General features: G+C 72.4%; 42 protein-coding genes and 1 pseudogene (1 of these 43 running past the window's edge). 10 read left to right on the top strand and 33 right to left on the bottom strand.

Annotation, left to right across the window (positions count from 1 at the left end; all coding sequences use genetic code 11):
• Positions 1-184 precede the first annotated feature (184 nt).
• The 5 genes from ACFYWQ_RS28270 to rpsO form a co-directional block, all read right to left on the bottom strand.
• A complete protein-coding gene (locus ACFYWQ_RS28270) occupies positions 185-643 on the bottom strand; it encodes a hypothetical protein (protein ID WP_389520100.1) in 459 nt (152 codons plus the stop codon).
• 12 nt (positions 644-655) lie between these two features.
• A complete protein-coding gene (gene dapB, locus ACFYWQ_RS28275) occupies positions 656-1,408 on the bottom strand; it encodes a 4-hydroxy-tetrahydrodipicolinate reductase (RefSeq protein WP_389520102.1) in 753 nt (250 codons plus the stop codon).
• Between the two features lie 149 nt (positions 1,409-1,557).
• Positions 1,558-2,937, bottom strand: a complete 1,380-nt coding sequence (locus ACFYWQ_RS28280) for a M16 family metallopeptidase (protein WP_389520104.1) — start codon at positions 2,935-2,937, stop codon at positions 1,558-1,560.
• On the bottom strand, positions 2,934-5,153 hold the full coding sequence (locus ACFYWQ_RS28285) for a polyribonucleotide nucleotidyltransferase (RefSeq protein WP_389520106.1): 2,220 nt from the start codon (positions 5,151-5,153) through the stop codon (positions 2,934-2,936). Before ACFYWQ_RS28285 ends, ACFYWQ_RS28280 begins: the two co-directional genes overlap by 4 nt.
• Before the next feature lie 332 nt (positions 5,154-5,485).
• Positions 5,486-5,773: a 30S ribosomal protein S15 gene (rpsO, locus tag ACFYWQ_RS28290; RefSeq protein ID WP_004924725.1), complete on the bottom strand. Its 288-nt coding sequence runs from the start codon at positions 5,771-5,773 to the stop codon at positions 5,486-5,488.
• Positions 5,774-6,203: 430 nt separating this feature from the next.
• Here rpsO and ACFYWQ_RS28295 point away from each other — a divergent pair, with 430 nt between their 5' ends.
• Entirely contained in the window at positions 6,204-6,497 is a 294-nt protein-coding gene (locus tag ACFYWQ_RS28295; protein WP_389520107.1) for a DUF397 domain-containing protein, read from the top strand.
• Positions 6,498-6,578: 81 nt separating this feature from the next.
• On the opposite strand, the gene ACFYWQ_RS28300 is transcribed toward ACFYWQ_RS28295, so the two are convergent.
• Positions 6,579-8,114, bottom strand: a complete 1,536-nt coding sequence (locus ACFYWQ_RS28300; protein ID WP_389520109.1) for a PQQ-binding-like beta-propeller repeat protein — start codon at positions 8,112-8,114, stop codon at positions 6,579-6,581.
• A gap of 219 nt (positions 8,115-8,333) precedes the next feature.
• Positions 8,334-9,839: a type VII secretion integral membrane protein EccD gene (gene eccD, locus ACFYWQ_RS28305; protein ID WP_389520110.1), complete on the bottom strand. Its 1,506-nt coding sequence runs from the start codon at positions 9,837-9,839 to the stop codon at positions 8,334-8,336.
• A gap of 314 nt (positions 9,840-10,153) precedes the next feature.
• Here eccD and eccCa point away from each other — a divergent pair, with 314 nt between their 5' ends.
• The gene (gene eccCa / locus ACFYWQ_RS28310; RefSeq protein ID WP_389520112.1) at positions 10,154-14,125 is read left to right on the top strand and encodes a type VII secretion protein EccCa; all 3,972 of its coding nucleotides are present in this window, start codon (positions 10,154-10,156) and stop codon (positions 14,123-14,125) included.
• A 204-nt stretch (positions 14,126-14,329) separates the two neighbouring features.
• On the opposite strand, the gene ACFYWQ_RS28315 is transcribed toward eccCa, so the two are convergent.
• The 7 genes from ACFYWQ_RS28315 to eccB all read right to left on the bottom strand — a co-directional run bounded on the left by ACFYWQ_RS28315 (position 14,330) and on the right by eccB (position 21,505).
• On the bottom strand, positions 14,330-14,632 hold the full coding sequence (locus tag ACFYWQ_RS28315; RefSeq protein WP_389520114.1) for a WXG100 family type VII secretion target: 303 nt from the start codon (positions 14,630-14,632) through the stop codon (positions 14,330-14,332).
• Positions 14,633-14,690: 58 nt separating this feature from the next.
• Positions 14,691-15,029, bottom strand: a complete 339-nt coding sequence (locus ACFYWQ_RS28320; protein WP_389520116.1) for a WXG100 family type VII secretion target — start codon at positions 15,027-15,029, stop codon at positions 14,691-14,693.
• Between the two features lie 64 nt (positions 15,030-15,093).
• Complete coding sequence (locus ACFYWQ_RS28325) at positions 15,094-16,188, bottom strand: S8 family serine peptidase (protein ID WP_389520117.1); 1,095 nt, start codon at positions 16,186-16,188, stop codon at positions 15,094-15,096.
• A gap of 202 nt (positions 16,189-16,390) precedes the next feature.
• The gene (locus tag ACFYWQ_RS28330; protein WP_389520119.1) at positions 16,391-17,998 is read right to left on the bottom strand and encodes a WXG100 family type VII secretion target; all 1,608 of its coding nucleotides are present in this window, start codon (positions 17,996-17,998) and stop codon (positions 16,391-16,393) included.
• An 89-nt stretch (positions 17,999-18,087) separates the two neighbouring features.
• Positions 18,088-18,516 (bottom strand): hypothetical protein, encoded by a 429-nt coding sequence (locus ACFYWQ_RS28335; protein WP_389520120.1) that lies wholly within the window; start codon positions 18,514-18,516, stop codon positions 18,088-18,090.
• A 206-nt stretch (positions 18,517-18,722) separates the two neighbouring features.
• Positions 18,723-19,964, bottom strand: coding sequence for a type VII secretion-associated serine protease mycosin (mycP, locus tag ACFYWQ_RS28340; protein ID WP_389520122.1), 1,242 nt, complete (start codon positions 19,962-19,964; stop codon positions 18,723-18,725).
• 14 nt (positions 19,965-19,978) lie between these two features.
• Positions 19,979-21,505 carry a type VII secretion protein EccB gene (gene eccB / locus ACFYWQ_RS28345; protein WP_389520124.1) on the bottom strand — a complete coding sequence of 509 codons (1,527 nt, stop codon included), beginning with the start codon at positions 21,503-21,505 and terminating at the stop codon, positions 19,979-19,981.
• Positions 21,506-21,700: 195 nt separating this feature from the next.
• On the opposite strand from eccB, the gene eccE reads away from it, so the two are divergent.
• The 3 genes from eccE to ACFYWQ_RS28360 all read left to right on the top strand — a co-directional run bounded on the left by eccE (position 21,701) and on the right by ACFYWQ_RS28360 (position 27,670).
• The gene (gene eccE, locus ACFYWQ_RS28350; protein ID WP_389520125.1) at positions 21,701-23,014 is read left to right on the top strand and encodes a type VII secretion protein EccE; all 1,314 of its coding nucleotides are present in this window, start codon (positions 21,701-21,703) and stop codon (positions 23,012-23,014) included.
• Between the two features lie 5 nt (positions 23,015-23,019).
• A complete protein-coding gene (locus tag ACFYWQ_RS28355) occupies positions 23,020-23,787 on the top strand; it encodes a hypothetical protein (protein WP_389520127.1) in 768 nt (255 codons plus the stop codon).
• A 469-nt stretch (positions 23,788-24,256) separates the two neighbouring features.
• Complete coding sequence (locus ACFYWQ_RS28360) at positions 24,257-27,670, top strand: SCO5717 family growth-regulating ATPase (protein ID WP_389520128.1); 3,414 nt, start codon at positions 24,257-24,259, stop codon at positions 27,668-27,670.
• A gap of 87 nt (positions 27,671-27,757) precedes the next feature.
• Here ACFYWQ_RS28360 and ACFYWQ_RS28365 read toward each other — a convergent pair whose 3' ends face one another.
• The 10 genes and pseudogenes from ACFYWQ_RS28365 to rimP form a co-directional block, all read right to left on the bottom strand.
• Positions 27,758-28,705: a bifunctional riboflavin kinase/FAD synthetase gene (locus ACFYWQ_RS28365; RefSeq protein ID WP_389520130.1), complete on the bottom strand. Its 948-nt coding sequence runs from the start codon at positions 28,703-28,705 to the stop codon at positions 27,758-27,760.
• Positions 28,706-28,908: 203 nt separating this feature from the next.
• Positions 28,909-32,253, bottom strand: coding sequence for a serine protease (locus ACFYWQ_RS28370; RefSeq protein WP_389520565.1), 3,345 nt, complete (start codon positions 32,251-32,253; stop codon positions 28,909-28,911).
• Between the two features lie 180 nt (positions 32,254-32,433).
• Positions 32,434-32,730: pseudogene (locus ACFYWQ_RS28375) on the bottom strand (hypothetical protein); the annotation flags it as partial.
• A 258-nt stretch (positions 32,731-32,988) separates the two neighbouring features.
• A complete protein-coding gene (gene truB / locus ACFYWQ_RS28380) occupies positions 32,989-33,894 on the bottom strand; it encodes a tRNA pseudouridine(55) synthase TruB (protein ID WP_389520131.1) in 906 nt (301 codons plus the stop codon).
• Positions 33,891-34,340 carry a 30S ribosome-binding factor RbfA gene (rbfA, locus tag ACFYWQ_RS28385; protein ID WP_389520133.1) on the bottom strand — a complete coding sequence of 150 codons (450 nt, stop codon included), beginning with the start codon at positions 34,338-34,340 and terminating at the stop codon, positions 33,891-33,893. The genes truB and rbfA overlap by 4 nt, the downstream gene beginning before the upstream one ends.
• 49 nt (positions 34,341-34,389) lie before the next feature.
• Positions 34,390-34,683 (bottom strand): DUF503 domain-containing protein, encoded by a 294-nt coding sequence (locus ACFYWQ_RS28390; protein ID WP_385075136.1) that lies wholly within the window; start codon positions 34,681-34,683, stop codon positions 34,390-34,392.
• Positions 34,684-34,864: 181 nt separating this feature from the next.
• On the bottom strand, positions 34,865-37,945 hold the full coding sequence (gene infB, locus ACFYWQ_RS28395) for a translation initiation factor IF-2 (protein ID WP_389520135.1): 3,081 nt from the start codon (positions 37,943-37,945) through the stop codon (positions 34,865-34,867).
• A gap of 147 nt (positions 37,946-38,092) precedes the next feature.
• Entirely contained in the window at positions 38,093-38,389 is a 297-nt protein-coding gene (locus ACFYWQ_RS28400; RefSeq protein ID WP_389520136.1) for a YlxR family protein, read from the bottom strand.
• 101 nt (positions 38,390-38,490) lie between these two features.
• Positions 38,491-39,477 (bottom strand): transcription termination factor NusA, encoded by a 987-nt coding sequence (gene nusA, locus ACFYWQ_RS28405; RefSeq protein ID WP_389520138.1) that lies wholly within the window; start codon positions 39,475-39,477, stop codon positions 38,491-38,493.
• Between the two features lie 2 nt (positions 39,478-39,479).
• The gene (rimP, locus tag ACFYWQ_RS28410; protein WP_389520140.1) at positions 39,480-39,989 is read right to left on the bottom strand and encodes a ribosome maturation factor RimP; all 510 of its coding nucleotides are present in this window, start codon (positions 39,987-39,989) and stop codon (positions 39,480-39,482) included.
• 248 nt (positions 39,990-40,237) lie between these two features.
• Here rimP and ACFYWQ_RS28415 point away from each other — a divergent pair, with 248 nt between their 5' ends.
• The 3 genes from ACFYWQ_RS28415 (at position 40,238) to ACFYWQ_RS28425 (ending at position 42,471) form a co-directional block, all read left to right on the top strand.
• Positions 40,238-40,798, top strand: coding sequence for a hypothetical protein (locus ACFYWQ_RS28415; RefSeq protein ID WP_389520142.1), 561 nt, complete (start codon positions 40,238-40,240; stop codon positions 40,796-40,798).
• Positions 40,795-41,313 carry a ferritin-like domain-containing protein gene (locus ACFYWQ_RS28420; protein ID WP_389520143.1) on the top strand — a complete coding sequence of 173 codons (519 nt, stop codon included), beginning with the start codon at positions 40,795-40,797 and terminating at the stop codon, positions 41,311-41,313. The genes ACFYWQ_RS28415 and ACFYWQ_RS28420 overlap by 4 nt, the downstream gene beginning before the upstream one ends.
• A 255-nt stretch (positions 41,314-41,568) precedes the next feature.
• Positions 41,569-42,471: an aminoglycoside phosphotransferase family protein gene (locus ACFYWQ_RS28425; RefSeq protein WP_389520145.1), complete on the top strand. Its 903-nt coding sequence runs from the start codon at positions 41,569-41,571 to the stop codon at positions 42,469-42,471.
• Between the two features lie 307 nt (positions 42,472-42,778).
• Here ACFYWQ_RS28425 and ACFYWQ_RS28430 read toward each other — a convergent pair whose 3' ends face one another.
• The 7 genes from ACFYWQ_RS28430 to ACFYWQ_RS28460 all read right to left on the bottom strand — a co-directional run bounded on the left by ACFYWQ_RS28430 (position 42,779) and on the right by ACFYWQ_RS28460 (position 52,516).
• Positions 42,779-44,482, bottom strand: coding sequence for a proline--tRNA ligase (locus tag ACFYWQ_RS28430; protein ID WP_389520147.1), 1,704 nt, complete (start codon positions 44,480-44,482; stop codon positions 42,779-42,781).
• A gap of 108 nt (positions 44,483-44,590) precedes the next feature.
• On the bottom strand, positions 44,591-45,127 hold the full coding sequence (locus tag ACFYWQ_RS28435; protein ID WP_389520149.1) for a GNAT family N-acetyltransferase: 537 nt from the start codon (positions 45,125-45,127) through the stop codon (positions 44,591-44,593).
• A gap of 83 nt (positions 45,128-45,210) precedes the next feature.
• Positions 45,211-46,059, bottom strand: a complete 849-nt coding sequence (locus ACFYWQ_RS28440) for a GNAT family N-acetyltransferase (protein WP_389520151.1) — start codon at positions 46,057-46,059, stop codon at positions 45,211-45,213.
• A 285-nt stretch (positions 46,060-46,344) separates the two neighbouring features.
• Positions 46,345-47,502 carry a flavodoxin-dependent (E)-4-hydroxy-3-methylbut-2-enyl-diphosphate synthase gene (gene ispG / locus ACFYWQ_RS28445; protein ID WP_389520152.1) on the bottom strand — a complete coding sequence of 386 codons (1,158 nt, stop codon included), beginning with the start codon at positions 47,500-47,502 and terminating at the stop codon, positions 46,345-46,347.
• A gap of 192 nt (positions 47,503-47,694) precedes the next feature.
• Entirely contained in the window at positions 47,695-48,987 is a 1,293-nt protein-coding gene (locus ACFYWQ_RS28450; RefSeq protein ID WP_389520567.1) for a M50 family metallopeptidase, read from the bottom strand.
• 11 nt (positions 48,988-48,998) lie between these two features.
• On the bottom strand, positions 48,999-50,258 hold the full coding sequence (dxr, locus tag ACFYWQ_RS28455) for a 1-deoxy-D-xylulose-5-phosphate reductoisomerase (protein ID WP_389520154.1): 1,260 nt from the start codon (positions 50,256-50,258) through the stop codon (positions 48,999-49,001).
• 305 nt (positions 50,259-50,563) lie between these two features.
• Positions 50,564-52,516, bottom strand: a complete 1,953-nt coding sequence (locus ACFYWQ_RS28460) for an acyl-CoA dehydrogenase family protein (RefSeq protein WP_389520156.1) — start codon at positions 52,514-52,516, stop codon at positions 50,564-50,566.
• 435 nt (positions 52,517-52,951) lie between these two features.
• Between ACFYWQ_RS28460 and ACFYWQ_RS28465 the strand changes: the two genes are divergently transcribed.
• Entirely contained in the window at positions 52,952-53,965 is a 1,014-nt protein-coding gene (locus ACFYWQ_RS28465; protein ID WP_389520157.1) for a LacI family DNA-binding transcriptional regulator, read from the top strand.
• Positions 53,966-54,050: 85 nt separating this feature from the next.
• Positions 54,051-56,114 carry a TIM-barrel domain-containing protein gene (locus tag ACFYWQ_RS28470; RefSeq protein WP_389520158.1) on the top strand — a complete coding sequence of 688 codons (2,064 nt, stop codon included), beginning with the start codon at positions 54,051-54,053 and terminating at the stop codon, positions 56,112-56,114.
• A gap of 52 nt (positions 56,115-56,166) precedes the next feature.
• On the opposite strand, the gene ACFYWQ_RS28475 is transcribed toward ACFYWQ_RS28470, so the two are convergent.
• Both ACFYWQ_RS28475 and ACFYWQ_RS28480 read right to left on the bottom strand, forming a co-directional pair.
• Positions 56,167-56,880 (bottom strand): hypothetical protein, encoded by a 714-nt coding sequence (locus tag ACFYWQ_RS28475; RefSeq protein WP_389520160.1) that lies wholly within the window; start codon positions 56,878-56,880, stop codon positions 56,167-56,169.
• A gap of 36 nt (positions 56,881-56,916) precedes the next feature.
• Positions 56,917-57,671, bottom strand: the 3' portion of a protein-coding gene (locus tag ACFYWQ_RS28480) for a glycoside hydrolase N-terminal domain-containing protein (protein WP_389520162.1). The gene runs 1,546 nt beyond the window's last position; 755 of the gene's 2,301 nt are visible here — the last part of the coding sequence; its start codon lies beyond the right edge, outside the window; it ends in the stop codon at positions 56,917-56,919.

Genomic DNA, 57,671 nt, shown 5'->3' on the forward strand with positions numbered 1-57,671 from the left:
GGGCCTCCGCCGGGGCCGGGGCCGGGGGGGGGGCGGGGGCGGGGGGGCCGGGGGGCCCCGCCCCCGGGGGGGGGCGGGGGGGGGGCCCCCCGGGGGGGGGGCCGGGGGGGCCCCCCCCCCGCCCGCCTCTGGGTGCCTGTGACTGTGCCCTCTGCCCAGTGTCGGCCCCCGGGTGCCGTCCGTCTCAGGGGGAGGACGGGTGCTGTGCGCTCCTGTGCAGGCTGATCGCGTGTTGCATGGCCTTGCGGGCGCGCGGGGTGTCCCGGGCGTCGTGGTAGGCGACGGCGAGGCGGAACCAGGTCCGCCAGTCGTCGGGGGCGGCTTCCGTCTCGGCCTTGCGCCGGGCGAAGACCTCGTCGGCGGAGTCGCGGTCGATCCGGCCGCCCGGGGTGCGCTTGAGCTCGTCGACGGGCAGGCCGCCCTCGGCGTCGAGTTCGGCGGCGAGCCGGTTGGCGCGGCGGACGAACTGGGTGTTCTTCCACAGGAACCAGACGCCGATGACCGGCAGGATCAGCACCGCCACGCCGAAGGTGACGGTCAGGACCGTGCCGGACTGGATGAGCATGACGCCGCGGGTGCCGACCAGGAGGAAGTAGACGACCAGGACGGCGGCCGTGAGGGCGTAGGAGAGCTTTGCGCGCATGACGGTCGGGGCTCAGTTCAGGTCGAGGAAGTGTTCCAGGCCGAAGGTCAGGCCCGGGGTCGTCACCACACGGCGGGCACCCAGCAGGATGCCCGGCATGAAGCTGCTGTGGTGCAGGGAGTCGTGCCGGACGGTGAGGGTCTCGCCCTCGCCGCCCAGCAGGACCTCCTGGTGGGCGAGCAGGCCGCGCAGGCGGACGGCGTGGACGGGCACGCCGTCGACGTCCGCGCCGCGGGCGCCGTCCAGGGCCGTGACCGTGGCGTCCGGCGCCGGGGCGGAGCCGGCCCTGCGGCGGGCCTCGGCGATGAGCTGTGCGGTGCGGGTGGCGGTGCCGGAGGGGGCGTCCACCTTGTTCGGGTGGTGCAGCTCGACGACCTCGACGGACTCGAAGTACGGGGCGGCGATCTGCGCGAACTTCATGGTCAGCACGGCCCCGATGGAGAAGTTCGGCGCGATGAGCACGCCCGTCTCCGGCGACTCGGCCAGCCAGCCCTTCAGCCGCGCGAGGCGCTCGTCGGTCCAGCCGGTGGTGCCGACGACGGCGTGGATGCCGTGCCGTACGCAGAATTCCAGGTTCTCCATGACGGAGGCCGGGGTGGTGAGCTCGACGACGACCTGGGCGCCGGTCCCGTCCAGCGTCTCCAGCTTGTCACCGCGGCTCAGGGCCGCCACCAGTTCCATGTCCTCGGCGGCCTCGACCGCCCGAACCGCCTCGGACCCGATCCGGCCCTTGGCGCCGAGGACCGCCACGCGCAGCTTGCTCATCTGTTGCTTCCTTACCGAGGGTGCTTTTCCGGAGGTGATCACTGGTGGTGATCACCGAGGACTGAGGGTGACTCACCGGGGTGCGCACCGGGAGGTGGTCCGGCCGGTGGTCACCGAAGGGTCTGCCGAGGACGTGCGGGGCGCCGCTGTCAGGCCACGGCGTCGTGCAGACGGGCCGCCTGTTTGTCCTTCAGCGGGCCGATGACCGACAGCGACGGCCGCCGTCCCAGGACGTCACGGGCCACCGAGCGCACCTCGTCCGGGGTGACCTCCGCGATCCGGGTCAGCATGTCGTCGACGGACATCTGCTCGCCCCAGCACAGCTCACTCTTGCCGATGCGGTTCATGAGCGCGCCGGTGTCCTCCAGGCCGAGGACGGTGGAGCCCTTGAGCTGGCCGATGGCGCGGCCGATCTCCTCGTCGGACAGGCCGTGCTCGGCGACGTGGTCGAGCTCGTCGCGGCAGATCTTCAGCACGTCGTGCACCTGGCTGGGCCGGCATCCGGCGTACACCCCGAACAGTCCGCAGTCGGCGAAGCCGGAGGTGTACGAGTAGACGCTGTAGGCCAGGCCGCGCTTCTCGCGGACCTCCTGGAAGAGCCGCGAGGACATCCCGCCGCCGAGGGCGGTGTTCAGGACGCCCAGGGCCCAGCGGCGGTCGTCGGTCCGCGAGAGGCCGGGCATGCCGAGGACGACGTGTGCCTGCTCGGTCTTGCGGCCGATCAGTTCGACGCGGCCCGCGGTGCGGAGCGCGCGCCGGCCGTCGCGCGGGGCGATGGGGGCGGCGTCGAGGTCCTTGAGGGCGCCCGCCTTCTCGAAGGCGGCGCGCACCTGGCGTACGACCTTGTTGTGGTCGATGTTGCCGGCGGCGGCGACCACGAGGTGGGTGGGGTCGTAGTGCTTCTTGTAGAAGCGGCGGATGCGGTCGGCGGTGAGGGCGTTGACGGTGTCGACCGTGCCGAGGACCGGGCGGCCGAGGGGGTTGTCGCCGAACATCGTGTGCGCGAACAGGTCGTGCACGCAGTCGCCCGGGTCGTCCTCGGTCATGGCGATCTCCTCGAGGATGGCGCCGCGCTCGACGTCGACGTCCTCCTCCAGGATCAGGGAGCCGGTCAGCATGTCGCAGACGACGTCGATGGCGAGCGGCAGGTCGGCGTCGAGCACGCGCGCGTAGTAGCACGTGTACTCCTTCGCCGTGAACGCGTTCATCTCGCCGCCGACCGCGTCGAGGGCGGAGGAGATGTCCAGGGCCGACCTGCGGGTGGTGCCCTTGAAGAGCAGGTGTTCCAGGTAGTGCGTGGCGCCGTTGAGGGACGGGGTCTCGTCGCGGGAGCCGACGTGCGCCCAGATGCCGAAGGTCGCGGAGCGGACCGAGGGCAGGGTCTCGGTGACGATGCGCAGGCCGCCCGGGAGGGTGGTCTTGCGGACCGTGCCGATGCCGTTCTCGCCCTTGATCAGCGTTTGGGTACGGGCGACGGCCCGCGCCTCCGAAGAGGTGCGGGCCGTCGCCTTGGAGCTACGGGACGTCACTGCTCGGCGTCGTCCTTCTTGTCGTCGGCGGCCTCTTCGCCCTCGATCACGGGCACGAGGGAGAGCTTGCCGCGGGAGTCGATCTCGGCGATCTCGACCTGGACCTTCTGGCCCACGCCGACGACGTCCTCGACGTTCTCCACGCGCTTGCCGCCGGCCAGCTTGCGGATCTGCGAGATGTGCAGCAGACCGTCCTTGCCGGGCAGCAGGGAGACGAACGCACCGAAGGTGGTCGTCTTGACGACCGTGCCCAGGTAGCGCTCGCCGACCTCGGGCATCGTCGGGTTGGCGATGCCGTTGATCGTGGTGCGGGCGGCCTCGGCGGAGGGGCCGTCGGCGGCGCCGATGTAGATGGTGCCGTCGTCCTCGATCGTGATCTCGGCGCCGGTGTCCTCCTGGATCTGGTTGATCATCTTGCCCTTGGGGCCGATGACCTCACCGATCTTGTCGACCGGGATCTTCACAGTGATGATCCGCGGCGCGTTCGGGGACATCTCGTCCGGCGTGTCGATCGCTTCCATCATCACGTCGAGGATGTGGAGGCGGGCGTCACGGGCCTGCTTGAGGGCGGCGGCCAGGACGGAGGCGGGGATGCCGTCCAGCTTGGTGTCGAGCTGGAGGGCGGTGACGAACTCCTTGGTGCCGGCGACCTTGAAGTCCATGTCGCCGAAGGCGTCCTCCGCACCGAGGATGTCGGTGAGGGTGACGTAGTGCGTCTCGCCGTCGATCTCCTGGGAGATCAGGCCCATGGCGATACCGGCGACGGGGGCCTTCAGCGGCACACCGGCGTTCAGCAGCGACATGGTGGACGCGCAGACCGAGCCCATGGACGTCGAGCCGTTGGAGCTCAGCGCCTCGGAGACCTGGCGGATCGCGTAGGGGAACTCCTCGCGCGTCGGCAGGACCGGCACGAGGGCGCGCTCGGCGAGGGCGCCGTGGCCGATCTCGCGGCGCTTCGGGGAGCCGACGCGGCCGGTCTCGCCGGTGGAGTACGGCGGGAAGTTGTAGTTGTGCATGTAGCGCTTGCGGGTCACCGGGGAGAGGGTGTCCAGCTGCTGCTCCATGCGGAGCATGTTGAGGGTGGTGACGCCCAGGATCTGGGTCTCGCCCCGCTCGAACACCGCGGAACCGTGGACGCGCGGGATGGCCTCGACCTCGGCGGCGAGCGTACGGATGTCCGTGACGCCACGGCCGTCGATGCGCTTCTTCTCCTTGATGACGCGCTCACGGACCAGGGTCTTGGTCAGCGAGCGGTACGCGGCGGAGATCTCCTTCTCGCGGCCCTCGAACTCCGGCAGGAGCTTCTCGGCGGCGAGGGACTTCACGCGGTCCAGCTCGGCCTCGCGCTCCTGCTTGCCCGCGATGGTCAGCGCGGAGGCGAGCTCCGGCTTGACGGCGGCGGTCAGCGCCTCCAGGACGTCGTCCTGGTAGTCGAGGAAGATCGGGAACTCGCCGGTCGGCTTGGCGGCCTTCGCGGCGAGGTCGGCCTGGGCCTTGCACAGGACCTTGATGAAGGGCTTCGCGGCCTCCAGACCGGCGGCGACGACCTCCTCGGTCGGCGCCTCGGCGCCGCCCTCGACCAGCTTGATGGTCTTCTCGGTGGCCTCGGCCTCGACCATCATGATCGCGACGTCGCCGTCCTCCAGGACACGGCCCGCGACGACCATGTCGAAGACGGCGTCCTCGAGCTCGGTGTGCGTCGGGAACGCGACCCACTGGCCGTTGATCAGCGCGACGCGGACGCCGCCGATCGGGCCGGAGAAGGGCAGACCGGCCAGCTGCGTGGACGCGGACGCGGCGTTGATCGCCACGACGTCGTACAGGTGGTCGGGGTTGAGCGCCATGATGGTGGCGACGACCTGGATCTCGTTGCGCAGGCCCTTCTTGAAGGACGGGCGCAGCGGGCGGTCGATGAGGCGGCAGGTGAGGATGGCGTCCTCGGAGGGACGGCCCTCACGGCGGAAGAAGCTGCCGGGGATCTTGCCGGCGGCGTACATCCGCTCCTCGACGTCCACCGTCAGGGGGAAGAAGTCGAGCTGGTCCTTGGGGTTCTTGGAGGCGGTGGTGGCCGACAGCACCATGGTGTCGTCGTCCAGGTACGCCACGGCGGAGCCGGCGGCCTGCTTGGCCAGGCGGCCGGTCTCGAAGCGGATGGTGCGGGTGCCGAAGGAGCCGTTGTCGATGACGGCCTCGGCGTAGTGGGTCTCGTTCTCCACTAGCGTTTTCTCCGTTACTTGTCGTCTTTCGTCCCTCGGCTGCCCGTGTGGCAGGGGGACGGTGGCGGAGAAGCGCTCCGTGCGGTGCGGGCCGGTCTTCGATCGAAGCACCCGGGGCTCGCTTCCCCCCGGGGGCCACTACCGAGGACCGGCGGCGGCTAGGTGCGCTCCTCCTCGTTCTGGTGTCGTGCGTGGTACTGCGTGATGGTGCGTGGTGCGATGTGCGTCGTGCTACCACACTACAAAGCGTGAGTGACACTCCGCACGTTTCCGTACGTACAGCAAAGGGAGCGGCCCCCGATCGTCACGGGAACCGCTCCCTTCACGGCGTCTTACTTGGCGCCCGCCGCACCACGGCGGATGCCGAGGCGGTCGACCAGCGCACGGAAGCGCTGGATGTCCTTCTTCGCCAGGTACTGCAGCAGCCGGCGGCGCTGACCGACCAGGATCAGCAGGCCACGGCGGGAGTGGTGGTCGTGCTTGTGGGTCTTGAGGTGCTCGGTCAGGTCGGAGATCCGACGGGACAGCAGAGCGACCTGGACCTCGGGGGAGCCGGTGTCGCCCTCCTTGGTACCGAACTCGGAGATGATCTGCTTCTTCACTGCGGCGTCGAGCGACACGCGTACTCCTCGAAGATGTGTGGATGCCCACCGAGTGCCCCCGGTCTGCGTCTCGGGGGAGCTTCCGTTACTCGGGAGGCGGGGATCCGCTGGGCGCGGCCTCCGGAGCGGGGCTCCGGGGGTGCGTACACAGACGGCCGTCACCCACAGTACCAGCAGGCCGGGACCGCTCCGGCACCGGTCGCCGAACCGGGTGGGCGGCACGGGCGCTGCCGCTAGGGTGCTTCTGATGGATCTCCGTGGAAGAAGGAGCGGCGTTCGGTGCGTGCTCTCGGTGTGCGGTGCGGAGGGTCATGTGGCGGAGCCACCTGGCCCTCCGCACCGTGCGGCGAGAGTGCGTGCCGGGCGTCGGGACGCCGCGGAGATCCATCAGAAGCACCCTAGGGTGCTGGGTTGGATCATCCGTGCGTCGGGAAGGGGTCGCCGCGCCATGGCGGACGAAGCGAACGAGGACGTCAGGGCCCGCAAGGAACGGGAGCGGGACGAGCTGTACGCGCTCGACATCTCCGGGGTCGAGTGGCAGTGCGCGCCGGGTACGGAGGAGCAGGAGGAGCGCGTGGAGATCGCGTACCTGCCGGGCGGGGCCGTGGCGATGCGGTCGTCGCTCGACCCGGACACCGTGCTGCGGTACACGGAGGCGGAGTGGCGGGCGTTCGTGCTGGGCGCGCGGGACGGGGAGTTCGATCTGGAGCCGGCTCCGCACAATGGGGGGTTGGACGTGTAGGCGGCGCCGGTAGGGCGGTGGGGAAGCAGTCCGCCTGGGCCCTTCCCCGCCGCCGTACACCCGTGCTCGGCAACGGTCGTACTACTGCTTCTTCGTCGTCCGGCTCTCGATGCCGAGGACGAGATAGATCCACTTCGGCTGGTCGGCGGCCGGGCCGGTGGCGGATCTGACGCCGAAGAAGAGACGGCCGTTCTGGACGACGACGTCGTTGAAGTCGATCGAGGTGAAGTTCTCGGCCTCGGCCGGCAGCTCGAAGTAGAAGTACGGCGTCTCCTCGCCGGTCTCCGGGTCGAGGCCGACGAGCGCGGTGGGCGAGAGGTGGTCCTGGCTCTCGCGGAGGGCGAGGAGCCGGTCGCCGCTCGTGCGCACCGGGATCAGCAGCGTGTTGGCGCCGGACTCGAACTTCTGCGTGCTGTCCCCGGTCGCCAGGTCGAAGCCGATGATCCAGTTGGACGTGGTCTTCTCGATGACGTCCTTGCTGCGCACGAACACCTGGCCGTCGCCCACGGCGATGGTCGGGCAGTCGTCGATCACGACGTAGTCGGTGGAGTACGAGCACTCCCCCACGTACGTGCCGTTGCGGAGGCTGATGGTGGCACGGTTCTTGCCGTCGGCGTCCAGCGAGAGCAGCTCGGTGAAGCCGGTGTCCCCGGTGGAGACGGCGAGGACGACCGGATCGGTGGACGGGACCGCGACCTGGCGCACGCCCTTCGCCGCGGAGTAGGTCCACAGGGTGCGCCCCGTGGCCGGGTCCACCTCGCGCACCTTGTACGTGATGCGCTCCCAGGAGTCGACGGCCAGGCTCTCGTCGTCGCTCCAGCACTCCTCGCGCACCAGGAGCGCGCCCCCGCCGGCGGCGCCTCCGTCATGGCAGGCGCCGGTGTTCGACGTGCTCCACCGCTTTGTGCCGTGGTCCATGTCGTAGGCGACGGTGCCGCGTCCCCACGTCACGGCGACGGTGTCGTGCGTCAGGGTCACGCTCGGCGGGTCCTGGACGCCGCCGTTGCGGGGAGTGCCCGTGGTGGTGCCGATGGCCGCGACGGGAACGTCGTGCGACCAGATCTTGCGGCCGTCGTCGAGGTCGAAGAAGGCGACGTGGTTGCAGAAGGCCTCCTCGTCGGTGCTCGCGCGGTACAGCACGGCGGTGCGGTTCTCGTTGGTGACATGGCGGGTGTAGCCGCAGATCGGGCCGTCGAGGGCCAGCTTCCACTTCTCGTCACCGGGCGAGGCGTCGGTGCCGAGGCGGAAGCCGACGAGCGTCTTGTTGATGCCCTTGGCGAGGATCTTGTCCGTGGCCCACATGCCGGGCATCTCGTAGCTCTCGCCGGGGGTCATGTCGTCCACGGAGAGGCGGAAGGCCATCGTGCCGACGGTACTGGCGGGCGGCTCCTCCACCGATTCCCGGACGTCGAGGCGTCCCTGGGCGGCGGGCGTGTCCGTGGGGCTCTTCGACCGTCCGGAGCCGGCGCCCCAGAGGAACCAGCCACCGGTGCCCAGTGCCGCGACGAGGACCACGGTCAGCGACCACAGCAGTGCCTTCCGGCGCCGCCCGGTCCGGACGGCCTCGGCGGTCACGGCGGACTGGGTGTAGATGGACGGGGGCGGGCCGAAGCTCACTCGACGTTCCTTTCCGTGTACTGCGCCCGAGCGGCCGGCGGGCCGTCCGGCCGGGCGGCGAACCGGTCCTGCGCTCGGCCGGACGGTGCTCGGCCGGACGCGGCCGGTCGCCCGGACGGCGTGCGAAATTCGGGCGGCCGACCGCGCCCGGCGCCGCGCACGGTCGGCCACCGCTGTCCGCGGCACACTCCCGACGGGCGCCGGATGGAGGCGCCGCGTTCAGCTCGTCATCGACCGGACGGCCGTGTACACGTTGAAGACGGCCAGCGCCAACGGGACCAGCGTCAGCAGGACGAAGCCCTCGGCGATCTCCAGGAAGCGCCCCCAGAACGGGGTGACCCCGCCCCGGGAGGCGATCAGGCCGACGGCGGTGATGACCGCGGACGTCGCCGCGATCGCCGCGACGAGCCAGATCGTGCGGATGTCGAGGTCGGTGCGGTCACCCGTCAGGGCGTCACGGAACACGGAGAACGGCGGGTTGAGCGCCAGACCGAGCCCGAGGAGCACGAGGGAGCCGAGGCCGGCGGCCAGGAGGGGGGCGACCTGGGCGGTGTACCGGAAGAGACCGGCGCGCATCAGCAGGGCGATGCCGACGGCCAGCGCGAGCAGTTGGGCCCAGACCCCGTCGGAGAAGCCGAGCACGGCGCAGGCGCCGACGACGACCGCCGCGCAGCCACCGACCAGGCCGACGAGGAGCTCGTGGCCACGGCGGGCCTGGGCGGCGATCCGTTCCACGTCGACCGGCTCCTGCGGGGCCGGATCGGCGCCGTAGGTGCTGCGGGGAGCGGTGTCCGGGGCGTCGAATCCGATGGGCAGCCGGGCGAAGCGCATGGACAGGCCGGGCAGGAAGGCCAGCGCCCCCACCGCGACGGGCGCGCACAGGGCAGCGGTCTCGGCCGGCGACCAGTGGAGGAGGATCGCCGCGAACACCGCCGCCAGGCCGACGCCGGAAGCGACCGCGCCGGCGACGAAGGGCGCGTCGCCGCCGGGGGAGCACAGGGTGAGCAGGACCGCGGCGAGCAGGACCGCCGCGCAGGCCAGGAGGAACTGGAGCTTGCCGATGCCCTGGCCGTCGGCGAGCGGGAGGAGGCCGGAACCCGCCACACCGATGTTCGGCAGCGCACCGAGCCCGAGGGCGACGGCCGAGGGCCGGTCGTCGTAGACGCGGGCCCGTACGCAGGCGAGGGCGACCAGCAGGACGCCGGTGACCGCGGCGAGGACGCCGGGCAGCGAGTGCATGTCGTGGCGGGGGTCGCCCGTCCAGGCGACGAAGGCGAGCAGGGCCGGCAGGACGCCTCCGCCGACGAGGCCCGCGGCGCGGGTCAGGTCGCCGCTCCACAGGGTGTGTTCGCGCGTCACCGCCGAGGCGATCGCCTCGGACACGTCGTCGTGGACGGCCGGGGGCAGCGACTCGGCGAAGGGGCGCAGGGTGAGGAGTTCGCCGTCGAGGATGTGCTGGGCGGCGAAGGAGCGCGAACCGTCGAGGACCCTGCCGTCCCGGCGCACCAGGTGGTAACCGACCGGGGCGCCCTCGGCGGGGCTCTGCCGGGAGAGCCGGAGGATCTCCGGATAGATGTCGACGACGGGGATGTCGTCGGGCAGGGCGACGTCGATCCTGCTGTCGGGCGCGACGATCGTGACCCGGCAGAAGCCGAGGCCCGTCCGGGAGGCGGCTCCCGTCCCGTGCCCTCCCCCGGTGGCTGCCGCGGAGGCCGTGATGCTCACCTGCTGCTCCCCCTCAGTGATGGTCCCGCGTCGGTGGTGTGAAGATTTCACGCCGGTTCGCGCCCCGCGGTGCCGGTGGATACGGCCGGGCGGTGGAACCGACGCCGTCGAGCGGCCGTCGAGCGCCGAAGCATCCCGATTCTCGCGGAATGTCCCCGCCTCAACGGCCCCTGCCGCATGTGCTCACGCGAACATCCGGCACCCTACCTCCCTCTCGTCCCACGAGAAGTCAGTAGGATCGCGCGGCGGCCTGCGTCCGCCTGACACGGGGTTGGCGGACCTACTTCCGGGGCCGGCAAGGGAATTGGTGAGCAGTGAGCCACATCGTCGTGAAGCGTCCTCCGAGGTCGCTGCCGTCCGAGGTGCCCACGGGCGAGATCGCCGTGCAGCCTCCGCCCGAGCTGCCGCGGGGGCATCAGGAGAGCGTGCTGATGCAACTGCTGCCGACCCTCGGCATGGGCGGCTCGGTGGTCTTCTTCTTCACGAACGGGCAGCCGTTCATGAAGATCATGGGCATGGTGATGATCGCCTCGACGGTGGCCATGTCCATCGCGATGGTGGTCCGCTTCCGTCGCGGCTCCCAGGGGCAGTTGGCGGACATGCGCCGCGACTACCTGGGCTACCTGGCGCAGACCCGCCGCACGACCGCGGACACGGCCAGAGCGCAGCGGGACGCGCAGTACTACCTGCACCCTTCCCCCGAGCAGTTGTGGGCGCTGGTCGCCGAGGGCAGCCGGGTGTGGGAACGGCGGTCCGGCGACGAGGACTTCGCCCAGGTCCGGGTCGGTCTCGGTGCCCAGACGCTCGCCACGCCGCTCATCGCGCCGGAGACCGGCCCCGTCCAGCAGTTGGAGCCGTTGACCGCGGGTGCCCTGCAGCGGTTCCTCGCCGTCCACGGCACCCTGGACGACCTGCCGATGGCCGTCTCGCTGCGGGCCTTCTACCACGTGACGGTCAGCGGCGAGCCGCAGTCGGTACGGTCCTCGGTCCGGGCCCTGACCGGTTCGCTGGCCGCGCTGCACTCCCCCGAGGACCTGGTCGTCGTCATCGCGGCGGGCCGGGACGAACTGGCCCACTGGGAGTGGGCCAAGTGGCTGCCGCACGTGCAGGCGCCGGACGCCGTGGACGGCGCGGGCAGCCGTCGGCTGATCGGCGGTGACGCGCGTGAACTGGAGAACCTGCTGTCGTCCCGGCTCACCGGGCGCCCCCGCTTCCACCCCGGCGCCGCGCCCCTGCCGGACGAGCCGCACATCGTCGTGGTCCTCGACGGCCTCTCGCTCCCCCCGGACTCGCTCCTGGCCAACCCCGAGGGCCTCCAGGGCGTGACGGTCCTCGAGATCGTGCCCGGCGAGCTGACCGGGGCGGGCGGCGACCTCGACATCGTCGTACAGCCGGGCGCGCTGCGCCTGGAGTCGGGGCACGGTGTGGTCTACGAGGGGACGCCCGACGTCCTGTCGTACGAGGCCGCCGAGGTGCTCGCGCGGCAGCTGGCGCCGCTGCGGATGGCGTCCGGCGGCGACGACGACGAACCGCTGCTGGCCAACCTGGAATTCACCGACCTGCTGAATCTGGGCGACGCGGCGTCCGTCGACCCGCGGCGCACCTGGCGGCCGCGTTCGCTGGCGGAGCGGCTGCGCGTGCCGATCGGCGTCGGCGAGGACGGCCGTCCCGTCATGCTCGACCTGAAGGAGGCGGCCCAGGAGGGCATGGGCCCGCACGGCCTGTGCGTGGGCGCGACCGGCTCCGGCAAGTCCGAGCTGCTGCGCACGCTGGTGCTGGGCCTGGCGGTCACCCACTCCTCGGAGACCCTGAACTTCGTCCTCGCCGACTTCAAGGGCGGCGCGACCTTCGCCGGCATGGCGCAGATGCCGCACGTCGCGGCCGTCATCACCAACCTGGCCGACGACCTGACCCTGGTCGACCGCATGGGCGACTCCATCCGCGGCGAGCTCAACCGGCGTCAGGAGATGCTGCGGGACGCCGGCAACTACGCCAACATCCACGACTACGAGAAGGCTCGGGCGGCGGGCGCGCCGCTGCAGCCCATCCCCTCCCTGGTGCTGGTGATCGACGAGTTCAGCGAACTGCTGACGGCGAAGCCGGATTTCATCGAGATGTTCGTGCAGATCGGCCGTATCGGCCGCTCGCTCGGCGTCCACCTGCTGCTGGCTTCCCAGCGCCTGGAGGAGGGCCGGCTGCGCGGCCTGGAGACGTATCTGTCGTACCGCATCGGTCTGCGGACGTTCTCGGCGGCGGAGTCGCGTGCCGCGCTCGGCGTGCCCGACGCCTACGAGCTGCCGAACGTACCGGGGTCGGGCTTCCTGAAGTTCGGCACGGACGAGATGGTGCGGTTCAAGGCGGCCTACGTCTCCGGCGTCTACCGTTCGGGCCCGCAGCGCACCGGGCCGGCCGGCGCGGCGCTGCCGGTGGACCGGCGGCCGGTGCTGTTCACGGCGGCCGAGGTGCCGGTGCGGTACGCGCAGGTGCCCCAGCAGCGGACCGCGGTGGACGAGCCCGAGGTCGACGAGGCCCTCGCGGACACGGTCCTCGACGTGATCGTGCGCCGGCTGGAGGCGCAGGGCCCGGCGGCGCACCAGGTGTGGCTGCCTCCGCTGGACAGCCCGCCGTCGCTCGACGCGCTCCTGCCGGGGCTCGCCGCGGTGCCGGGCCGCGGCCTCACACAGCCCGGCTACGAGGGCGCGGGCCGTCTGGTCGTGCCGGTCGGGCTGGTGGACAAGCCGTACGAGCAGCGTCGTGACGCCCTCTGGGTGGACTTCTCCGGCGCGGCCGGCCACATGCAGATCCTGGGCGGCCCGCAGTCCGGCAAGTCGACGCTGGTGCGCAGCCTGATCTGCTCCTTCGCCCTGACCCACACGCCGTACGAGGTGCAGTTCTACGGCCTCGACTTCGGCGGCGGCGGTATGGCGGCCGTGGCCGGGCTCCCGCACGTCGGCGGAGTGGCCTCGCGCCTGGACCCGGAGCGGGTGCGGCGCACGGTGGCCGAGGTGTACGGCGTGATGACCCGCCGCGAGGAGTACTTCCGTTCGGCGGGCATCCCGTCGATCGGCGACTTCCGGGCGCGGCGGGCACGGGGTGAGATCTCGGTGACGGACCAGCCCTGGGGCGACGTCTTCCTGATCGTCGACGGCTGGGGCAACTTCCGCGCCGACTACGAGACCCTGGAGCCGATCGTCCTGGAGATGGCGGCGCGCGGTCTCGGCTACGGCATCCACGTCGTCGTGACGGCCTCGCGTTCCATGGAGGTCCGGTCGAACATGAAGGACCACCTGATGAACCGCCTGGAGCTGCGGCTCGGCGACACGATGGACTCCGAGCTGGACCGCAAGATCGCCGCGAACGTCCCGGCGGGGGTCCCGGGCCGCGGTCAGTCGCCGCAGAAGCTGCACTTCATGGCGGCGGTGCCGCGTATCGACGGGCTGGCCTCGGACACGGACCTCTCGGACGCCACGCAGGCGCTGGCGGCGGAGGTCACCCGCCACTGGCAGGCGCCGCCCGCTCCCGAGGTGCGGCTGCTGCCGCGGGAGTTCCCCGCCGCGGAGTTGCCGGCGGGCGACCGGTTCCCGCAGCAGGGTGTCGCCTTCGCCCTCGACGAGAACAACCTCGAACCGGTCTTCGTCGACTTCGAACAGGATCCGTTCTTCCTCGTCTTCGGCGAGAGCGAGTCGGGCAAGTCGAATCTGCTGCGGCTGCTGATCAGGCAGCTGACGGAACGCTATTCCGGCGACGAGTGCAAGCTGTTCGTCGTCGACAACCGGCGCTCCCTGCTGGACGTCACCCCGGCCTCCCATCTGGCCGAGTACATTCCGATGTCCAACGCCATGGACCACCACATGTCCGCCCTCGCCAACCTGATGCAGCGCCGCACGCCGACCGCCGAGGTGACCGCGCGGGAGCTGCGGGACCGCAGTTGGTGGCGGGGTCCGACGGTGTTCGTCGTCATCGACGACTACGACCTCGTGGCGACGTCCAGCGGAAACCCGTTGGCCGGTCTCACCGAACTGCTCCCCTTCGCCCGGGACGTGGGCGTCCGCTTCATCATCGCCCGCTCCACGGCCGGCGCGGGTCGCGCCTCCTACGAGGCGTTCATGCAGCGCATCAAGGAACTCGGCGCGCAGGGCGTGGTGCTCGCGGGCGATCCCGGAGAGGGAGACCTCCTCGGCGGGGTCCGGCCCCGGCCGATGCCCGCGGGACGCGGGATCTTCGTCTCGCGACGGCGGGGGAAGCCGTTGGTGCAGGTGGGGTTGGCGCCGGAGGGCGTCTACTGAGGCGGTACCGCCGGGGCTCGCCCCTCCGGCGGTGAGCGGCGGGTCCGGGAGGAGAGCCTCCTGGGCCCGCCGTCGTGTGTCCTCGCTCGGCGTGGGCCGGGTGGAAGGGGCGCCACACGCCGGCGTCTTGAGCCGGTACCGCGGGTACGGCAAAGGGTGGGCACCTCCCGCGCGTACCCACCCCGTCGAACCACGCCGCCGGCGTCACATGAAGTAGCTGGCGCCCTTCAGGTCGCCACCACGGTAGTCACCGCCGGCGGTGTGGACCTTCTGCGAGATCTGGACCAGCGCCGCGTGGATGGCCCGGGCGTGCTCGTCCCACTTCTTGGTCTTCTTCTCGAACTCGCTGTACGCCTCGCCGCCCCAGCCCGCGGACACCTTCAGCACCGCCTGCTTCAGGGCCTCGAGGTCGTCCTCGAGCTTCTTGGCCTGGTCGCCGAGCTCGGTGGCGAGCGCGTCCATCGTGCCGTACGTGACGGCAAGCTCGTCGTAGTGGGCTCCGGACATCTTGTTCCTCGTTTCTCAGAAGATGGTGTGACGGCGGCTCGGTGCCGTCGACGGATCGTCAGTAGCTGTTGAGAGCCGAGGTCTTACCACCGAGGTCCTCGGTCGAGATCTTGTTCAGGTCGGCCTCGATCTGGTCCTCGAGGTTGCGCTTGTCGGTCGCGGTCATGTGGATGCCCTCGAGGAAGTCGTCGAGCATCTTGCCGATGGAGACCATCCGGCCGTTGATCTCCGTCTGCTTCGTGTTGAACGCGTTGGCGCCCTGGCCCGTCCAGGCCTTCTCGATCATGTCGATCGTGCCCTGCAGCTTCGCGAGCGACTGCCGGATGTTGTCGTAGCGATCGATGACTTCGGTCTGAAGTTGCTTTACGTCGCTGTCATTGAGCTTGCGGTCGACCATGTCGGCACTCCCTTTCGTAAGAGCTGTGGTGCGTTGGAACGGTTGTGGCTGTCGGCGTGAGCGGTCATGCTCCTCGACGTGAGCGGATCACCGCGAAGGCACCGAGACCGATCACCAGGACGGCTCCCGCGGCGCCGAGAGCCACCCACAGGGTGGTGTTGTCGGACGGTTCCGTGCTCGATCCCGCAGCCGTAGCCTGGCCGCCGGAAGCGCCGTTGGACGCTTGTGACGAGGTGGAGGAGGAAGGAGCGGGCGAGTCGTCACCCGTGACGCCCGTCACGTTCTCCTTCGCGAGCGGGTCGGTACCGGCCGCGCCGGGGTCGTAGTCGCTGTCCTCCAGCACCTTGCGGGGCCGGATGAGCCCGTACCCGAGGTACGTGCTCGGGTCGTCCTTCGCCCAGTCACGTCCGGCGGTGTCGATCAGGCTGGCGAGGACCTGGTTGGCCGTCCAGTCGGGGTGGGCGGACCAGATGAGGGCGGCGGAGGCGGAGGCTATGGCGGTGGCTTGGCTGGTGCCCTGGCTCGGGCAGTACGACTGGAAGGTGTTGTCGCACCACGTGGGGACGTCCAGGCCGGGCGAGGCCAGGTCGACGTAGTTGCCGTACTCGGAGAACTTTCCGACGGTGCCGGACTCGTCCGAGGCGGCGATGCCGACTACGTAGGGGTAGGCGGCTGGGTATCCGATGAAGTTCTTTTCCTGGGCGTCGTTGCCTGTGGCGGCAATCATCAATTTGCCCTTGGACTGCGCGTACTTGATAGCCGCCAAGTCCTCGGGTCTGTCGATGTCCTCACCGAAAGACATGCTGATGATCTGCACGTCACTATCAGCGATCGCCCTGATCACGTCCGGCAGTGCGGGAGCTTTCTTTTTCTCGCTGTCGTTCTTCAGTTGGCTCGTCGCGATCCGGTAGGGAACGATCTTCGCCCCCGGCGCCAACCCCTTCAGGCCCCCATCGGCACCGGTCCCGGCGATCAGTTCCGCCATGCTCGTGCCGTGGCCGTCGTAGTCCTCAGTCGCCTTGTAGGCGACGGCCCCGGGTACCTCGCCAGCGAGTACCTGGCCGTTCAGAGAGGCAGTGTCGGGGTTGACTCCGGAATCGACAACGGCCACCTTGACGCCCTTGCCGGTACTCACCTTCCACATCTCGTCTGCCTTCATCGCCGACAAGTACCACTGCTGGGACTGGACGTCCGCGGCTGACGCACTTGGAGCCAGGCCTGCCGAGAGGACGGCAAAGGCGCCAAGCGCTGAAAAAACGGCGGAAACCCGTCTCCCGTTCCGTCCCGCGATAGGCGCGCTCCACCTGTCGCGTCGGCTGCTCCCTGCCACCATGCCTCTGTTCGCCCTCGCTCTTGTCCGGTCAGTCGGTCGACGACGCCCCGTCGCGCCGCTCGTCACGGCGCGCACGCGTCTTGCCGGGACCCTTATCGCTCACGGACCCCCGCGTCACGCCGATGCCGCCAGGGGTGTGCCCGCCGTTCCTGGGGCCGGAAGCGCGTTCCTTCGGCGCTCCGACCACGCCGCCAGGACTACCGACAGGACGGCGAGGTGTCTGTTCCGAGGCTGCCGTCGAACCCGGTGCCTTGATCACCCCACGCTGGCCCGGCCTTTCACCCGTGGCGCGCGAGGCGGGTGCGTTCTGACCTCCGATGACGGTACCCCGCGGCACCCTGGAGCCGTTGGCGCCAGGGGTAGCTCCCTTGACGGGCTTCCCGCCGACGACGCCATCGGTGGTGCGCCCGATGCCCCCGCGGCCGGCGCCCGTACGCCCCGGGCTCGTGGCACCGTTCCCGGTGACAGGACCGCGTGGGACGCCACCGGCCTTGCCTGCCGCCGTTCCGGCAGCCCTCGGCACCCCGCCGACCACGCCTCGACCTGCGGCGCCCGGCGCACGGCCACCTGCCTGTCCTGACGCGGCAGCACGTCCGAGCGGTCCGGTGCCACCGGTTCCTGTACGTCCCGCCGACGTACCACCGGCTCGCCCCTGCGCCGAAGTGGGCGTCCTGGTCGCGGACACTCCGCCGAAGCCCGAGGTGCGCCCGATCTGACCGCGCGCTGCAGGGGGTGCCGCAACGGGGACGAAAGGCGGAGCCGTTCCTACGGGGGTGACGTTGGGGGTCGTCGACGGCGATGTGACGGGCGTCGGCTTCATGGTCTCCTGCGGCGGCAACGTGCCGACGCTGTCGATCTCTGTTCCGACGTGCCGCTCCGGAGATGCAACAGCCTCGTACGCGGGCTTGTTGGACGACGGCAACTCCCCCGCGCTCGCACGCACCACCGCCGGGTCCGAGCCAGCAGAGCGATGCCCGGTGCTTTCCGAGTCGCTCACGCTGGCAAGGGACCCTTGAATCGGTGCTCCGATATCCAAGCCGCGGTCCGGCGCCGGCGCAGGCACCCCCACACTCGGCATCTTCGGAAACACCGGCTCCTCGGCCGACTGCATCGTCCCGCTCGACACCGTGTAGAACGACGCCAGGCGGTACATCTGGTTGATGGCTTCCTGCCGGTGGCTCTCCGCCTTCACCGCCGCCGTGTACTCGTCGTTGGTGTCGACCTGCTTGACCACCGGGATGTCGTCGACCGTCTTGGGGTCGGTGCGGTTGTCGCGCGGGGGCATGGACTTGCGTACGGAGGCGAGGCCGGAGCTCGCGGCCATGACCTGGGTGCCGACCACGTCGGTGTAGGAGGCGAGGGAGAGAGCGGTGGTGACCAGGTCGGTACCCCAGTTGTAGAAGGCGGTGTGGGCCTCGCCCTCCCAGTCGACGTCGCCCAGGTTGCGGCTCAGCTCGTTGGCGGCGTCGTTGATGGCGTCACGGGCCGCGACCAGGGCCGTGCCCGCGCTCTCCAGCAGCTCCGGGCTCGCGGACTCGACGATGTCGATCATCTGGTTGAGCTCGTGGTTCTCGAAGCTGGTCTTGCCGAAGTGGATGCCCCTGGCGGACCCGAAGGGGCTGACGATCCGGGTCATGTCCGTGACCGCGTCAAGGGTGTCGTTCTGCCGGGCGGCCTCCTGGTGCTCCGCCTGGTAGAGGTCCGGCTGCTTCCTGTCGCCGCTCATCAGTACCCCGCGTCGGTGTGGTCGGCGTCGTTGTCACGCTTGATCTGCTCGTGCAGCATCTCGTCACGTTCCTGGTTGACCTCGGCGCGGATCTCGTGGAACCGGTACCGCAGGTCCTCTTCGAGGTTGTCGAAGGTGACGTCCACGCCGTGGACGGCGATGTACATCGCCTCCAGTTGCAGCCCGAGCGACTTGGACAGCGACGTGATGCGTTCGTGAACGCGCTCGTACTCCAGGTGGAGAGTCTTCGCCTCCGGGAAGTTGCCCGTGCCGAACGCACTCTGCGACAGGCTGTGCGTCGCGACCTTCGACGACCCTCCAGCCGAATCCTCGAAGGCCTTCAGCAGGTCGTCCACCCGCTTCTTGAACTTCGAGAGCGCCATCAGCCCACGCCGTACGTCGGCGGAGCCCCCCATGTCCGCAAGCACGAAGCTTTCCCTCCCCGTTGTCCGCTGCTGTCCTGAGCAGCTCACGCTCCTCAAGTGTTCATGACTGCAACACGACCACTCTAATGACTAGGTACGACAGTCCCAACTTCCTTATGCGACAGGTGTGCTATAGCCGCTCGAAGCTTCACCGGTCCTTCACGTCCGGCGGCCTGCGGTCCGGGGCCGCGCTCGGCCCGTGGCCGCTTCTACTCCGCCCCCGCGACCCTCCGCGCCCGCCGCCGCGCGTCCCGGATCGCGACCGCCGTGCCACCGAGTCCCGCAACGAGCACCGCCGCCGCCACGGCCACGTACATGGCGAGGCGGGCGTTGCGTTCGTCGGCGGTCTCGCCCACCTGGAGCTTCGCGGCGGTGGGGGCCTGGGCTCGGGTGAGACCCTCCTGGGGATCGGGGGACTCCAGGGGGTGGTCGTCCTCGGTGAGGGCGCGGACGGGGTCGACCACGCCCCAGCCGACCAGACGGTCGTGGCCGGCGATCGTGCGCTCCGCGGTCTGTTCGATCTGGGCCACGACCTGGCGGGCGGTCCAGTCCGGGTGCTTCGCCTTGATCAGCGCCGCGACGCCCGCGACGTACGGCGCGGAGAAGCTCGTACCGTTGTCGGAGCAGTGGCCGCCCTGGGGGACCGTCGAGATCATGTCGACGCCGGGGGCCGCCACGCCGACGAAGTCGCCGGACTGGGAGAAGGAGGCGCGTTCGTTGTTGCGGTCGGAGGCGGCGACCGCCAGGACGCCCTCGTAGGAGGCGGGGTACGTCTCCTTGACGTTGCCGCCGACACCGTCGTTGCCGGCCGACGCCACCACGACGATCTTCTGGGCGAGGGCCTCGTCGATCGCCTTCTCCAGGTCGGAGGAGGGCTTCAGCGCGTTCGAGGTGTCCTGGGAGATGTTGATGACCGCGGCTTTGGCCTGGATCGCGTAACGGATCGCGGTGGCCAGGGTCTCGGTGGTGCCGTGGCCCTCCGCGTCGTTCTGCTGGATCGGGATGATCGTCGCCTCGGGGGCCAGTCCCACGAAGCCGGTTCCGTCGGCGGGGCGGGCGGCGATGATGCCGGCCACCTTGGTGCCGTGGCCGACGGTGTCCGTCGTGCCGTTCTCCTTGCCGCGCTCGATCGGCTCGCCGTCCTCGTCCTTGAGGTTCTTCGGCAGGAGGTTGCGGCCGCTCGCGGCATCGACCGCATCGGTGAGCTGCGGGTTCTGCACGTCCACGCCCGTGTCGATGACGGCCACCCGCACCCCCTTGCCCTTGGACTGGCTCCACAGCTCCTCCAGGAGGACGCGCTGGAGGGACCAGGGGCGGCCGGAGTACAGGCCGTTGGGGAACTGGCACTGGTCCGAGTAGGGCAACGTGTCCGCGGCGGCCGCGGGGGGTGCCAGGACCGTGGCCGTGGTCAGCAGGCTCGCGGCCGCCGCGAGCGCCGTGCGCAGCACCATCGTCGGTGTCCTCCTCACGAGCCCTGCGGCTGGCGTGCCGCGGCCGTCGACAGACGCGGGCCCGTGGGCAGGAACTCCGACCACGCGGTGGGGATCGGCGCGGCGTCCACGCCCTTGTAGCCGAGGCGCGTCTGGGCCTGCTGGGCCTCCTGCTGGAGTTGCTCGCGCTCCTTGGCCGTCGTGCCGATGCCCGCGTCGTCCGTGGCGCTGTCGGCGTTGGACTGGAGGACGTAGCGCAGGCCGGTGTCGGTGACGAGGAAGACGGGGCCGTCCTTGGTCGCCTTCCCCTGGAACTGGCGGTAGAGCTGGCCGGAGCCCGGTGTGACGTAGGCGCTGGAGGAACCGGCCGGCAGTTTCTCCGGGAAGTCCGTGCCCACCCAGGTGCTCAGGGTGGTGGCGCCGGTGTCGGCGTTCACCCCGCGCAGGACGTTGCAGACCGTGCTGCGGCTGCCGGAGGCCGTCGACGCGTCGTTGACGGGCGTGGGGTCCCCGGTCGGCCAGCGGTGCTCGGTGCCGAACTCCTTGCCCGGAACGATCGCGCCGGGGCTGACCTCACGGGCCTGCCCGGCCTGGTCGAGCTCGGCGAGCTCCTCACTGAACAGCAGCAGCTGGGCGACGAAGGCGGACACGGGGGCGACCCGGCCGGGCAGGACGACGTAGTACTGCTCCGCGTTGTTGTCGAACGCCTTGAGGACCATGCCGACCCTGTTGGCCGAGTCGTCCAGCTGGCCCGGCGCGCCGGCCGCGGCGCCCGGCTGCCCGTCGATCGCGGGGAAGGTGATGGCGTCGCCCTGGTGCAGGGTCGCCAGCCACTCCGCGGACACCCGCTGCGGCTGCCGGTTGGAGCCGACCAGGGCGCGCAGCAGCAGTTCGTCGCTCGCGTCGACGGCGTACGCCCTGCCGTCCGCGTCGACGACGTAGCGCTTGCCGTCGGGGTCCGCCACGTAGAGCAGCTGGCCGCCGGTGAGGCGGCCCTTGCCGTCGGTGACCTTCATGTCGCGGGTGGAGAGCACCAGCGCGGCCTTCTGGACGGAGTCGCCGCCGCCCGCGCCCGGGCGTTCGCAGACCACCCAGCGTTTCGCGGTGCTCGCCTCGGACGCCGAGGGCAGCCGGTCGGGGGCGTACGGGATGCCGATGGTGACTCCGTGCGGGATGTCGCCGTTGTCGAGGACGGACTCGGCGACGGTGACGACGTCGCCCTCCCCCGCGTCGAGGAGCAGCTTGGCGGAGGCCATGTTGAGGACCGGGTGCAGCTGGACCTGGCCGTCGGTCTTGAGCACGACGTAGCGCGTGGTCGAATCGCTGGCCACGATCACCTTGGCGTTGGGGGTGTCCCAGCCCGTCGGCGCGGTCGGCTTGAGCATGCCCCACGCCCCGAAGACGGCCATCACGATCACCCCCACGATGACGCTGGGCAGAACCGCGCGCAGCGGTCTCGGCGCCCCCTCCTCCGAACCGTCGGTCGACGACTGGAGGAAGGCCGCGAGTGTACGGCGCTTCGCGAAGGTGTAGGCATTGAGCTGATCGCGCCGGGATGCCATCTGTCTGTGTCTCTCCCCGTTTCCCGTCCTGGCCGCACTCGCGGGGCCAGTTCCCCGCCCCCGATGTCAGAGCGGCCCCCTACTATGCCTGGTGTCCGCGGGGATTTGGGGAGCGGGTAGGGTTCCCGGGCCGTCAAGTGCCCGGTGCGGTGCGGAAACACGGACGAGTCGTGAGCGAAACGGGGGGATCGGGTGATGGCTTCGGGAACGCGTGAGCGCTCCGGCCGGTCACGGGGGCGGGGCTCTTCGGCGCCCCGGCCGCACACACCTCAGCGGGCGTCGGCGGCGGGCGTGCCCCAGCTCAGGGCGCGTTCGGGGCAGGCCGGGGCATTCCGCCTGCAACGGCTGGTCCTGTGGGAGATCGCGGCCGCCGTGCTGCTCGTCGGCTGGGCGGTCGGCCCGGTCGGTCTCGCGGTGGCGGGAGCCGTCGCCGTCGTGCTGGTGGTGCTCTCCGTCGCCCGCCGGCGCGGCCGCTCCCTGCCGGAATGGCTGGCCACGGCACGGTCGTTGAAGGCCCGGCAGCGCGTGGCCGCGGCCCTGGAGATACCGCCCGGGACCGAACCGGGCTTCGCACCGGCCCTGGAGTGCGACCCCAGTCTGCGGACGTACACCTACGGCGGCCGTGACCGGCGGCCCGTCGGGATCGTCGGGGACGGCTCGTTCGTCACCGCCGTGCTCCTGGTGGAGGCGGACGCGACCGCCCTGCGGGCCGAGCGCAACCGGCAGCCGCTGCCGCTCGCCCTGGTGCACGACGCGCTGGACGTGGACGGGATCCGCCTGGAGTCCGCACAGATCGTGCTGCACACCCAGCCCGCGCCCGCGCTGCACCTGCCCCCGCAGTCCGTGGCCGTGGCCAACTACGCGCCCCTTCAGGAGCAGACCGGCGCTCCGGCCGTACGCATCACGTGGATCGCGTTGAAGCTGGACCCGGAGCTGTGTCCGGAGGCGGTGGCCGCGCGCGGGGGCGGTCTCGTCGGCGCCCAGAAGTGCGTGGTGCGGGCCGCCGACCACCTCGCGAGCCGGCTCACCGGGGCCGGGTTCCGCGCGTCCCTCCTCGACGAGGAGCAGCTGACGGCCGCCATCGCCACGTCGGCCTGTGCCAACCCGCTGATCACGGCGGAGGCCGGTCGGACCGGAGCGGTGGAGCGGCGGACGGAGGAATCCGGCCGGAGCTGGCGCTGCGACAACCGCCGGCACACGACGTACTGGCTACGGCGATGGCCCTCGCTGGGCGGCGGCAACGCGCCGTCCCTGCCGCAGTTCGTCGCCCTGGTCACGTCGGTTCCCGCGCTCGCCACGACGTTCAGCGTCGCCCTCGCGCGCGGTGACCGGCAGGAGGTGTCCCTGAGCGGCCACATCCGGGTGACGGGCCGCAGTGACGACGAACTCGTGGCGGCCCGGCGCGCGGTGCAGGGCGCGGCCCGGCACACCGGCGCGGGCCTGGTCCGCCTCGACCGGGAACAGGTGCCCGGGATCCTGGCCACTCTGCCCCTCGGAGGTGTTCGGTGACGGCGATGACGACCGGGGCGGCCACCACCGCCGGCCGGCCGGAACCCTCCGCGGGCCGGCGGGCGGTAGGGGCGCTGCGCAGCGGCTTCGGCCTCATCGGCCCGCGGCACGGCCGCCACTCGTCGACCGTGGAGCAACTGGCCTCGCTCGCGCTGCCCATAGGCGACGACGGGGTCGTCATCGGTGTCGACGCCGAGGGACGGCCCGCCGTGCTGGGGCTCAACCGGCCCACGCCGTACGACGTCGTCCTCATCGGGGGTCTGTGGACCGCGCAGGTCCTCGCGCTGAGGGCGGCGGCGACCGGGGCCCGGGTCGCCGTGGAGACGGGGCGGCCGCAGGCCTGGGCGCAGATGGTGCACGCCATGGGCGGCGGACAGAACGGCCTCGCGGTGTACGAGGTCGGCCGGGTGCCTCCGCAGGGCGCCTCCGCGGGGACGCCCGTACTGGTGGTGCGGGACTGCGGTATGCGTCCGCCGCGCGGACGGGTGGCGTCCGGGCCCTGGCAGGCCGTGCTGACGCTGCTGCCGTACCTCAGCCCGGTGGCGCCGCGCCTCATCCGGCAGGCCCGGCTCGTCGGTGTGCAGCGGATCTCGCCGGACGAAGCCGCCGAACTGGGCCGCGCCCTGACGCTGCCCCGGGAGAACGTGGAGGCGCTGCCCACCCTCGTCGACGGCTTCACCCTGTGGTGCACCGACCGCGACCGGCAGTACGTGATGACGCAGCCGACGGACGCGGAGATCGGGCTGCTGGGCAGGCCCCGGCGGATGGACTGAGGCGGGCGGGGCGCTGGTGGCGGGGCGGGGGCGTCCGCGCGCCAGGTGGTGGTGGGCGGGTGAGGGGCGACGGGCGGCGGTTCGTCGCTCGGGAGGGCGGCTTCCCTTCGGGTGGGCGGCTTCCGCTCGGGTGGGTGGCTTCCGCTCGGGGGAAGCGGTTTGCCGCTCTGCGGGCGGCGGTTCTCCGCTCGGCCCGTGGTCCTGGGCAGGTGGCTTGCGTCGGGCCGTGGTGGACGTGATGGACTGGTACTGAGGGACGGGCGGGCCTGCCGAGACGGGGCACCTGATGATTAGGCTGGTGCGGGGCGCGGCACCGGAAGCCGTGGGGCGGGTGTCGGCGACCCGGGGAGGGCCTGTGCGTCGGACGACCTGCCTCGGACAACTCGGCCGGCCTCGAACCACTTCGGACGACAAGCAACTCGGTCGCCCCGGCACGGCATGAGGGTGCTCGACCACACCAGGAGGAATTGTGAGCAGCGATCGGGACGGGATGCGCGGGGGCTGGGCCACACCCGGCGATGACCAGCCCGACGCGGATTCCTCCATCGAGATGACGGGCGAGTTCACCATCGACTACGCGCCGCCGGCTTGGTACACGCAGAACGCCGGAGGGTCGGGATCGGGTTCCGACACCGGGTCGGGGTCCGACACCGATGCGGGGCCCGCCACCGGTGCGGGGGACGGATCGGGAGACTCTTCGGGAGGCGGATCGGAAGCGGGTCCCGGTTGGGGTACGGCTCCGGGTCCGGGGGCCGGTCCGGCGGCGGGCCCGGGTGCTCCGGGTGCTCCGGGTGCTCCGGGTGCTCCGGGTGCTCCGGGTGCTCCGGGTGCTCCGGGTGCTCCGGGGGGTGATTTCCTGGTCGGGGGTCCGGTTCCGGGGGCGGGTTCGCCTGTCCAGGCGAACATGACGCCTGGTGGGCCGTTCGCGCCGCCTCCTCCGGCTGTACCGGGGGCGCCGTTCCCGCCGCCCCCGGCACCTGTTGCGGGGGCGCCTTTCACTCCGCCCGCGCCCCCTGCGCCTCCCGTGCACCCCGCGCCTCCCGCAGGGCACGGCGCCGTGCCGAGGCTGCCGGAGGGCAGCGGATTCGAACCGCAGCCGCAGGCGCCGGTGCAGCCGGTGCCGAGCGCGGGCTTCCCCCGTCAGGGCGACGCCACGGGTGCGTCGGCCGCCGAGGAGGACGACACCTCCACCGGGGATCTCGAGAGCGGTGCCACCATGCGCTTCTCGCCGGTCGCGCTCAGGCATCAGATCGCGGAGCGGGCGGCGGCCCAATCGGCGCCGGACACGGCGGACGGCGATGCCGCCTCCGAAGCCGCCCAGAACTCCGAAGCCGCCCACAGCTCCGGGCCCTCGGCGGAGGCTGCCGGGGCATCCGAAGACGGTGCGGCCGACCACGCCTTCGCGGATGGCGCGGAGCCCTCGGACGCGGAAGCGGAGGTCTCCGTCTCCGCCGACGAGCCCGACGCGTCGAATGAGACCTCGGTGGCCGCGGAGACTGAGAGCGAGGCCGGAGACGCCGACGGCTCGGACGCCGCGGTGTCCGCCGCCGGGCCGCAGGAGCCGCAGGAGCCCGCTGTGGCAGAGCCGGGCTCCGAGGACGAGTTGCCGTCCGAGGAGGCGGAGGAAGCCGAGGCGACGGAGGAGGCGCAGGCTCAGGCCGCCGTACCGCCGGCACCGCCCGCCTGGACCGTTCCGCAGGCCCCGCAGAGCGAGGTGCCGCCGCTGCCGCCGTCGTACCAGCCGGCCGCGCCCGCCCCTGCGGCCCAGTGGCCGGCCCAGCCGGACCCGCAGGCCCAGCCGGACCCGCAGGCACAGCCCCAGCCCCAGCAGACGGACCCGTCCGCGCCCGCGGCGGCCCAGCAGCCGCCCGCGCCGCCCGCCTGGGGCCCGGCCGCGCCCGCGCCCGCCCCACAGCCCGGATACGGCTTCCCCCAGCCTCCGGCCCCGGCACCTACCGCTCAGCAGCAACCGCAGGTCCCGAACCCGGCACCTGCCCCCGACGCCCAGCCGGGCTACGGCTTCCCGCAGCCCCCTGCTCCCAACGCCCAGCCCGGGTACGGCTTCCCGCAGCCCCCCGCCCCCAACACTCAGCCCGGCTACGGCTTCCCCCTACCCCCCACCCCCAACGCCCAGCCCGGCTACGGCTTCCCCCAGCCCTCCGCCGGTCCCGCGCCCACGCCCCCGGCCGCGCCCGGTAGTTACGGCTTCCCGCAGCCCCCGGCCGCCCAGGTGCCCCCGGGACCCCAGCCGCACGCCGGGATCCCGCAGCAGGCCGACGGGCGGACCACCCCCACCGGCGCTCCCCACGGAACGCCTCCAGGAGCACCCCAGGGCTTCGCCGGTCAGCCCCCGCAGGGACCTGGGGCACCTCATGTCCCCCAGCCACCACAGGCCTCCCCGCAACCGCAGGCACAGCCGCAGGCACAGGCACAGGCGCCCCAGGACCCCCACGTCCCGCAGCCCCCGATGGACCCCCGTACCGGAGCCGCCTGGCCGCAGCCGATCCAGCACGACCAGCGGCAGCCGGTCAACCCGGGTGCCGCCCCGCTGGGTTACACGGCGGCCGTGGAGCTGTCCTCCGACCGGCTGCTCAACAACAAGAGGCAGAAGGCGAAGAGCAGTCGCCCGGCGGCCGGCGGCGGCCGGTTCAAGCTCGGTGGCAAGAAGGAAGAGGCCGAGCGGCAGCGGAAGCTGGAGCTCATCCGCACGCCCGTGCTGTCGTGCTACCGCATCGCCGTCATCAGCCTCAAGGGCGGCGTCGGCAAGACGACCACGACCACCGCGCTCGGCTCCACGCTGGCCACCGAGCGGCAGGACAAGATCCTCGCGATCGACGCCAACCCGGACGCGGGCACCCTCGGCCGCCGTGTGCGGCGGGAGACCGGGGCCACCATCCGTGACCTGGTCCAGGCGATCCCTTACCTCAACTCGTACATGGACATCCGGCGGTTCACCTCCCAGGCCCCCTCCGGGCTGGAGATCATCGCCAACGACGTGGACCCGGCCGTCTCGACGACGTTCAACGACGAGGACTACCGGCGCGCGATCGACGTGCTCGGCAAGCAGTACCCGGTCATCCTGACCGACTCGGGCACGGGTCTGCTCTACAGCGCGATGCGCGGGGTGCTCGACCTCGCCGACCAGCTCATCATCATCTCGACCCCTTCCGTCGACGGCGCGAGCAGCGCCAGCACCACGCTGGACTGGCTGTCCGCGCACGGGTACGCCGAGCTCGTCTCGCGGTCCATCACGGTCATCTCGGGTGTCCGCGAGACCGGCAAGATGATCAAGGTGGAGGACATCGTCAGCCACTTCGAGACGCGGTGCCGGGGCGTCGTCGTCGTTCCGTTCGACGAGCATCTCGCGGCCGGTGCCGAGGTCGACCTCGACATGATGCGGCCCAAGGTGCGGGAGGCGTACTTCAACCTCGCGGCGATGGTGGCGGAGGACTTCGTCCGGCACCAGCAGATGCACGGTCTGTGGACCAGCGACGGCAACCCGCCGCCGGTCGCCGCCCCGCCGATGCCCGGCCAGCCCATGCCGGGCCAGCCCTACCCGCCCCAGGCCGAGCAGCCGTACCCGCCCCAGGCGGAGCAGCCCTACCCGCAACAGCCCGGCCAGCCGTACCCGCAGCAGCCCGGCCAGCCGTACCCACCGCAGCCGCACCCGCAGGGCCAGCCCTATCCGCAGGGCCAGCCGTACCCGCAGGTGCCGCAGCAGGGCGGGCCCTACCCGCCGCAGCCCGGCCAGCCGTACGCGCAGCCCGGCCAGCCGTACCCGCAGTACGGTCAACCGCCCGCCGGATACCCGCAGCAGCCACCGCAGCCACAGCACCCGCAGGGCGCCGAGGGGCAGGCCCCTCCCCCGCCCCCGCAGCAGTAGCGGGAGCAGGAGAAGTAGCCGCGAGCGAAAGGGGCGGCCGGTGTCCCAGGACACCGGCCGCCCCTTCGTGATGGTGGGCCGCGGGGGTTACTCCGCCGCCGCGATCAGCTCCCGGCAGCGTTTGACGTCCTGCGCCATCTGGTCCAGCAGCGCCTCGAGCGTGTCGAACCTGGCCTGACCGCGGACGAAGGCGAGGAAGTCGACGGCGACATGGAGGCCGTAGAGGTCGAGGCCGACGCGGTCGATGGCGTACGCCTCCACCGTGCGCTCGGTGCCGTCGAACTGCGGGTTGGTGCCGACGGAGATGGCGGCCGGCATCGCCTCGCCGTCCGCGTGCAGCCAGCCGGCGTAGACGCCGTCGGCGGGGATAGCGGTGTGCGGGAGCGTCTCCACGTTGGCGGTGGGGAAGCCGAGTTCCCGGCCGCGCTGGGCACCGCGTACGACCACGCCCTCGACGCGGTGCGGGCGGCCCAGGATCTCGGTGGCGCCCTCGACGTCGCCCTCGGCGACCAGGCGCCGGGTCAGGGTCGAGGAGAACGGCTCGCCGCCACCCGCCTCGCCGGTCAGGCGCAGCTCGACGACCTCGATCTCGAAGTCGTAGATCTCGCCCTGTTCGGCCAGGAAGTCCACGTTGCCGGCGGCCTTGTGGCCGAAGCGGAAGTTGGGGCCCTCGACGACCGTCCTGGCGTGCAGCTTGTCGACCAGGACCTTGACGACGAACTCGGCCGGGGACAGCTTCGAGAACTCGGTCGTGAACGGCAGGATCAGGACCGCGTCCACGCCCAGCTCGGCCATCAGCTCGGCGCGGCGGTGGTGCGGGGCGAGCAGCGGCGGGTGGCTGCCGGGGCGGACCACCTCGCTGGGGTGCGGGTCGAAGGTGACGACGACGGTGGGCACGCCCAGCTCACGGGCGCGGTCCACGGCGTGCTGGATGATCAGCTGGTGGCCGCGGTGCACCCCGTCGTAGGAACCGATGGTGACGACGCTGCGCCCCCAGTCCTGGGGGATGTCCTCCAAGCCACGCCAGCGCTGCACTGTGACCGCTCCTCGAACCCGTGTCCGTGTTTACCGTTGACCGCGTTTTCCGTTGACCGCTTACGCAGCTCTAAGGGTGCCATGCCGGGTCTTGTCGGCCCGCATCGGCATGGGGCCTGTGATCCGGCCCACGTCCCGCCCCGGCGTCTGCTCCACCTGTGGCCGCCCCCAGCCGTGCCGCCGCGGCGGTCACGCCGGGAGGCTCAGGCCAGGACCCCGGCGGTACCCGCCAGGTCATCGATCGTGCGGCGGGCGCCCGGGCCGATCAGCGGCGCCCACTCCGCGGGGGCCTCGGCGAGCCAGCCCGCCACCTGCGCGGCGAAGCCGGGGACGTGGCGGCCCAGCTCGACCAGGCCGCGGTCGAAGCGGGTCGCGCCGTCCGGGGTGCGGACGAGGAGGAGGCCGGTGCGGTGGACGAGGGCGCGCAGGGCGTCGCCGCGCCGGGCGGCGGCCGCGTGCAGGACGGCGTCCAGGACGGCGGGGTCGTGCTCGTGCGCGAGGAGGTGCTCCAGCAGCTCACGGCGGAGGGAGCCGGACTCCGGGGCCCCGCCGGGAGCGGCCAGGACGGTGGCCAGGGCGGCCCGCATCGGTTCGGGGCCGCTCTCCAGCAGCCCCGTGACCAGGGGGAGCAGGACGGCGCGGGCGGCCGGCCCCCGGTCGAGGCGCCGGTCGACGGACGCGGCCACCTCGCCCGCGGTCTCCGGCCGGTGCTCCACGGTCTCCCGGACGAGGGCCACGATCCGGCCGGCCAGGTCGGGCGTGGCCGTGTCGACGAGCGCGCCCAGCAGGCGGCCCGGTTCCGGGTGCGGGCCGCGCAGACGGGCGCGGACGGCGTCCAGGACCGGCTCGGGGTGGGTGGTCAGGGCGGTGAGCAGGGCGCTCGGCGGCAGCCACGGGTCGCCCGACGCGAACCGTTCCAGCGCCGGCGGCAGGTGCCGGGCCCGGGTCTGCGGGTCCCGTACGAGGAGGGCGACCGCGCCGCCGTGCAGGGTGCGGTCGGCGGGGCGGGCCAGCAGGGCGAGGGCCGCGTACCGTAGCAGCGCCCGGTCGGCCGCGGTGCGGACGTGGGGCGCGGCGCGCAGGGCGCAGGCCACCGCCGCGGCCCGCCGGGCCGGTCGCTCGTCGTGGGCCCAGCGGTCCACGGCCCGGCACAGCGCGGACGGTTCCTCCTCCGCGAGCACCGCGAGCAGTTCGTCGGCACGCGGGTGCGCGGAGTCCACCAGGGCGTCCGTGAGGTCGTCCGGGGCCCGGTGCCGGTGCGTGTGCAGCAGTGCCTGCGCGGCCGTCGCGACGGTGGCGTGCGGTGTCGCGGGCAGCGGCCGCTCGTCGTCGAACCAGCGGGTGAGCAACGGCTGTACGGCGGCGGGGTCGGCGGTGAGCAGGCCGGCGACGGCATCGAGGTAACGGGGCCGGTCCGCGGCGTGCGGGGCGGCGTCGGCGAGGACCAGGCGGCGCAGCAGGTCCAGCCGGGTCCGGTCCGGCAGGGGCAGGGCGGTCCAGAAGTCGGGGCCGAACCCGGCGGGGCCGCCGGGCCGGCCGCGCCGGGCCGCGAGCCGGTCGGCCAGCAGCCGCAGGACGTCGGCGTACGGTGTGGCGTCCGGGACGCGCAGCAGGGTCTCGCCGAGCAGCCGGGCGGCCCACCACTCGTCCGGGTCGGCTTCGAGGGCGTCCGCCACCTCGCGGAGGTGGTGGGAGAGTCGCGGTGTGCCGTGCTGGCGGGCGACGAGCAGCAGTGCCTGGACGACGGGGCCGATGCGGTGGTGCGGGACGGGCCAGGCGCGGATGCCGTCCGGATGGCCATGGCGCGGAACAGGCAGCACGGGGACGCCGTCCAGATGGCCATGCCGCGGGACGGGCGACGCGCGGGTGCCGTCCGGTTCGCTGTGACGTGGGACGGGCAGCGCGGGGACGCCGTCCGGGGTGCGGTGGCGGTGGACCAGGGCGCGCAGGGCCCCGTCGAGGTCGAGGTGGACGCCCTGGATCCAGTCGGCGAGCTCCTCGTGGGCGAAGCGGTAGCCGCTGCCCGCCGGTACCAGGAGGCCCTCGGCGAGGACCGCCGACGCCCAGCCGGTGCCGCCGCCGAGCCGGGCCGGGGCGGGCCCCCACGGGAACACCGCCTCGAAGGAGGCCCGGTCCAGTTGCCCCTCTCCCGGGCCGAGACAGCGCCGGGCGGCCTCGTGGACCTGACCGGACACCTTCGCCGCGAGCCGGCGTACGGCGGTGCCGCGCAGGCCGTTCTCCGCGGCCAGCCGGACCGCGACGCGCAGGCACATCAGGTCGAGGTGGGCGGCGAGGACGTCGTCGCGGCCGAGGGGGGTGCCGGGGGCGTCGGCGTCGGGCAGGGCGGCGCGGAGTTCCGCGCAGAGGCGGAGGGTGAGGGGGTGCCGGGCCTCCGCGGGGTGGAGCGCGGTGTCGGGGACGCCGTACCGGGCGCGGGCCTCGCGGGCCTCCTCCGGGGTGAGGTCGCCGAGCGGGACACGGGGCGGGAACGCCCGGTTCGTACGGCCGTACAGCGTCTCGGGCGGGAAGTACGCGCCGGCCTGTTCCCAGTGCTCGGCCCGGCAGGCCACCACGAGCCGTGTCCCCGTCTCCCGCAGCCACGCCACCGTCCCGGCGGTCCACTCGCCCAGCCGGTGGGCCAGGAGCGGAGGCATCTCCTCGGGGCCGTCGAGCAGGAGCAGCAGGGGGCGTCCGGCCGCGTCGGCGAGATGGGCGACCCGCTCCGGTGTGAGGTCGCCGGGGTCCAGGCCGGGGCGGGACGCGGCCACGATCCGGGCCGCGCGGTGCAGTGCCCGGCGGGCCGCGTCGGCGACCGAGCCGTCGTCGTCCCGGAGGTCCGCGCCGCGCAGCCACAGGGTGGGCGCCGGTTCCGTGCCCCGGCCGCGGCGTGCGGCGAGCGCGGCGAGTTCGGTCGTACGGCCGCTGCCCGGGGCGCCGACGAGGCCGAGGACGGCCGCCGGGCTCGTGGTGAACGCGGCGAACTCCCGGGCCGGCAGCGCGCGTTCGACCGGCGGTCCGGCGGGGTCGGCGGGCGGGCCGTCCGAGCCGACCGAGGTGGCGGTGAGTTCCAGGACGCCGGCCAGGTTGAGGTCGGCGCCGTAGGCGGGGACCGTCGCCGCGTTGCGGGCGAGGAGCGCGGCGAGCGGGCCGTCGGGCGGGGCCGGGCGCAGCGGCACGGCGAAGGCCGCGCCGTGCCCGTCGGAGCGCAGGGCGGTGCCCAGGACGGCGACGACGGCCCCGGTCGCGGCGTCGAGCACCGGTCCGCCGGTGGCTCCCCCGCCGGGCCGCAGCGCGTCCCGGCCCGCCGTGCCGATCGCGAGGTCCAGGGCGGTGTCGAGGGAGTGGCACCGGTTCGTGGCCGTGTACGTCACGGGCGTCGCGGCGAGCACCCGCGCCTCGCGCCAGCAGCCGGCGGCCAGCCGGACGTGGGCGCCCGTCGCGACGCCGTCCCGCACGGTGACCGGCAGGGGGTCGGCCACGAGGCCCTCGGTGCGGACGAGGGCCAGACCGAGCTCCGGCAGCGGGGTGACGGCGTCGGCGGTGACCACACGACCACGGCCACAACCACAGCGACCGCCACCCCCACAACCATCGCCACCACCATCGCCACCGCCACCGCCACAACCACAGCCGCTCAAGTCACCGCGGTCACTCACGTCCCCTTGCAGATCCCCTTGGCCTCCCCGATCCACCGGGCCCCCCGGGCTCCCTGGGCTCCCCGGATCCCCTCGGTCACCGACGACGTGCAGGACGAGACGGTGGAGACCGTCGACGGCCTCATGGCTGGTGACGACCGTGCCGTGGTGGTCGGCGACGAAGCCGGAACCGCGCGGCCGGCCGGCCGGGTCGTGGAGGGTGACGAGGGAGGCGTCGAGGACCTGCGCGGCGGGGTGCGCGGGACCGGCCGGATACCCCGGATGCGGGGCAAGACCGGGAAAACCGGCGGAACCGGCGGAACCGGGGGAACCGGGGGAACCGGGGGAAAGATGACGGCCGTCGTCGGTTCGCGGGTCCCTTTCCGCCATCGTCGTACCTCCCACCGCACGTGCGTGTCCGTTCGACGGTAGGCACGGGGTGATCGCCCGGGCGGACGGCGGAACGAACGCGCCCCCTGACACCCCCCGGGTTCACTCCGAGCGCCTGCCCGGACGGGTGAATGAACGAGGGCCGTCGGACACACCCTAGGGGTGGGGGAACCGAGGGGGGACCGTGGAGCGGCGGCGGAGGCAGGACCCCGTGCCCGCCGCTCCACGGGCGGAACCGGCGGTGACTCAGGCGGTGACTCAGCCGAGGACGGCGAGGCTCTTCGCCTTGCCCTTCTGCTCCTCGACCAGTGCCAGGAACCGTCCCTCGGGGTCGAAGACGGCCACCGGGCCGGAGCCGGCGTACTCGTCGGGCATCTCCAGCCGCACGCCGTTGGTGAGCAGCCGGGCACGCCGTGCGTCCACGTCCCAGCGGGGGAACGCAGCCGCGGCGGCCTCCGCGATCGGCATCACCGTCAGCTCCTCCTGGAGCTGGTCCAGGGTGCGGGCCGCGTCCAGCTTGTACGGGCCGACGCGGGTGCGGCGCAGGGCGGTGAGGTGGCCGCCGACGCCGAGGTCGGCGCCCAGGTCGCGGGCGAGGGCCCGGATGTAGGTGCCGGACGAGCAGACCACCGAGACGATCAGGTCCAGCACCGGGGTGCCGTCCTCGGCGACGGCGTCGCGGACGTCGTACACCGTGAAGGAGGAGATGGTGACCGGCCGGGCGGGGATCTCGAACTCCTCGCCGTCGCGGGCCCGCTTGTAGGAGCGCACCCCGTCGATCTTGATGGCGCTGACCTTGGACGGCACCTGCATGATGTCGCCGGTCAGCTTGGCGATGCCGGCGTCGACGGCGTCCCGGGTGATCGCGGAGGCGTCGGTGGAGGAGGTGATCTCCCCCTCGGCGTCGTCCGTCACGGTGTTCTGGCCGAGCCGGACGGTCCCCAGGTACTCCTTCTCGGTGAGGGCGAGGTGCCCGAGGAGCTTGGTCGCCTTCTCCATGCCGAGGACGAGGACGCCCGTCGCCATCGGGTCGAGGGTGCCGGCGTGCCCGACGCGGCGGGTCCTGGCGATGCCCCGCATCTTGGCCACGACGTCGTGCGAGGTGAAGCCCGACGGCTTGTCGACGATGACGAGGCCGTCGGGCGCGGTGTGCTTCCGGTTCATTCGGCGGTGTCGTCCGTCTCGTCGTCACCGGGCTTGCGGTACGGGTCGGCGCCGGCGGCGTACGCGGCACCCGCGGACGCCTCGCGCACCTTCTCGTCGGCGGCGCGCGCCTTGTCGAGGAGGTCGTCGATGGTGCGGGCGTTGTCCGGCAGGGCGTCGGCGACGAAGGACAGCGTCGGCGTGAACTTCACCCCGGCCGCGCGGCCGACCTCCGAGCGCAGGATGCCCTTGGCGCTCTCCAGGCCGGCGGCGGCGGCCTTCCGGTCCTCGTCGTCCCCGTACACGGTGTAGAAGACGGTCGCCTCCCTGAGGTCACCCGTGACCCGGGTGTCCGTGATGGTGACGTGGGAACCGAGCCGCGGGTCCTTGATCCCTCGCTGCAGCTTCTGGGCCACCACCTCTCGGATGAGGTCCGCCAGCCTCTTGGCGCGCGCGTTGTCGGCCACTGGTCCGTCTCCCGTTCTTTCTTCTGCTTGCGTTCTCTGGTCTGGTCGGTCAGTCGTCTTCGCCGTGGAAGCGGCGCCTGACCGACAGCAGCTCCACTTCGGGGCGGCCGGCGACCAGCCGTTCGCACCGGTCCAGTACGTCGGTCAGGTGCTCCGCGTCGCCGGACACCATGGCCAGGCCGATGACCGCCCGGCGGTGCAGGTCCTGGTGGTCCACCTCGGCCGCGCTCACCGCGTACTTGCGCTGGAGCTCGGCGACGATGGGGCGGACGACGGAGCGCTTCTCCTTCAGCGACCGGACGTCGCCGAGGAGCAGGTCGAAGGACAGAGTCCCCACGTACATGTGTGTAGCCGGTTCACCCGCCGGTACGGGATCGATGGCCCCGTCGGCCGTGTGGGACAGGGCATCACGAACGGTACAACGATACCCGCGGTGACTCGACGGGGTTTCCGGGTGCCCCCGGGAACGGCGGCGCGCCGGCCGGCAGGGACGGACCCTGCCGGCCGGCGCGCACCTCGGGTGGTCACACCCGCGGCTTCTCCCGCATCTCGTACGTCGCGATGACGTCGTCGATCTTGATGTCGTTGAAGTTGCCGAGGTTGATACCGCCCTCGAACCCTTCGCGGATCTCGGTGACGTCGTCCTTGAAGCGACGCAGGCCCTCGATGTTGAGGTTCTCCGCGATGACCTTGCCGTCGCGGATGAGGCGCGCCTTGGTGTTGCGCTTGACCTCGCCCGAGCGGATGAGGACACCGGCGATGTTGCCCAGCTTGGACGACTTGAAGATCTCGCGGATCTCCGCCGTGCCGAGCTCGACCTCCTCGTACTCCGGCTTCAGCATGCCCTTCAGGGCCGCCTCGATCTCCTCGATCGCCTGGTAGATGACCGAGTAGTAGCGGACGTCCACGCCCTCGCGCTCGGCCATCTGCTGCGCACGGCCGGCCGCGCGCACGTTGAAGCCGATCACGATGGCGTCCGAGCCCATCGCCAGGTCGATGTCGGACTCCGTGACCGCACCGACGCCGCGGTGCAGGACGCGGATGTCGACCTCTTCGCCGACGTCCAGCTGGAGCAGCGAGGACTCGAGTGCCTCGACGGAACCGGAAGCGTCACCCTTGATGATCAGGTTCAGCTGCTGGACCTCGCCGGCCTTCAGAGCCGCGTCCAGGTTCTCCAGGGAGAACCTGCGCGTGCGCTTGGCGAAGGCCGCGTTGCGCTCGCGGGCCGCACGCTTCTCGGCGATCTGGCGGGCCGTACGGTCCTCGTCGACGACGAGGAAGTTGTCGCCCGCGCCCGGGACGTTGGTCAGGCCCAGGACCTGGACCGGCGTCGACGGGCCGGCCTCGGCCACGTTGTTGCCGTTGTCGTCGAGCATGGCGCGCACGCGACCGTAGGCGTCGCCCACGACCATCGTGTCGCCGACCCGCAGCGTGCCTCGCTGGACGAGGACCGTCGCCACGGCACCGCGGCCGCGGTCGAGACGGGACTCGATCGAGATGCCCTGCGCGTCCTGGTTCGGGTTGGCCCGCAGGTCGAGCGAGGCGTCGGCCGTGAGGATCACGGCCTCCAGCAGCGAGTCGATGTGCAGACCCTGCTTGGCGGAGATGTCGACGAACATGGTGTCGCCGCCGTACTCCTCGGCCACCAGGCCGTACTCGGTCAGCTGACCGCGCACCTTGGTCGGGTCGGCGCCCTCGACGTCGATCTTGTTGACCGCGACGACGATCGGGACGTCGGCCGCCTTGGCGTGGTTGAGCGCCTCGACCGTCTGCGGCATGACGCCGTCGTTGGCCGCGACGACCAGGATCGCGATGTCGGTCGACTTCGCACCACGGGCACGCATGGCGGTGAACGCCTCGTGACCCGGGGTGTCGATGAAGGTGATCTTGCGCTCTTCGGCGTTGACCTCGGTCGCGACCTGGTAGGCACCGATGTGCTGGGTGATGCCACCGGCCTCGCCCGCGATGACGTTCGTCTTGCGGATGGCGTCGAGCAGGCGGGTCTTACCGTGGTCGACGTGACCCATGACGGTGACGACCGGCGGGCGGACCACCAGGTCCTCCTCGTCGCCCTCGTCCTCGCCGAACTCGATGTCGAAGGACTCGAGCAGCTCGCGGTCCTCCTCCTCCGGGCTGACGATCTGAACCGTGTAGTTCATCTCGCCGGCGAGGAGTTCCAGGGTCTCGTCGGAGACGGACTGGGTCGCGGTGACCATCTCGCCGAGGTTCATCATGACCGCGACGAGCGACGCCGGGTTGGCGTTGATCTTCTCCGCGAAGTCGGTGAGCGACGCACCGCGCGACAGGCGAATGGTCTCGCCGTTGCCGCGAGGCAGCATCACGCCGCCGACCGACGGGGCCTGCATGGCCTCGTACTCCTGGCGCCTCTGCCGCTTCGACTTGCGGCCACGGCGCGCGGGACCACCCGGACGGCCGAAGGCACCCTGCGTGCCACCGCGGCCACCGGGACCGCCGGGACGACCGCCGAAGCCGGGACGGCCACCGCCGCCACCGCCCGGACCACCGGGACGGCCGGCGAAGCCGCCGCCACCACCGGCACCCGGACCACCGGGACGACCGGCGAAACCGCCGCCACCGCCACCGGGACGACCGGCGAAGCCGCCGCCGCCCGGACGACCGCCGCCGCCACCGGGACGACCGCCGCCGCCGGGACCGCGACCGCCGGGGCCGCCGCCGGGACGGGGGCCGGCAGCCGGACGCTGCGGCATCATGCCGGGGTTCGGACGCGGGCCGCCGGGACGCGGACCGCCGGGACCGCCCTGCGGGCGGGGCATGCCGGCCGGCGACGGGCGCGGACCGCCCGGAGCCTGCGGACGCGGACCGCCGCCCTGGCCACCGGGGGCCTGGGGACGGGGACCGGCGCCCGGAGCGCCGCCGGGACGCGGACCGCCGGGGCCGCCCTGCGGACGGGGGGCCTGCGGACGGGCCATACCGGCGTTGCCGCCGGAGGTGAAGGGGTTGTTGCCCGGACGGGGACCGGCCGGACGGGCGCCCGGACGCGGGGCGCCGGCGCCACCGGGGCGCGGACCCTGCGCGGCGGCCGGACGGGGGGCCTGACCGCCCTGCTGACCCTGGCCGGGGCCGGGACGGCCACCGGGCCTGGGGGCGCCGGGGCGCGGACCCTGTCCGGCGGGCTTCGGCGCGGCCGGGGCCGACGGCGGAGCGGTGAACTCCGGGGCGGCGGGGGCCGGACGCGGCGCGGGTCGGGGACCCGGGCGCGGGCCGGGGGCCGACGGCGCGGGGGCCGACGGAGCCGACGATGCGGCCGGCGCGGCGGGGGCCGCGGGCTGCGGGGCCGCCGGAGGCTTGGGGGCGGCCGGCCGAGGCGCGGCCGGACCGGGACGAGCCGCCTGCGCCGGGGACGGCGCGGCGGGCTTGGGGGCCGCCTTGCGCGGGGCGCCGGGCTTGGCGGACCTGCCGCCACCGCCACCCTGGAAGGCGTCAGTCAGTTTGCGTACGACAGGCGCTTCGATCGTCGAAGACGCCGAACGGACGAATTCACCGAGTTCCTGGAGCTTGGCCATGACGACCTTGCTCTCCACACCGAACTCCTTGGCGAGTTCGTATACCCGGACCTTAGCCACTTCGCTCCTTTGAGGTCCGGGTTGCGTCCGGACCGTCGCTACTTCATGGGCGTACTCATCGCGTGCTCATCGAGTGCTCATCGCAATCTCGACCTACTTCCAACTCGCGGGGTACCAGAGCCGCACGGGGGTTCCGCGCGACACGTCTTACGGTGTTACCTGATCGGCAACTGTCGTCTGCTCGACGTACCGGCGCAACGCCTTTGTGTCGAGCGCTCCCGGGGCGCGCAAAGCCCTGGTGAACGCTCGGCGGCGTACCGCCTGGTCGAGACAGACCGGGGCGGGGTGCACGTACGCACCCCGGCCGGGCAGCGTACCGCGAGGATCGGGGACGCAGGCGTCCTCGACCGCCACGATGCGCAGCAGCTCCGTCTTGGCCGCCCGCTCCCGGCACCCCACGCAGGTGCGCTCAGGGCATGTTCGGGCGTGCGTCCGGCCAGACACAGTTAAGTCTACCTCCCCGTAGCGACCCCACCCCTTTGGGGCAGGAATCGCACAGTTACCGCGCAAGAACTGTCGTGATCTCAACGGCCACCGGCCGAGATCTATTCCCCGGACTGCTCCGTGTCCGGCCGGATGTCGATCCGCCAGCCGGTGAGGCGGGCGGCGAGCCGGGCGTTCTGCCCTTCCTTGCCGATCGCCAGGGACAGCTGGTAGTCCGGAACGGTGACGCGGGCGGAGCGGGCCGCCATGTCGACGACCTCCACCTTCGACACCCGGGCGGGTGACAGCGCGTTCGCCACCATCTCGGCCGGGTCGTCCGACCAGTCGACGATGTCGATCTTCTCGCCGTTCAGTTCGCCCATGACGTTGCGCACGCGTCCGCCCATGGGGCCGATGCAGGCGCCCTTGGCGTTCAGGCCCGAACGGGTGGAGCGGACCGCGATCTTCGTGCGGTGGCCGGCCTCGCGGGCGATGGCGGCGATCTCGACGGACCCGTCGGCGATCTCCGGCACCTCCAGGGCGAAGAGCTTCTTCACGAGGTTGGGGTGGGTGCGCGAGAGCGTCACGGACGGTCCGCGCACGCCCTTGGCCACGCGGACGACGTACGACCGCAGGCGCAGGCCGTGCTGGTAGGTCTCGCCGGGGACCTGCTCCTGCACCGGCAGGATGGCCTCCAGCTTGCCGATGTCGACGAGCACGTTCTTCGGGTCGCGGCCCTGCTGGACCACTCCGGTGACGATGTCGCCCTCACGGCCGGCGTACTCGCCGAGCGTCGCGTCGTCCTCGGCGTCGCGCAGGCGCTGGAGGATCACCTGCTTGGCCGTGGTGGCGGCGATGCGGCCGAACCCGGACGGGGTGTCGTCGAACTCGCGGGGCTGCTGCCCCTCCTCGAGGTCCTCGGGGTCCTCCTTCGCCCACACGGTCACGTGACCGGTCTCCCGGTTCAGCTCCACGCGCGCGTGGCGGCGGCTTCCCTCGGTGCGGTGGTAGGCGATGAGGAGGGCCGACTCGATCGCCTCGACCAGCAGGTCGAAGGAGATCTCCTTCTCCCGCACCAAGCCCCGCAGGGCGCTCATGTCGATGTCCACGGCTACGCCTCCTCCTCTTCCTTCATGTCCTTCTTGTCCTTGCGGCTGAACTCGACCTGGACGCGGGCCCGGTCGATGGCGTCGAAGGCGAGTCTGCGGGTGGTGGCCTTGCGGCCCTTCACTCCCGGTACCTCGACGTCGAGGCCGTCGTCGTCCACGGTGAGGATGCGGGCGACGAGTTCACCGTCCTCGTGGAGCTGGAACCGCACCAGGCGGTCGGTGGCCCGTACGTAGTGGCGGTGTTCGGTGAGGGCGCGCTCCGCGCCCGGGGTGCCGACCTCGAGGGTGTACTCGCCCTCGCCCATCGCGTCCGTCTCGTCGAGCTTCGCCGAGAGCGCGCGGCTCACATCGGCGATCTGGTCCAGGTCGGCACCGCTGTCGGAGTCGACGACGACGCGCAGCACACGCTTGCGTCCGACGGAGTCCACGGCGATTTCTTCGAGATCCAGACCCTGGGAGGTGACGAGCGGTTCCAGCAGTTCTCGCAGCCTCTCGCTCTGGGTGGTGCTCATCCGGGTGACTCCTCGGCCGCGTGTGCTGTTGTGGGATGGGTCGCGTGTCTGGTCAAAGGGTATCCGGTCGCGGGGGGTGTTGCCGTCCACCGCGGGCGGGCCCGCGCCGCCCCGCGCGCGCCGTGCGGCCACCGGGGTGGGGCCGGTGCCGATGAGTGGTGCCGGGCGGGTGCGCGGGTACGGTGATCACGGGCTTGCCCACCCGTGATCGGTGTTTCTGTCGTACGAGTTCCCCGAGGACGTCTGCCGTGTCGTTCCCCCCGCCGCCGCGCACCCTCTCGGGTCCGCGCAGAAGAACCCTGCTCGCCTCGGCCGTCGGGGCCGCCCTGCTGGCGAGCTGCTCCTCGGACGGCGACTCCGGCGGGGACGGCTCGGACGGCAGCCCGTCGGCCGCGGAGCGGGCACGCGCGCGTGCGGCGCGGGACAGCGCGGGGCTGGTGGCACGGTACGACGCCGTCCTCTCCGTCCATCCGACGCTGGTGGGGCAGCTGGCGCCGCTGCGGGCGGAGGTCGTGGAGCACCTGACGGCGTTCGGGGGCGCCGCCGGGCAGTCGGCCTCCCCCTCTCCCTCCCCTGCGGCCTCGTCCTCCGCGTCCCCTTCCGCGTCGGCCTCCGGGGCGTCCTCCCCGGCCGCCGTTCCCCCGGTCGAGGGCGACGCGCTCGCCGACCTGGCCGCCGCGGAGCGCACGCTGGCCGATCAGCGGCTCGCGGCCCTGGCGGCCGTGCCCGGCGAACTGGCCCGGTTGCTGGCCTCGGTGGCGGCGGCCGGTGCCGCGCACGCGTACCTGCTGACGGAGGGGGCCCGATGAGCGGGCGGAAGAACGACCGGGACAGCGCGGAGCTGGCGGCGCTCCAGGCGGCGCTGGCCGCCGAGCACGCGGCGGTGTACGGGTACGGCGTCGTCGGCGGCCGGGTCCGCGAGGGGCGGCGCACGGAGGCGCAGACGGCGTACGACGCGCACCGGGCCCGGCGGGACGCGCTGGCGCGCGAGGTGCGCGACCTGGGTGCGGAGCCGGTCGCGGCGAGCGCCGCGTACGCCCTGCCGTTCCCGGTGGAGGACGCGGTGGCGGCGGTGCGGCTCGCCGCCGAGCTGGAGGAACGGGTGGCCGGGGTCTACTCCGACCTGGTGCGGGCCTCCGCGGACGCACGGCGCCGGGAGGCGGCCGGGGCGCTGCGGGAGGCGGCGGTGCGGGCGGTGCGCTGGCGGGGCGGGAGCGTAGCCTTCCCTGGTCTCGCGGAGCGGTCCGCCACGGCCGGGGACCCGGCCGCCACCGGCGCCGGGCCGTCGGCCACGGAGGCGGGGCGGGCGGCACCGGCCTCTTGATCGCCGGGCGGAGCGGCGGACACGTCGGGAGACTTCAGGAAGACGTCAGGAGACACCAGAAGGCGCCGGCAGGCGCCGGCAGCCGTCAGGACACGTCAGAGGCGGCCAAGGCCATGAAGGTCGTGAAGGCGGCGGACGGGGGCACAGGCGCCCCGGCGGGGCCTACGGCGGGCCGACGGCCGTGGCGGAGCGGACCAGGACGGGACCAGGACGGGACCAGGGCGGGACCAGGAGCAGGGAAGGGACGGATCGCGCATGGCTTTCGAACCGCCGCGGCGTCTGGTCAGGGCGCTCGGTGAGACGGCACCGGACGGTGACGACTGGCTGGAGAAACTGCCGGAGGCGGCCCGACAGGCCGTCTCTCTACGCGGGTTGACCGTCGAGCGGGTGCAGGTGCCGGGTGGGCGCAGCAGTCTGGTGGTGCTGGTGCGGTGCGCCGACGGGACCCCGGCCGTGCTGAAGCTGGCCCCGCCCCGTTCCCGGCCCGAGGCCGAGCGGGCGGCGCTCGCGCACTGGGGCGGCCTGGGGGCCGTACTGCTGCTGGAGGGGCCGGTGACGGAGGGGGTGCTGCTGCTGGAGCGGCTGCACCCCGATGTGTCGGTGCGGTCGCTGCCGGAGGCCAAGGCGTTGCTGGAGGCGGCGGGCACGCTGCGACGGCTGTGGGTCGAGCCGCCCGGCGACGACGCCGGGCGGGTGTTCGAGACGGTGGCCGAGCGCACCGGGCGGCAGGCGGAGGCGATGCGGGCGAGTGCCGACGCCGAGGTGGTCCCGCTGGTCGACGCGGCGCTCACGGCGCGTGCGGAGCTGCTCGCCGCGCCGCCCGAGCACCGGTTGCTGCACGGCACGTTCCGGCAGAGCAAGGTGCTGTCCGGTGAGCGGATGCCGTGGCTGGCCGTGGGACCGGATCCGGTGGTCGGCGAGTGCGCCTTCGACCTGGCCCGGCTGGTGCGGGACCGGGTGGAGGACCTGATCGCCTCGCCGTCCGGGGCGGCGACCACCCGGCGGCGCGTGAAACGGCTCGCGGAGTCGCTGGAGGTGGACCAGGAACGGCTGCGCGGCTGGACCCTGTTCCGCGCGGTGGAGTCCGGTCTGCGGGCCCGCCGGGTGGGCCGGACCCGCGACGCGGAACTGCTGCTGGAGTTCGCCGGCTGGCTGTAGGTGGAGCGGCGGCGCGGGTGCCGACGTGAGAGCGGCGCGGATGGCCCGGTCCGGCACTCCGGCCGCTCCCGTCCTCGCGCCCACCCCCGGTCCAGTGCCCAGGCCCGCTCTGGCACCCAGGCCGGCACGCGAGGGCAGCCGCCGTACCGGACCCGGGGCGGGCGCGAGGGCGGCCAGAGCGTCGGGCCCGGGGCGGGCGCGAGGGCGGCCGGAGCGTCGGGCCCGGGGCGGGCGCGAGGGCGGCCGGAGTGTCGGGCCCGGGGCGGGGTGCCGTGGGGGCACCCCGCGTGCCGGGGGGGTTCGTCCGTCAGGCGGTGAGGCGGGCGAGGGCCTCGTCCACCGTCAGTTCCTCGCGCTCGCCGGTGCGGCGGTCCTTCAGCTCCAGGACGCCCTCGGCCGAGCGGCGGCCCGCGACGAGGATCTTCGGTACGCCGATCAGCTCGGAGTCGGTGAACTTGACGCCCGGGGAGACACCGGCCCGGTCGTCGACCAGGACGCGCAGACCGGCCGCCCGCAGCTTCTCGGAGACGTCGAGGGCGAGTTCGGTCTGGAGGGCCTTGCCGGCGGCGACGACGTGCACGTCGGCCGGGGCGACCTCGGCGGGCCAGCACAGGCCCTTGTCGTCGGCGGTCTGCTCGGCGAGGGCGGCGACGGCGCGGGAGACGCCGATGCCGTAGGAGCCCATGGTGACGCGGACCGGCTTGCCGTTCTGGCCGAGGACGTCCAGCTTGAGGGCGTCGGCGTACTTGCGGCCGAGCTGGAAGATGTGGCCGATCTCGATGGCGCGGTCCAGCTTGAGGCCGGTGCCGCAGTTCGGGCAGGGGTCGCCCTCCTGCACGACCACGACGTCGACGTACGCGTCGACCTCGAAGTCACGGCCCGCGACGACGTTCTTCGCGTGCGTGTGCTCCTTGTTGGCGCCGGTGATCCAGGCGGTGCCGGGGGCCACGCGCGGGTCGGCGATGTACGTCAGCTTCTCCTGGCGGCCCTGCGGACCGACGTAGCCGCGGACCAGGTCCGGGCGGCCCGTGAAGTCCTCGGCGGTGACCAACTCGACGGTGGCCGGGGCGAAGTGGGCCTCGACCTTGTCCAGGTCGACCTCGCGGTCGCCGGGGACGCCGACGGCGACGATCTCGCCGTCGACCTTGACGAGGAGGTTCTTCAGGGTGGCGGAGGCCGGGACGCCGAGGGAGGCGGCGAGGGTCTCGATGGTCGGGGTGTCCGGGGTCGGGATCTCCTCGAGGGCGGGCACGCCGTCGGCGTCGACCGGCTTGAGCTCGTAGGTGATCGCCTCGGTGTTGGCCGCGAAGTCGCAGTTCGGGCAGTCCGCGAAGGTGTCCTCGCCGGCGCCGGCCGGGGCGAGGAACTCCTCCGACTTGGAGCCGCCCATGGCGCCGGCGGTGGCGGCGCAGATGCGGTAGTCGAGGCCGAGGCGCTCGAACACCTTCTGGTAGGCCTGGCGGTGCAGGGCGTAGGACCGGGCGAGGCCCTCGTCCTCGGTGTCGAAGGAGTAGGAGTCCTTCATCAGGAACTCGCGGCCGCGCAGGATGCCGGCGCGGGGGCGGGCCTCGTCCCGGAACTTGGTCTGGATCTGGTAGAGGATGACCGGCAGGTCCTTGTAGGAGGACGCCTGGTCCTTCACGATCAGCGTGAAGATCTCCTCGTGGGTCGGGCCGAGGAGGTAGTCGCCGCCCTTGCGGTCGTTCAGGCGGAACAGCTCCGGGCCGTACTCGTCCCAGCGGCCGGTCGCCTCGTACGGCTCCTTCGGCAGCAGGGCGGGGAGCAGCACCTCCTGGGCGCCGATCGCGTCCATCTCCTCGCGAACGATGCGCTCCACGTTGGCGAGGACCTTCTTGCCGAGCGGGAGCCAGGTCCAGATCCCGGCCGCGGTGCGGCGCACGTAGCCGGCGCGGACGAGGAGCTTGTGGCTGAGGACCTCGGCGTCGGCGGGGTCGTCGCGCAGGGTCTTCGCCATCAACTGGGACATGCGCTGGACCGGTGCGTTCGCCATGGTTCTCGTACTCCTGCCGGATGGGGGTCCCCCGCTCGGGCGATGCCGGGAGCGGGAGATGGTGATGGCTAGGAGGTTAGCCGGGAGCCCTGGGTGGCCGGAAATCCGTCAGCCGTGCGGGCGGCGCAGCGGGAGCGGGGCGCCCATGACCGCGTACGGCCGGGGGGCGCTGGGGAAGAGGACGCGGCGGGCCAGGTCCTGGTAGCCGAGGGAGCGGTAGAGGGCCCGGGCGGGGCTCTCGGTGTCGATCGCGGAGAGGATCGAGCGGGGTTCCGTGGCGCCGTCGGTGATGGTGGTGATCAGGGCGCGGCCCGCCCCGCGGTTCTGGTGGGCGGGGTGGACGTGGAGTTCGGTGATGACGAAGGAGTCGTCGAGCCAGGCGTCGTTCCCCTGGGCGTGGAGGTAGGGCTCCACGACGGTGGACCACCAGTGGGTGCGGTCGTTGGGCATGCCGTACACGAAGCCCACGAGCGTGCCGCCGACCGTGGCGCCGAGGGCCCTCGCTCCGGGGTACGCCATGTGACGCAGGACGATCTGCCGGCGGACGGCCACTTCGTCCGGGCCCAGCCCGAAGGCGACGGCTTGGACGGCCAAGGCCTCGTCCACGTGGGCTGTGAGGTCCAAGGGGCCGATGACGAGGTCCATGACGGGAGACTACAGGGGAGGTTCCGCCGTCCGCGGGGCGCGGGCTCGTCCGACGCCGAGCGGCCGGGCCCTCTGGAACAGCACTAGAACAGCACGCTCATGAACGCGCCCGTCTCCCGGAACCCCACCCTCTGGTACGTCCTTCTGGCCGCCGTGTTGAAGTCGTTCACGTACAGGCTCACCACCGGGGCCACGTCCGCCAGGGCGTAGCGCAGGACCGCCGCCATGCCGGGGGCCGCCAGCCCTCTGCCCCGGTACTCGGGGGCCACCCACACGCCCTGGATCTGGCAGGCCTGCGGGGTCGCCGCGCCGATCTCCGCCTTGAAGACGACCCTGCCCCGGTCGTCGAGGCGGGCGAACGAGCGTCCGGAGCCGACGAGTTCGGCGACCCGGGCCTGGTAGAGCAGTCCGCCGTCGCCCGCCATCGGGGAGACGCCGACCTCCTCGGTGAACATGGCCACGCACGCCGGCATGATCGTTTCCATCTCGTCCTTGCGGATGCGGCGGACGTAGGGATCCGGGGCGATGTCGGCGGGCATGCGGTCGGTGACCATGAGGGGCTGGCGGGTGCGGACCTCGCGGGCCGGGCCCCAGTGGGGTTCGAGCAGCCGCCACAGCTGGGCGGTGGGTTCGGCGGGGCCGACGACGGAGGAGCAGCGGCGGCCGGCCCGGCGGGCGCGCTCGGCGAAGGCGCGGACGGCGCGGGGGGTGGCGCAGATGGGGACCAGGTTGGCGCCGGCGTAGCACAGGGAGGTCAGCATGCCGTCCTCGTACCAGCCCCACATCTCGCCGCCCAGCCGCCACGGGTCCAGGCCGGCGACCTGCACACGGGAGGTCACGAAGGCGTTCGCGACCGGCTCGCGGTCGAGGACGGCGAGCGCGGCGTCCAGGTCGCTCGGTTCGAGGACCCGGGAGGTGGTCTGCGTCAACACGTGCGGGGCCTCACACTGGGGGCTGCCTGATCTCCGCACTGTACCTGCGGAAGCTGGGCAGTGCGCCCTGCGGTTCGGCTCCCGGGCCTGGGGGCCGTCGGGCGCCGGACCGTCGCCGGGGGCTGCCTGTCCCCGGGCCCCCGCTTCGGCCCTGAAGGGGCCTCGTCCTCGGACGCCGGACGGGCTGGACGGCCTGACCGGCGCTCGAAGGGTGAGGGTCCCCTCTTCGGACGCCGGGCGGGCCGGGTTGCCCGGCCGGCGCTCGAAGGGTGAGGGCCTGGCTGGTCAGCCCGCGACCGACACCGACGGTTCGCCGGAGGTGATGCCGTCCGCCTCCATCTGCTCGGCCAGCTTCATGGCCTCCTCGATGAGGGTCTCGACGATCTTGGACTCGGGGACGGTCTTGATGACCTCGCCCTTGACGAAGATCTGGCCCTTGCCGTTGCCGGAGGCGACGCCGAGGTCGGCCTCGCGGGCCTCGCCGGGGCCGTTCACCACACAGCCCATGACGGCCACCCGCAGCGGGACCTCCATGCCGGTCAGGCCCGCGGTGACCTCCTCGGCCAGCTTGTAGACGTCGACCTGGGCGCGGCCGCAGGACGGACAGGAGACGATCTCCAGACCGCGCTGCTTGAGGTTGAGGGACTCCAGGATCTGGAGGCCGACCTTGACCTCCTCGGCGGGCGGCGCGGACAGCGAGACGCGGATGGTGTCGCCGATGCCCTGGGAGAGGAGCGCGCCGAAGGCGACGGCCGACTTGATCGTGCCCTGGAAGGCGGGGCCCGCCTCGGTGACGCCGAGGTGGAGGGGGTAGTCGCAGGCGGCGGCGAGCTGCCGGTAGGCCTCGATCATCACGACCGGGTCGTTGTGCTTGACGGAGATCTTGATGTCCCGGAAGTCGTGCTCCTCGAAGAGGGACGCCTCCCACAGGGCGGACTCGACGAGCGCCTCGGGGGTCGCCTTGCCGTACTTCTGGAGCAGGCGCCGGTCCAGCGAACCGGCGTTGACGCCGATACGGATCGGGGTGCCGTGCTCCTTCGCCGCCTTCGCGATCTCCTTGACCTTGTCGTCGAACTGCTTGATGTTGCCGGGGTTGACCCGCACCGCCGCGCAGCCCGCCTCGATCGCCGCGAAGACGTACTTCGGCTGGAAGTGGATGTCGGCGATGACCGGGATCTGCGACTTGCGGGCGATCGTCGACAGGGCGTCGGCGTCGTCCTGCGTGGGGCACGCCACCCGCACGATCTGGCAGCCCGACGCGGTCAGCTCGGCGATCTGCTGGAGCGTGGCACCGATGTCCGACGTACGGGTCGTCGTCATCGACTGCACGGACACCGGGGCGTCCCCGCCGACCGCCACCGAGCCGACCTGGATCTGCCGGCTCTTCCGGCGCTCGGCGAGCTTGGTCGGAACGGACGGCATGCCGAGAGAAATCGCAGTCATCTGCTGTGCAACCCCAAGTCGTGGATCAAGGTCCGGTCCCGTGAGCAGCGGGCTCCGGCCTCCGAGATTACGGCACGGGCACTGGCCGGAGCACATCCCGCCGGTCAAACCCACTCGATGGGAGACCGCCGGGGCCGGGACGGCGGACGGCCGGGCACCCCAGGGTGCCCGGCCGTCTCGAACGGTGGGTGGCTAGGAGATTCTGACGGGGTTAACCACGTCCGCGATCAGTACGAGGATCGTGAAGCAGACGAAGACCCCGGCGACCACGTACGCCACCGGCATCAGCTTCGCCACGTCGAACGGGCCCGGGTCCGGACGGCGCAGCACCTTCGCGAGGTGGCGCCGCAGGGATTCCCAGAGCGCGCCCGCGATGTGGCCGCCGTCGAGCGGCAGCAGCGGCAGCATGTTGAACAGGAACAGGGACAGGTTGAAGCCCGCGACCAGCATCAACGCCATGGCCAGCTGCTGGGTGGGCGGGATGTCCAGGGTGAAGATCTCGCCGCCGACACGGGCCGCGCCGACCACGCCCATGGGCGAGTCCGGCTCGCGGGGGGCGCCGTCGAAGGCCGCGTTCCACAGGGCCGGGATCTTGCCGGGCAGGGCGGCGATGGAGTCGACGGCCTCGCCGATGCGGTCGCCCATCCAGGTCACGGACTCCCCGAAGTCCTGCCGGACGATGCCGGTGGCCGCGCTGAAGCCGAGGAAGCCGGCGGTGACGTACTCGCCCTGCACGATCTGGCCGTCGGCGTCCTTCTTCGCCACCTGGTTGGTGGCGATCGTCGCCTGGAGGGTGAGGTCCTCGCCGTCGCGGGAGACGACGACGGGGACGGTCTTGTCGGGGTTGGCGCGGATGAGGTCGGACAGCTCGTTCCAGTCGTCCGTGCGGACGCCGTCGAAGGAGACGATCTTGTCGCCGGCCTTCAGGCCCGCGGCCGCGGCCGGGGACGCCGGGTCCTTGGCGGTGCAGTCGTCGCGGTTCTCGCTCTGCTTGATGACGCACTGGGAGACGGAGCTGACCGTGGTGGTCTGCTGGGAGATGCCGAAGCCCATCAGGACGGTGAGGAACAGTGCCACCGCGAGGACCAGGTTCATGAACGGGCCCGCGAACATCACGATGACCCGCTTCCACGGCTTGCGCGTGTAGAAGAGGCGGTTCTCGTCGCCCGGCCGGAGCTCCTCGAACGCGGCGGAGCGGGCGTCCTCGATCATGCCGCGCCAGGGCGAGGTGGAGCGGGCGGTGATCCGGCCGTCGTCGCCGGGCGGGAACATGCCGATCATGCGGATGTAGCCGCCGAAGGGGATGGCCTTGACGCCGTACTCGGTCTCGCCCTTGCGGCGCGAGAACAGGGTCGGGCCGAAGCCGACCATGTACTGCGGCACGCGGATGCCGAAGAGCTTGGCCGTGGACAGATGCCCCAGCTCGTGCCAGGCGATCGAGAACAGCAGGCCGACCGCGAAGACGACTATGCCGAGGATCATCATCAAGGACGTCATCAACGCGCCTCCGCGGTCGTCGTCTGTGCTGTCAGTTCCCGGGACCGGGCCCGTGCCCAGGTCTCCGCTTCGAGGACGTCCGACACGGTCAGTGAAGTTCCCGTGACCGGCGTGCCGTGCTCCTCGACCACCCGTGTCACCGTCTCCATGATCCCGTTGAACGGCAGCGCGCCGCGGCGGAACGCCTCCACGCACTCCTCGTTGGCGGCATTGAACACCGCCGGGGCCGTCCCCGCGAGCTCCCCCACGTGCCGGGCGAGGCCGACCGAGGGAAAGGCCTCGCCGTCGAGCGGGAAGAACTCCCACGTCGACGCCTTGCTCCAGTCGAAGGCGGGCGCCGCGTCGGGCACCCGCTCGGGCCAGCCCAGGCCGATGGCGATGGGCCCGCGCATGTCGGGGGGCGTCGCCTGCGCCAGGGTCGATCCGTCCGTGAACTCAACCATCGAGTGGACATACGACTGGGGGTGCACGACGACCTCAATGCGGTCGAAGGGAATGTCGTAGAGCAGGTGCGCCTCGATCACCTCCAGGCCCTTGTTGACGAGGGTCGCGGAGTTGATCGTGATCACCGGGCCCATGGCCCAGGTGGGGTGGGCGAGGGCGTCCTCGACGGTGACGTGCGCCAGCTCTTCCCTCGTCCGGCCGCGGAAGGGGCCGCCGGAGGCGGTGACGACGAGCTTGCGCACGTCGGCGCGGGTGCCGGCGGCGAGGGCCTGGAAGAGGGCCGCGTGCTCGGAGTCGACCGGGATGATCTGACCGGGCTTGGCGAGCGCCTTGACCAGCGGGCCGCCGACGATGAGCGACTCCTTGTTGGCGAGCGCGAGGGTGCGGCCCGCCTCCAGGGCGGCGAGGGTCGGGGCGAGGCCGATGGAGCCGGTGATGCCGTTCAGGACGGTGTGGCAGTCGGAGGCGGCCAGCAGGGTGGCCGCCTCGGGTCCGGCGAGGATCTCGGGCAGCGGCTCGCCGGTGCCGTACTCCGAGGCGAGCGCCTCGCGCAGGGCCGGGACGACGTCCTCGCGGGCCACGGCGACGGTCCGTACCCGCAGCCGGCGGGCCTGCTCGGCGAGGAGCGCGACCCGGCCGCCGTGGGCGGACAGGCCGGTCACCCGGAAGCGGTGCGGGTTGCGCAGCACGAGGTCGACGGCCTGGGTGCCGATCGATCCGGTGGAGCCGAGGATCACCACGTCCTTGGGGCCGTCGCCCGCGACGGGGTCGTGGACGAGGTGCGGGTCGGCGAGTGGGGCTGGACTGTCGCTCATTCCCCCATTGTGGCCGGAACGGCTGTGCCGGTGGACAGGGTGTCCCCCGGGAAGGTGCGGCGCCCACCCGCGCCGACCGGCGCACGGGGCGCGCACAGGTGCGGGAGGGGGAGCGCGGGGTGCGGGGTGCGGGGTGCGGGGCGTGCGGGGCGGACTCCCGTCCCCGGGGGCGGGAGTCCGTCGCCGGACGCGGGTCCGGGGGCGCCGTTCGGCAGTCCGGACCCACACGGCCGAAAGGCACCCCCGGACCCGGAACCCCACCACCGGACACGGCCCGGGAGGCGCCGTGGTGTCGTGCGGTCGGGTCACCTGATCGGGCGGTGGACGTTCTCCCGGGTGCTGGGGCCGGGGGTCGCGTCGGCGATCCACGGACCGTCGCCCGAGGGGTCGACGACGCCCTGTTCCAGCCACTCGTACGTCCCGGCGAGGACGCCCTCGACGACCTTGCGGTCCAGGTCGTCGGTGTTGTCCCACAGGCGGGTGAAGAGGGCGTCCACCCGCAGCCGGGCCTGCCGGCAGAAGGCGTCGGCGAGCTGGTAGGCCTCGCGGCCGTGCTCGCCGCGGGAGCGCAGCAGCTCGGCGCGCACACAGGCCGCGCTCATCGCGAAGAGCTCCGCGCCGATGTCGACGATCCGGCCGAGGAAGCCCTGCTTGGTCTCCATCCGGCCCTGCCAGCGGGACATGGCGTAGAAGGTGGAGCGGGCGAGCTTGCGGGCATGGCGCTCGACGAAGCGCAGGTGCGGGGAGAGGTCGACGCCGTGCCTGAACTCGGCGTACGAGGTCGGCAGCTGTCCCGGTCCGGCGACCAGCCTGGGCAGCCACTTGGCGTAGAAGACTCCCGCGCTCGCGCCCGCCCTGGCCTTGTCCGGGAGGCTCTTGTCGGGGTCGATGAGGTCGCCGGCGACGGAGAGGTGGGCGTCGACGGCCTCGCGGGCGATCAGCAGGTGCATGATCTCCGTGGAGCCCTCGAAGATGCGGTTGATGCGCAGGTCGCGCAGGAGCTGCTCGGCGGGGACCGCGCGCTCGCCGCGGGCGGCGAGGGACTCGGCGGTCTCGAAGCCGCGGCCGCCGCGGATCTGGACCAGCTCGTCGGCGATCAGACAGGCCATCTCGGAGCCGTAGAGCTTGGCGAGGGCGGCTTCGATGCGGATGTCGTTGCGGTCCTCGTCGGCCATCTGGGAGGAGAGGTCGACGACGGCCTCCAGGGCGAAGGTGGTGGCCGCGATGAAGCTGATCTTGGAGCCGACGGCCTCGTGGAGGGCGACCGGCTTGCCCCACTGCTCGCGGACGGCCGACCACTCGCGGGCGATCTTCAGGGACCACTTCCCGGCGCCGACGCACATCGCGGGCAGGGAGAGCCGGCCGGTGTTGAGCGTCGTCAGGGCGATCTTGAGCCCGGCGCCCTCGGGGCCGATGCGGTGGGCGGCGGGGACGCGGACCCGGTGGAAGCGGGTGACGCCGTTCTCCAGGCCGCGCAGGCCCATGAAGGCGTTGCGGTGCTCGACGGTGACGCCCTCGGAGGCGGTCTCGACGACGAAGGCGGTGATGCCGCCCCGGTGTCCCTCGGCCTTCGGCACCCGGGCCATGACGACCAGGAGGTCGGCGACGACGCCGTTGGTCGTCCACAGCTTGACCCCGTCGAGGACGTAGTCGTCGCCGTCCGGGACCGCGGTGGTGGCCAGGCGGGCGGGGTCCGAGCCGACGTCGGGCTCGGTCAGCAGGAAGGCCGAGATGTCGGTGCGGGCGCAGCGCGGCAGGAAGAGGTCCTTCTGCTCCTGGGTGCCGAACATCTTCAGCGGCTGCGGTACGCCGATCGACTGGTGGGCGGAGAGCAGCGCGCCGAGCGCCGGGTTCGCGGAACCGACCAGGGCGAGGGCCTTGTTGTAGTAGACCTGCGTCAGGCCGAGGCCGCCGTACTTGGGCTCGATCTTCATGCCGAGGGCGCCGAGCTCCTTGAGGCCGTTGACGGTCTCGTCGGGTATGCGGGCCTCGCGTTCGATGCGGGCCGAGTCGACCTGCGTCTCGCAGAAGTCGCGCAGTTTGGCGAGGAAGGCCTCGCCGCGCCGGGCGGCCTCGTCGGCCGGCAGGGGGTGGGGGTGGATGAGGTCGAGCCGGAAGCGGCCGAGGAACAGTTCCTTGGCGAAGCTGGGCTTGCGCCAGTGCTGTTCCCGCGCGGCCTCCGCCACCTGGCGGGCCTCACGTTCGGTGACGGTGGGCCGGGACGGAGACGGGGAGGGGGTGGAGGGTGGTGCGGACATGAGGCTCACCTCGCCGCGAATCGGGATCAGGGACCTTTTTGGTTACCGACGGGTGCTACTCGATCGTTGGTACCCGATCCGGGGCAACCCCACCACCCCTCGCGCGCCGTCCGGTCGCCGGTGACCGTTCGGCGCCCGGTCGCGCGGGCGGCTCCTCGCAGGTGCTTCGCGTCCCGGCGGACGGGTGCGCGGGTGTTGCCCGAGGCGGCCGTCCGGGGGACCGTTCGGGTAGCGCGCTCCCCCGTCGGCGGGCGGTCGGCGGGGCAGTCGGCGGGCGGTCCGCTCCGCCGTTCCCGAACAGCCCGCAGATTGCTGTCGAAGCGCTTCGACAACCTATGGACACCCACCCCCGCTGAAGCTACTGTCGAACCACCCTCACCCGCCCCTGTTCGCAATGCGCACTGTCGAAGCGCTTCACAAAGCTTGGAGAGCTGGATGGTCACCCTCGCCGAGGTCGCCCAGCACGCCGGAGTCTCGGCGAGCACGGTGAGCTATGTCCTCAGCGGCAAGCGGTCCATCTCCGCGACCACCCGGCAGCGGGTCGAGCAGAGCATCCGCGTCCTCGGCTACCACCCCAACGCGGGCGCCCGCGCCCTGGCCAGCAACAGGTCCAACATCATCGCGCTGATGATCCCGCTGCGCACCGACATGTACGTGCCGGTGATGATGGAGATCGCCATCGCGGTCGCCACCACGGCCCGCACGCACGGCTACGACGTCCTGCTGCTGACCGGCGAGGAGGGCCCCGACGCCGTCCGCCGGGTCACCGGCAGCGGGCTCGCCGACGCGATGATCCTGATGGACGTCCAGCTCGACGACGAGCGGCTGCCGCTGCTGCGGGGCACCGACCAGCCGTCCGTCCTGATCGGACTGCCCGCCGACACCACCGGACTGACCTGCGTCGATCTGGACTGGAGCGCGACGGGCGCGCTGAGCGTCGAGCACCTGGCGACGCTCGGCCACCGCGACATCGCCGTCATCGGCGAGGCGCCCGCGGTCTACGAGCGGCACACCGGCTTCGCCGAGCGCACCCTCGACGGACTGCGGTCCCGTGCGCGGGAGCTGGGGCTGCGGCTGCTGCACCGGCCCTGCGAGGGCGGGTACGACGCGATGGCCGTGACCGTCGCCCGCATCCTCGACGAACGCCCCGGCACGACCGGCTTCGTCGTCCAGAACGAGTCGGCGGTCGAGCCGCTGCTCGCGCTGCTGCGCCAGCAGGGCCGGGCCGTGCCCGAGGACGTGTCGGTGGTCGCGATCTGCCCCGAGCAGGTCGCCGTCCAGGCCTCGGTGCGGCTGACGTCGGTCGCCATCCCCGCACCCGACATGGGACGGCACGCCGTGGAACACCTCGTCGCCAAGCTCGACGGCCGGGGCGAGGACGACGTGGTGCTGCTGGCACCCGCGTTGACGGTCCGGGCGAGCACCGGCCCGGCGCCGGCCGCCTCCTGACGAACCCCCTTCACCCGTACTGCCCCCCGCTCCGGCGCGGGGCGGCCCTTGTCTGCACTCCTCCAGGAGCCAGGGAGCACCCCACGTGAATCAGCCTGCCGAAAACCAGTCCGGTCTCAGCACCGTGAGCCTCGCGCAGTCCTCCCCCACCGTCGGCACCTTCCGTGAGCGGGACGGTGCCCTGGAGTGGAGCGGCCGTCAGGAGACCCTGCGCATCGAGCCGTGGGGTCCGGACGCGGTCCGGGTCCGGGCGCGGCTCGGCGGTCCCGTCCTCGACGGACTGCCGGGGGCGCTGCTCGCGGACGCCCCGCCGGCCACCGCCACCGTCAAGATCGAGGACGGCCGGGGCCGGCTGACCGTCGGTGCCCTCACCGTCGAGGTGGACGCCGAGGGCACGGTCCGCTTCCTGCGCACGGACGACCTCGGTGAGCTGCTCGCCGAGGAGCGCGCCCACTTCTGGTGGCCCGGCCCGCGCCTGTACACGGCGGTCGGCAACGGCCACCACCGGCTGGAGCAGCGGTTCGCCGCCTACGACGACGAGAAGCTGTACGGCCTGGGCCAGCACCAGCACGGGCGGCTGGACCAGAAGGGACTGGTCCTCGACCTGATCCAGCGCAACGCCGAGGTCGGCATCCCGGTGCTCACCTCCAGCCGCGGCTACACCCTGCTGTGGAACAACCCGGCGATCGGCCGGGTGGAGCTGGCCGGCAACGGCACGCGCTGGGTGGCGGACTCGGCCCGCCAGATCGACTACTGGATCACGGCGGGCGCCCCGGCCGAGGCGCAGCGCCGCTACAGCGCGGTGACCGGCCGCACGCCGATGCTGCCGGAGTGGGCGGCGGGCTTCTGGCAGTGCAAGCTGCGCTACCGCACGCAGGACGAACTCCTCGCCGTGGCCCGGGAGTACAAGCGGCGGGGGCTGCCGCTCGACGTGATCGTCTGCGACTTCTTCCACTGGACGCACCTGGGCGAGTGGAAGTTCGACCCGAAGGAGTGGCCGGACCCGGCCGCGATGGTCCGCGAGCTGGACGAGCTGGGCGTGAAGCTGGTGGTGAGCGTCTGGCCGTCGGTGTCGCCGCTGAGCGAGAACCACCCGGTGATGGAGCAGCGCGGCTACTTCATCGGCACCCAGTACGGGCCGCTGGCGCACGCCGACTGGCCGGACAAGGAGGTCGCGTCGACGGTCCAGGTGGCCTTCTACGACGCCACCAACCCCGAGGCCCGTGATTTCGTGTGGTCGCGCGTCCGCGACAACTACCTGGCCCCGTACGGCATCAAGGCGTTCTGGCTGGACGCCTGCGAGCCCGAGCTGAAGCCGGGCTTCCAGGAGAACCTGCGCTACTGGGCGGGTCCGGGCCTGGAGGTCGGCAACCTCTACCCGGCCGACAACTCCCGCACCTTCTACGAGGGTCTGCGCGCGTCCGGCGAGGACGAGATCATCACCCTCAACCGGTCGGCGTGGGCGGGCAGCCAGCGCTACGGCGCCGCCCTGTGGTCCGGTGACATCGGCACCGACTTCGCGACCCTGCGCCGCCAGATCGCGGCCGGTCTCAACACCGCGCTGTCGGGCATCCCGTGGTGGAACACCGACATCGGCGGCTTCCACGGCGGTGACCCGGACGACCCGGCCTACCGCGAGGTGATGGTCCGCTGGTTCCAGTTCGGCGCGCTGTCGCCGCTGATGCGCCTGCACGGCTTCCGCGACCCGGGCATGCCGCTGGGCCCGGAGATGACCGGCGGCCCGAACGAGGTGTGGTCCTACGGCGAGGAGGCCGGGGCGATCCTGGAGCGCTACCTGCGGCTGCGGGAGCGGCTCAAGCCGTACGTGCTGGACGTCATGCGGGAGGCGCACGAGGAGGGCCTGCCGGTGATGCGGCCGCTGTTCCTGGAGTTCCCCGACGACCCGGTGGCCTGGACGGTGGACGACGCCTACCTCTTCGGCCGGGACCTGCTGGTCGCCCCGGTGCTGGCGGCGGGCGCCACGGACCGCGCGGTGTACCTGCCGGCGGGCGCGTGGTGGACGGACGCGTGGACGGGTGAGACGTACGAGGGCGGTGCGGCCGTGACGGTCGACGCCCCGCTGGACCGGATCCCGCTGTTCCTGCGGGACGGGGCGCGGCTGCCGGTGGCGGAGGAGCCGGGCCGGTGAGACGGGTGCGGCCGGTCCCCCCGGGGAGGGACCGGCCGCACCGTGCGCCGGATCAGCTGCTGCTGACCGTCAGGTTGTTGGTGACGAAGTCCAGGCCGCCGGACGACGAGGTGATCTCGTAGCCGAACTGCACGTCACCGATGGTCTCGTTGCCGAACCAGCCCTTGGTGTCCTTGATCCACGTCAGGATCGGCAGGATGTTCACCGTGCCGGAGCTGGAGTCGGAGGTGCGCAGGAACGAGTAGACCTCGTTGGCGCCGTTGTTGCCCTTGTAGACGGTCCAGGTGTGGCCGCCGAGGGTGACGTTGCCCTGCGAGGTGCCGAGCGGGCCGACCGCGCCGTTGTAGTTGACCCAGAGCATGATCTCGTAGTCGTAGTCCGTGTCCCAGATGTCGTACGACGTGTTGTACGCGCCCGAGGACGGGACCGTGACGTTGTAGCTGCTGGTGAGCGAGGCGATGGAGGTGATCGTCTTGTTGATCACCTTCTTGCTGTTGGGGTACGACTTGATGCCGCCGGTGTCGGGGTGGTCGGCCCAGACGCCCCAGTTGGTGCCGGAGTTGGCCCAGGTGCACTGGCTGCCGGCGCCGGAGCCCCAGATGTTGTTGTAGAGCGTGTAGCCGTTCAGGGTCGTGTTGCCCCACTGGTCGCAGGTGCTCCAGACCGCGGCGGAGGCGGGGGCGGAGGCGAGGCCGACGGTGGCGCCGAGCGCCAGGGCGGGGGCCAGCAGGACCTTGGCGAGCCTGCTCAGGGTGCGTGTTGCCATGGTGTCCCTTCCATGGGTGGGGGGAGGTGCGGGGAGTTACCACGCCTCCAGACGGAGGACGTGGTCTTCTCCGGCGACGAGGTCGAGCGGCTGTGCGCCGGAGGAAGTCCGGACGTCGACGCGGTGGCTGCGCGTGGGGCGGATCACCGCGGTGGCGCCGTCGGGGTTCCAGGTGAGGTCGATCTCGGCTCCGAACCGGGTACGGACGCCCCGCAGCCGCCCCTGCCGGTACGCCGCCGGCAGCGCGGGCAGCAGGACCAGGCGGTCCGGGGTGGACTGCACGAGCATCTCGATCAGCACGCCGGGCAGGGTGTGCGCGGCGTCCGCGTTGTAGACGTCCCGGTTCGGGTAGTGCGCGCTCATCAGCGAGGCGTGGAAGAAGTCGCCGTCGAGGACCTGGCCGAGGGCGTGCGCGACCCGTTCGCCGTCGCGCAGCCGGGCCGCGACGAGGGCGTGGTGGAGGTGGCCGTGGGCCGAGTCGTTCTCGGCGCCGCGCAGTTCCAGGGCGCGGTGGGCGGCGGCCGCGAGGTCCGGGGTGTCGTAGGGATTGATCTCGTCGAGGGGCCAGACGGCGTAGAGGTGGCTGAGGTGGCGGTGGTCGTAGGTGTCGTCGAGGCCGGGCCAGGCCCATTCGGCGAGGGCGCCGTCGGCGTTGGTCCGGTGCGCGGGGAGGCGGTCGGCGAGGGCGCGCAGCCGGGCGGCGTCGGCCGGGTGGTAGCGGGCGGCGGTGAGCAGCGCGTGGCGGGCCGCGGAGAGGTCCATGGCCGCGTTGAGGGCGCCCCAGCTCGCGT

It is taken from the genome of Streptomyces sp. NPDC003247 (assembly GCF_042888135.1).
Taxonomy (GTDB): Bacteria; Actinomycetota; Actinomycetes; order Streptomycetales; family Streptomycetaceae; genus Streptomyces.

What these genes read in the sequence shown, in the direction of transcription:
- ACFYWQ_RS28390 (WP_385075136.1), bottom strand. Translation starts at nt 34,683, where the DNA reads ATGTACGTGGGGACTCTGTCCTTCGACCTGCTCCTCGGCGACGTCCGG.
- mycP (WP_389520122.1), bottom strand. Translation starts at nt 19,964, where the DNA reads ATGGTGCTGCGCACGGCGCTCGCGGCGGCCGCGAGCCTGCTGACCACG.
- ACFYWQ_RS28320 (WP_389520116.1), bottom strand. Translation starts at nt 15,029, where the DNA reads ATGGTCGACCGCAAGCTCAATGACAGCGACGTAAAGCAACTTCAGACC.
- truB (WP_389520131.1), bottom strand. Translation starts at nt 33,894, where the DNA reads ATGAACCGGAAGCACACCGCGCCCGACGGCCTCGTCATCGTCGACAAG.
- ACFYWQ_RS28330 (WP_389520119.1), bottom strand. Translation starts at nt 17,998, where the DNA reads ATGACCCGGATCGTCAGCCCCTTCGGGTCCGCCAGGGGCATCCACTTC.
- dapB (WP_389520102.1), bottom strand. Translation starts at nt 1,408, where the DNA reads ATGAGCAAGCTGCGCGTGGCGGTCCTCGGCGCCAAGGGCCGGATCGGG.
- ACFYWQ_RS28465 (WP_389520157.1), top strand. Translation starts at nt 52,952, where the DNA reads ATGGTCACCCTCGCCGAGGTCGCCCAGCACGCCGGAGTCTCGGCGAGC.
- dxr (WP_389520154.1), bottom strand. Translation starts at nt 50,258, where the DNA reads ATGAGCGACAGTCCAGCCCCACTCGCCGACCCGCACCTCGTCCACGAC.
- ACFYWQ_RS28425 (WP_389520145.1), top strand. Translation starts at nt 41,569, where the DNA reads ATGGCTTTCGAACCGCCGCGGCGTCTGGTCAGGGCGCTCGGTGAGACG.
- ACFYWQ_RS28435 (WP_389520149.1), bottom strand. Translation starts at nt 45,127, where the DNA reads ATGGACCTCGTCATCGGCCCCTTGGACCTCACAGCCCACGTGGACGAG.
- ACFYWQ_RS28475 (WP_389520160.1), bottom strand. Translation starts at nt 56,880, where the DNA reads ATGGCAACACGCACCCTGAGCAGGCTCGCCAAGGTCCTGCTGGCCCCC.
- eccB (WP_389520124.1), bottom strand. Translation starts at nt 21,505, where the DNA reads ATGGCATCCCGGCGCGATCAGCTCAATGCCTACACCTTCGCGAAGCGC.
- ACFYWQ_RS28420 (WP_389520143.1), top strand. Translation starts at nt 40,795, where the DNA reads ATGAGCGGGCGGAAGAACGACCGGGACAGCGCGGAGCTGGCGGCGCTC.
- ACFYWQ_RS28460 (WP_389520156.1), bottom strand. Translation starts at nt 52,516, where the DNA reads ATGTCCGCACCACCCTCCACCCCCTCCCCGTCTCCGTCCCGGCCCACC.
- ACFYWQ_RS28450 (WP_389520567.1), bottom strand. Translation starts at nt 48,987, where the DNA reads ATGATGATCCTCGGCATAGTCGTCTTCGCGGTCGGCCTGCTGTTCTCG.
- ACFYWQ_RS28430 (WP_389520147.1), bottom strand. Translation starts at nt 44,482, where the DNA reads ATGGCGAACGCACCGGTCCAGCGCATGTCCCAGTTGATGGCGAAGACC.
- ispG (WP_389520152.1), bottom strand. Translation starts at nt 47,502, where the DNA reads ATGACTGCGATTTCTCTCGGCATGCCGTCCGTTCCGACCAAGCTCGCC.
- ACFYWQ_RS28270 (WP_389520100.1), bottom strand. Translation starts at nt 643, where the DNA reads ATGCGCGCAAAGCTCTCCTACGCCCTCACGGCCGCCGTCCTGGTCGTC.
- rimP (WP_389520140.1), bottom strand. Translation starts at nt 39,989, where the DNA reads ATGAGCACCACCCAGAGCGAGAGGCTGCGAGAACTGCTGGAACCGCTC.
- ACFYWQ_RS28325 (WP_389520117.1), bottom strand. Translation starts at nt 16,188, where the DNA reads ATGAAGGCAGACGAGATGTGGAAGGTGAGTACCGGCAAGGGCGTCAAG.
- ACFYWQ_RS28315 (WP_389520114.1), bottom strand. Translation starts at nt 14,632, where the DNA reads ATGTCCGGAGCCCACTACGACGAGCTTGCCGTCACGTACGGCACGATG.
- ACFYWQ_RS28355 (WP_389520127.1), top strand. Translation starts at nt 23,020, where the DNA reads ATGACGACCGGGGCGGCCACCACCGCCGGCCGGCCGGAACCCTCCGCG.
- ACFYWQ_RS28295 (WP_389520107.1), top strand. Translation starts at nt 6,204, where the DNA reads ATGGCGGACGAAGCGAACGAGGACGTCAGGGCCCGCAAGGAACGGGAG.
- eccE (WP_389520125.1), top strand. Translation starts at nt 21,701, where the DNA reads ATGGCTTCGGGAACGCGTGAGCGCTCCGGCCGGTCACGGGGGCGGGGC.